71 protein-coding genes, 1 tRNA gene and 1 pseudogene (1 of these 73 cut by a window edge) are annotated in these 53,704 nt (G+C 64.6%); 40 read left to right on the top strand and 33 right to left on the bottom strand.

Going from position 1 to position 53,704, the window contains the following annotated elements; genetic code table 11:
- From ABD256_RS02275 to ABD256_RS02185, 19 genes are all read right to left on the bottom strand, one after another.
- Window positions 1-795 carry the 5' portion of a glycoside hydrolase family 25 protein gene (locus ABD256_RS02275; RefSeq protein WP_344412811.1) on the bottom strand. The gene continues 150 nt to the left of window position 1, outside the view, so 795 of the gene's 945 nt are visible here — the first part of the coding sequence; it begins with the start codon at window positions 793-795; the stop codon falls past the left edge of the window.
- A 22-nt stretch (window positions 796-817) separates the two neighbouring features.
- Window positions 818-1,075, bottom strand: coding sequence for a hypothetical protein (locus tag ABD256_RS02270; RefSeq protein WP_344412809.1), 258 nt, complete (start codon window positions 1,073-1,075; stop codon window positions 818-820).
- A gap of 61 nt (window positions 1,076-1,136) precedes the next feature.
- Complete coding sequence (locus ABD256_RS02265) at window positions 1,137-1,886, bottom strand: hypothetical protein (RefSeq protein ID WP_344412807.1); 750 nt, start codon at window positions 1,884-1,886, stop codon at window positions 1,137-1,139.
- 7 nt (window positions 1,887-1,893) lie between these two features.
- The gene (locus ABD256_RS02260) at window positions 1,894-4,494 is read right to left on the bottom strand and encodes a hypothetical protein (protein ID WP_344412805.1); all 2,601 of its coding nucleotides are present in this window, start codon (window positions 4,492-4,494) and stop codon (window positions 1,894-1,896) included.
- Between the two features lie 4 nt (window positions 4,495-4,498).
- Window positions 4,499-5,416, bottom strand: coding sequence for a hypothetical protein (locus tag ABD256_RS02255; RefSeq protein ID WP_344412803.1), 918 nt, complete (start codon window positions 5,414-5,416; stop codon window positions 4,499-4,501).
- Window positions 5,417-8,479 carry a phage tail protein gene (locus tag ABD256_RS02250; RefSeq protein WP_344412801.1) on the bottom strand — a complete coding sequence of 1,021 codons (3,063 nt, stop codon included), beginning with the start codon at window positions 8,477-8,479 and terminating at the stop codon, window positions 5,417-5,419.
- On the bottom strand, window positions 8,479-8,919 hold the full coding sequence (locus tag ABD256_RS02245) for a hypothetical protein (RefSeq protein WP_344412799.1): 441 nt from the start codon (window positions 8,917-8,919) through the stop codon (window positions 8,479-8,481). The genes ABD256_RS02250 and ABD256_RS02245 overlap by 1 nt, the downstream gene beginning before the upstream one ends.
- Entirely contained in the window at window positions 8,871-9,251 is a 381-nt protein-coding gene (locus ABD256_RS02240; RefSeq protein WP_344412797.1) for a phage tail assembly protein, read from the bottom strand. Before ABD256_RS02240 ends, ABD256_RS02245 begins: the two co-directional genes overlap by 49 nt.
- Before the next feature lie 98 nt (window positions 9,252-9,349).
- A complete protein-coding gene (locus ABD256_RS02235; RefSeq protein WP_344412795.1) occupies window positions 9,350-9,946 on the bottom strand; it encodes a phage tail tube protein in 597 nt (198 codons plus the stop codon).
- Window positions 9,937-10,368, bottom strand: coding sequence for a hypothetical protein (locus ABD256_RS02230; protein WP_344412793.1), 432 nt, complete (start codon window positions 10,366-10,368; stop codon window positions 9,937-9,939). Before ABD256_RS02230 ends, ABD256_RS02235 begins: the two co-directional genes overlap by 10 nt.
- Before the next feature lie 7 nt (window positions 10,369-10,375).
- On the bottom strand, window positions 10,376-10,687 hold the full coding sequence (locus ABD256_RS02225) for a DUF5403 family protein (protein WP_344412791.1): 312 nt from the start codon (window positions 10,685-10,687) through the stop codon (window positions 10,376-10,378).
- Entirely contained in the window at window positions 10,687-11,040 is a 354-nt protein-coding gene (locus ABD256_RS02220; protein ID WP_344412789.1) for a hypothetical protein, read from the bottom strand. Before ABD256_RS02220 ends, ABD256_RS02225 begins: the two co-directional genes overlap by 1 nt.
- On the bottom strand, window positions 11,037-11,438 hold the full coding sequence (locus ABD256_RS02215) for a Gp19/Gp15/Gp42 family protein (RefSeq protein ID WP_344412787.1): 402 nt from the start codon (window positions 11,436-11,438) through the stop codon (window positions 11,037-11,039). The genes ABD256_RS02220 and ABD256_RS02215 overlap by 4 nt, the downstream gene beginning before the upstream one ends.
- Before the next feature lie 8 nt (window positions 11,439-11,446).
- Window positions 11,447-11,617: a DUF7302 family protein gene (locus ABD256_RS02210; protein ID WP_344412785.1), complete on the bottom strand. Its 171-nt coding sequence runs from the start codon at window positions 11,615-11,617 to the stop codon at window positions 11,447-11,449.
- Between the two features lie 6 nt (window positions 11,618-11,623).
- Window positions 11,624-12,682: a phage major capsid family protein gene (locus ABD256_RS02205; protein ID WP_344412783.1), complete on the bottom strand. Its 1,059-nt coding sequence runs from the start codon at window positions 12,680-12,682 to the stop codon at window positions 11,624-11,626.
- Window positions 12,683-12,699: 17 nt separating this feature from the next.
- Window positions 12,700-13,224, bottom strand: a complete 525-nt coding sequence (locus ABD256_RS02200; protein ID WP_344412781.1) for a hypothetical protein — start codon at window positions 13,222-13,224, stop codon at window positions 12,700-12,702.
- Window positions 13,225-13,287: 63 nt separating this feature from the next.
- Window positions 13,288-14,118, bottom strand: a complete 831-nt coding sequence (locus ABD256_RS02195) for a VG15 protein (RefSeq protein WP_344412779.1) — start codon at window positions 14,116-14,118, stop codon at window positions 13,288-13,290.
- Complete coding sequence (locus tag ABD256_RS02190) at window positions 14,115-15,530, bottom strand: phage portal protein (protein WP_344412777.1); 1,416 nt, start codon at window positions 15,528-15,530, stop codon at window positions 14,115-14,117. The genes ABD256_RS02195 and ABD256_RS02190 overlap by 4 nt, the downstream gene beginning before the upstream one ends.
- A complete protein-coding gene (locus ABD256_RS02185) occupies window positions 15,530-17,200 on the bottom strand; it encodes a hypothetical protein (protein ID WP_344412775.1) in 1,671 nt (556 codons plus the stop codon). Before ABD256_RS02185 ends, ABD256_RS02190 begins: the two co-directional genes overlap by 1 nt.
- Window positions 17,201-17,272: 72 nt before the next feature.
- Here ABD256_RS02185 and ABD256_RS02180 point away from each other — a divergent pair, with 72 nt between their 5' ends.
- Window positions 17,273-17,893 carry a hypothetical protein gene (locus ABD256_RS02180; protein ID WP_344412773.1) on the top strand — a complete coding sequence of 207 codons (621 nt, stop codon included), beginning with the start codon at window positions 17,273-17,275 and terminating at the stop codon, window positions 17,891-17,893.
- Between the two features lie 11 nt (window positions 17,894-17,904).
- Here the strand turns inward: ABD256_RS02180 and ABD256_RS02175 are convergent.
- Window positions 17,905-17,979 (bottom strand) — tRNA-Pro (locus ABD256_RS02175).
- Between the two features lie 39 nt (window positions 17,980-18,018).
- Here ABD256_RS02175 and ABD256_RS02170 point away from each other — a divergent pair.
- Window positions 18,019-18,390 (top strand): hypothetical protein, encoded by a 372-nt coding sequence (locus tag ABD256_RS02170; protein ID WP_344412772.1) that lies wholly within the window; start codon window positions 18,019-18,021, stop codon window positions 18,388-18,390.
- A gap of 86 nt (window positions 18,391-18,476) precedes the next feature.
- Here ABD256_RS02170 and ABD256_RS02165 read toward each other — a convergent pair whose 3' ends face one another.
- Window positions 18,477-18,893: a phage terminase small subunit gene (locus ABD256_RS02165; RefSeq protein WP_344412770.1), complete on the bottom strand. Its 417-nt coding sequence runs from the start codon at window positions 18,891-18,893 to the stop codon at window positions 18,477-18,479.
- A gap of 71 nt (window positions 18,894-18,964) precedes the next feature.
- Between ABD256_RS02165 and ABD256_RS02160 the strand changes: the two genes are divergently transcribed.
- Entirely contained in the window at window positions 18,965-19,426 is a 462-nt protein-coding gene (locus tag ABD256_RS02160; RefSeq protein ID WP_344412768.1) for a hypothetical protein, read from the top strand.
- A 272-nt stretch (window positions 19,427-19,698) separates the two neighbouring features.
- Here ABD256_RS02160 and ABD256_RS44330 read toward each other — a convergent pair whose 3' ends face one another.
- Entirely contained in the window at window positions 19,699-19,899 is a 201-nt protein-coding gene (locus ABD256_RS44330; RefSeq protein WP_425546363.1) for an HNH endonuclease signature motif containing protein, read from the bottom strand.
- A 1,154-nt stretch (window positions 19,900-21,053) separates the two neighbouring features.
- Between ABD256_RS44330 and ABD256_RS02155 the strand changes: the two genes are divergently transcribed.
- From ABD256_RS02155 to ABD256_RS01990, 34 genes are all read left to right on the top strand, one after another.
- On the top strand, window positions 21,054-21,812 hold the full coding sequence (locus ABD256_RS02155) for a hypothetical protein (RefSeq protein ID WP_344412766.1): 759 nt from the start codon (window positions 21,054-21,056) through the stop codon (window positions 21,810-21,812).
- Between the two features lie 66 nt (window positions 21,813-21,878).
- Window positions 21,879-22,097: a hypothetical protein gene (locus ABD256_RS02150; RefSeq protein WP_344412764.1), complete on the top strand. Its 219-nt coding sequence runs from the start codon at window positions 21,879-21,881 to the stop codon at window positions 22,095-22,097.
- Between the two features lie 22 nt (window positions 22,098-22,119).
- Entirely contained in the window at window positions 22,120-22,722 is a 603-nt protein-coding gene (locus tag ABD256_RS02145; RefSeq protein ID WP_344412762.1) for an antirestriction protein ArdA, read from the top strand.
- A 312-nt stretch (window positions 22,723-23,034) separates the two neighbouring features.
- Window positions 23,035-23,316, top strand: a complete 282-nt coding sequence (locus ABD256_RS02140) for a hypothetical protein (RefSeq protein WP_344412760.1) — start codon at window positions 23,035-23,037, stop codon at window positions 23,314-23,316.
- Window positions 23,313-23,555 (top strand): hypothetical protein, encoded by a 243-nt coding sequence (locus ABD256_RS02135; RefSeq protein WP_344412758.1) that lies wholly within the window; start codon window positions 23,313-23,315, stop codon window positions 23,553-23,555. Before ABD256_RS02140 ends, ABD256_RS02135 begins: the two co-directional genes overlap by 4 nt.
- Before the next feature lie 875 nt (window positions 23,556-24,430).
- Window positions 24,431-24,925, top strand: coding sequence for a hypothetical protein (locus tag ABD256_RS02130; protein WP_344412756.1), 495 nt, complete (start codon window positions 24,431-24,433; stop codon window positions 24,923-24,925).
- A 91-nt stretch (window positions 24,926-25,016) separates the two neighbouring features.
- Window positions 25,017-25,292 carry a hypothetical protein gene (locus tag ABD256_RS02125; protein WP_344412754.1) on the top strand — a complete coding sequence of 92 codons (276 nt, stop codon included), beginning with the start codon at window positions 25,017-25,019 and terminating at the stop codon, window positions 25,290-25,292.
- A gap of 99 nt (window positions 25,293-25,391) precedes the next feature.
- Window positions 25,392-25,676 (top strand): hypothetical protein, encoded by a 285-nt coding sequence (locus ABD256_RS02120; RefSeq protein WP_344412752.1) that lies wholly within the window; start codon window positions 25,392-25,394, stop codon window positions 25,674-25,676.
- 96 nt (window positions 25,677-25,772) lie between these two features.
- A complete protein-coding gene (locus ABD256_RS02115; RefSeq protein ID WP_344412750.1) occupies window positions 25,773-26,093 on the top strand; it encodes a hypothetical protein in 321 nt (106 codons plus the stop codon).
- A gap of 771 nt (window positions 26,094-26,864) precedes the next feature.
- Window positions 26,865-27,368, top strand: coding sequence for a hypothetical protein (locus ABD256_RS02110; protein ID WP_344412748.1), 504 nt, complete (start codon window positions 26,865-26,867; stop codon window positions 27,366-27,368).
- Window positions 27,369-27,501: 133 nt separating this feature from the next.
- The gene (locus tag ABD256_RS02105) at window positions 27,502-27,798 is read left to right on the top strand and encodes a hypothetical protein (RefSeq protein ID WP_344412746.1); all 297 of its coding nucleotides are present in this window, start codon (window positions 27,502-27,504) and stop codon (window positions 27,796-27,798) included.
- A complete protein-coding gene (locus tag ABD256_RS02100; RefSeq protein ID WP_344413459.1) occupies window positions 27,791-28,603 on the top strand; it encodes a RecB family exonuclease in 813 nt (270 codons plus the stop codon). Before ABD256_RS02105 ends, ABD256_RS02100 begins: the two co-directional genes overlap by 8 nt.
- A gap of 52 nt (window positions 28,604-28,655) precedes the next feature.
- A complete protein-coding gene (locus ABD256_RS02095) occupies window positions 28,656-29,525 on the top strand; it encodes an AAA family ATPase (RefSeq protein ID WP_344412744.1) in 870 nt (289 codons plus the stop codon).
- Between the two features lie 10 nt (window positions 29,526-29,535).
- Window positions 29,536-29,913, top strand: a complete 378-nt coding sequence (locus ABD256_RS02090) for a hypothetical protein (RefSeq protein WP_344412742.1) — start codon at window positions 29,536-29,538, stop codon at window positions 29,911-29,913.
- Entirely contained in the window at window positions 29,910-30,296 is a 387-nt protein-coding gene (locus tag ABD256_RS02085; protein ID WP_344412740.1) for a CHC2 zinc finger domain-containing protein, read from the top strand. Before ABD256_RS02090 ends, ABD256_RS02085 begins: the two co-directional genes overlap by 4 nt.
- Window positions 30,241-30,798, top strand: coding sequence for a toprim domain-containing protein (locus tag ABD256_RS02080; RefSeq protein ID WP_344412738.1), 558 nt, complete (start codon window positions 30,241-30,243; stop codon window positions 30,796-30,798). The genes ABD256_RS02085 and ABD256_RS02080 overlap by 56 nt, the downstream gene beginning before the upstream one ends.
- The gene (locus tag ABD256_RS02075; protein WP_344412736.1) at window positions 30,795-31,097 is read left to right on the top strand and encodes a hypothetical protein; all 303 of its coding nucleotides are present in this window, start codon (window positions 30,795-30,797) and stop codon (window positions 31,095-31,097) included. Before ABD256_RS02080 ends, ABD256_RS02075 begins: the two co-directional genes overlap by 4 nt.
- Complete coding sequence (locus tag ABD256_RS02070) at window positions 31,094-31,861, top strand: metallophosphoesterase (protein ID WP_344412734.1); 768 nt, start codon at window positions 31,094-31,096, stop codon at window positions 31,859-31,861. Before ABD256_RS02075 ends, ABD256_RS02070 begins: the two co-directional genes overlap by 4 nt.
- A 29-nt stretch (window positions 31,862-31,890) precedes the next feature.
- Window positions 31,891-32,478: a hypothetical protein gene (locus ABD256_RS02065; protein WP_344412732.1), complete on the top strand. Its 588-nt coding sequence runs from the start codon at window positions 31,891-31,893 to the stop codon at window positions 32,476-32,478.
- Between the two features lie 109 nt (window positions 32,479-32,587).
- On the top strand, window positions 32,588-33,100 hold the full coding sequence (locus ABD256_RS02060; protein ID WP_344412730.1) for a hypothetical protein: 513 nt from the start codon (window positions 32,588-32,590) through the stop codon (window positions 33,098-33,100).
- Window positions 33,101-33,161: 61 nt separating this feature from the next.
- Window positions 33,162-33,857 (top strand): FAD-dependent thymidylate synthase, encoded by a 696-nt coding sequence (locus ABD256_RS02055; RefSeq protein WP_344412728.1) that lies wholly within the window; start codon window positions 33,162-33,164, stop codon window positions 33,855-33,857.
- Window positions 33,854-34,024 (top strand): hypothetical protein, encoded by a 171-nt coding sequence (locus ABD256_RS02050; RefSeq protein WP_344412726.1) that lies wholly within the window; start codon window positions 33,854-33,856, stop codon window positions 34,022-34,024. Before ABD256_RS02055 ends, ABD256_RS02050 begins: the two co-directional genes overlap by 4 nt.
- Window positions 34,021-34,299: a hypothetical protein gene (locus ABD256_RS02045; protein WP_344412724.1), complete on the top strand. Its 279-nt coding sequence runs from the start codon at window positions 34,021-34,023 to the stop codon at window positions 34,297-34,299. Before ABD256_RS02050 ends, ABD256_RS02045 begins: the two co-directional genes overlap by 4 nt.
- A gap of 70 nt (window positions 34,300-34,369) precedes the next feature.
- Window positions 34,370-36,145 (top strand): DNA polymerase, encoded by a 1,776-nt coding sequence (locus tag ABD256_RS02040; protein ID WP_425546372.1) that lies wholly within the window; start codon window positions 34,370-34,372, stop codon window positions 36,143-36,145.
- A 14-nt stretch (window positions 36,146-36,159) separates the two neighbouring features.
- Window positions 36,160-36,411 (top strand): hypothetical protein, encoded by a 252-nt coding sequence (locus ABD256_RS02035; RefSeq protein WP_344412720.1) that lies wholly within the window; start codon window positions 36,160-36,162, stop codon window positions 36,409-36,411.
- The gene (locus ABD256_RS02030) at window positions 36,408-36,581 is read left to right on the top strand and encodes a hypothetical protein (protein ID WP_344412718.1); all 174 of its coding nucleotides are present in this window, start codon (window positions 36,408-36,410) and stop codon (window positions 36,579-36,581) included. The genes ABD256_RS02035 and ABD256_RS02030 overlap by 4 nt, the downstream gene beginning before the upstream one ends.
- Window positions 36,568-37,161 (top strand): RNA ligase family protein, encoded by a 594-nt coding sequence (locus ABD256_RS02025; protein WP_344412716.1) that lies wholly within the window; start codon window positions 36,568-36,570, stop codon window positions 37,159-37,161. The genes ABD256_RS02030 and ABD256_RS02025 overlap by 14 nt, the downstream gene beginning before the upstream one ends.
- Entirely contained in the window at window positions 37,158-37,433 is a 276-nt protein-coding gene (locus ABD256_RS02020; protein WP_344412714.1) for a hypothetical protein, read from the top strand. The genes ABD256_RS02025 and ABD256_RS02020 overlap by 4 nt, the downstream gene beginning before the upstream one ends.
- Window positions 37,434-37,441: 8 nt before the next feature.
- Window positions 37,442-37,726, top strand: a complete 285-nt coding sequence (locus tag ABD256_RS02015) for a hypothetical protein (RefSeq protein WP_344412712.1) — start codon at window positions 37,442-37,444, stop codon at window positions 37,724-37,726.
- Window positions 37,719-38,042 carry a hypothetical protein gene (locus ABD256_RS02010; RefSeq protein ID WP_344412710.1) on the top strand — a complete coding sequence of 108 codons (324 nt, stop codon included), beginning with the start codon at window positions 37,719-37,721 and terminating at the stop codon, window positions 38,040-38,042. The genes ABD256_RS02015 and ABD256_RS02010 overlap by 8 nt, the downstream gene beginning before the upstream one ends.
- Window positions 38,043-38,118: 76 nt before the next feature.
- Window positions 38,119-39,213, top strand: a complete 1,095-nt coding sequence (locus ABD256_RS02005) for an RNA ligase (RefSeq protein ID WP_344412708.1) — start codon at window positions 38,119-38,121, stop codon at window positions 39,211-39,213.
- Window positions 39,203-40,108 (top strand): phosphatase domain-containing protein, encoded by a 906-nt coding sequence (locus tag ABD256_RS02000; protein ID WP_344412706.1) that lies wholly within the window; start codon window positions 39,203-39,205, stop codon window positions 40,106-40,108. The genes ABD256_RS02005 and ABD256_RS02000 overlap by 11 nt, the downstream gene beginning before the upstream one ends.
- Before the next feature lie 101 nt (window positions 40,109-40,209).
- The gene (locus ABD256_RS01995) at window positions 40,210-40,644 is read left to right on the top strand and encodes a histone-like nucleoid-structuring protein Lsr2 (RefSeq protein WP_344413457.1); all 435 of its coding nucleotides are present in this window, start codon (window positions 40,210-40,212) and stop codon (window positions 40,642-40,644) included.
- Between the two features lie 53 nt (window positions 40,645-40,697).
- A complete protein-coding gene (locus ABD256_RS01990; RefSeq protein WP_344412704.1) occupies window positions 40,698-40,880 on the top strand; it encodes a hypothetical protein in 183 nt (60 codons plus the stop codon).
- 65 nt (window positions 40,881-40,945) lie between these two features.
- On the opposite strand, the gene ABD256_RS01985 is transcribed toward ABD256_RS01990, so the two are convergent.
- From ABD256_RS01985 to ABD256_RS01965, 5 genes are all read right to left on the bottom strand, one after another.
- Window positions 40,946-41,824 carry a phosphotransferase gene (locus ABD256_RS01985; protein ID WP_344413454.1) on the bottom strand — a complete coding sequence of 293 codons (879 nt, stop codon included), beginning with the start codon at window positions 41,822-41,824 and terminating at the stop codon, window positions 40,946-40,948.
- The gene (locus ABD256_RS01980) at window positions 41,824-42,315 is read right to left on the bottom strand and encodes a glycine-rich domain-containing protein (protein ID WP_344412702.1); all 492 of its coding nucleotides are present in this window, start codon (window positions 42,313-42,315) and stop codon (window positions 41,824-41,826) included. The genes ABD256_RS01985 and ABD256_RS01980 overlap by 1 nt, the downstream gene beginning before the upstream one ends.
- 820 nt (window positions 42,316-43,135) lie before the next feature.
- Window positions 43,136-43,480, bottom strand: a complete 345-nt coding sequence (locus tag ABD256_RS01975; protein WP_344412700.1) for a hypothetical protein — start codon at window positions 43,478-43,480, stop codon at window positions 43,136-43,138.
- A 457-nt stretch (window positions 43,481-43,937) separates the two neighbouring features.
- Entirely contained in the window at window positions 43,938-44,417 is a 480-nt protein-coding gene (locus tag ABD256_RS01970; RefSeq protein ID WP_344412698.1) for a hypothetical protein, read from the bottom strand.
- Between the two features lie 50 nt (window positions 44,418-44,467).
- A complete protein-coding gene (locus ABD256_RS01965) occupies window positions 44,468-44,998 on the bottom strand; it encodes a hypothetical protein (protein WP_344412696.1) in 531 nt (176 codons plus the stop codon).
- 269 nt (window positions 44,999-45,267) lie between these two features.
- Between ABD256_RS01965 and ABD256_RS01960 the strand changes: the two genes are divergently transcribed.
- On the top strand, window positions 45,268-46,386 hold the full coding sequence (locus ABD256_RS01960; protein ID WP_344413453.1) for an NsdA family TPR-like regulatory protein: 1,119 nt from the start codon (window positions 45,268-45,270) through the stop codon (window positions 46,384-46,386).
- Window positions 46,387-46,720: 334 nt separating this feature from the next.
- On the opposite strand, the gene ABD256_RS01955 is transcribed toward ABD256_RS01960, so the two are convergent.
- Window positions 46,721-47,002 carry a hypothetical protein gene (locus tag ABD256_RS01955; protein WP_344412694.1) on the bottom strand — a complete coding sequence of 94 codons (282 nt, stop codon included), beginning with the start codon at window positions 47,000-47,002 and terminating at the stop codon, window positions 46,721-46,723.
- 503 nt (window positions 47,003-47,505) lie between these two features.
- On the opposite strand from ABD256_RS01955, the gene ABD256_RS01950 reads away from it, so the two are divergent.
- Complete coding sequence (locus ABD256_RS01950) at window positions 47,506-49,164, top strand: AMP-binding protein (RefSeq protein ID WP_344412692.1); 1,659 nt, start codon at window positions 47,506-47,508, stop codon at window positions 49,162-49,164.
- A gap of 127 nt (window positions 49,165-49,291) precedes the next feature.
- Here ABD256_RS01950 and ABD256_RS01945 read toward each other — a convergent pair whose 3' ends face one another.
- From ABD256_RS01945 to ABD256_RS01930, 4 genes are all read right to left on the bottom strand, one after another.
- Entirely contained in the window at window positions 49,292-49,942 is a 651-nt protein-coding gene (locus tag ABD256_RS01945; RefSeq protein WP_344412690.1) for a LuxR C-terminal-related transcriptional regulator, read from the bottom strand.
- A complete protein-coding gene (locus ABD256_RS01940) occupies window positions 49,930-51,168 on the bottom strand; it encodes a sensor histidine kinase (protein WP_344412688.1) in 1,239 nt (412 codons plus the stop codon). The genes ABD256_RS01945 and ABD256_RS01940 overlap by 13 nt, the downstream gene beginning before the upstream one ends.
- A 90-nt stretch (window positions 51,169-51,258) precedes the next feature.
- Window positions 51,259-52,224, bottom strand: coding sequence for a R2-like ligand-binding oxidase (locus tag ABD256_RS01935; RefSeq protein ID WP_344412686.1), 966 nt, complete (start codon window positions 52,222-52,224; stop codon window positions 51,259-51,261).
- Between the two features lie 33 nt (window positions 52,225-52,257).
- On the bottom strand, window positions 52,258-52,854 hold the full coding sequence (locus tag ABD256_RS01930) for a TetR/AcrR family transcriptional regulator (RefSeq protein WP_344413451.1): 597 nt from the start codon (window positions 52,852-52,854) through the stop codon (window positions 52,258-52,260).
- Window positions 52,855-52,982: 128 nt separating this feature from the next.
- On the opposite strand from ABD256_RS01930, the gene ABD256_RS01925 reads away from it, so the two are divergent.
- Window positions 52,983-53,606 carry an HAD family hydrolase gene (locus ABD256_RS01925; protein ID WP_344412684.1) on the top strand — a complete coding sequence of 208 codons (624 nt, stop codon included), beginning with the start codon at window positions 52,983-52,985 and terminating at the stop codon, window positions 53,604-53,606.
- Here ABD256_RS01925 and ABD256_RS01920 read toward each other — a convergent pair.
- Window positions 53,603-53,704, bottom strand: a pseudogene (locus ABD256_RS01920) (IS481 family transposase); the annotation flags it as partial. The gene ABD256_RS01925 and the pseudogene ABD256_RS01920 overlap by 4 nt on opposite strands.

Genomic DNA, 53,704 nt, shown 5'->3' with positions numbered 1-53,704 from the left:
GGAGGGGATCTCGGCGGACGAGCCAATGTATGACCCGTCCGCCTTCTTGATGAAGACCTCAAATTGGTCTGTGCCGCCCCATCCGCCCGAGATAGCGAGGTAGTACCCCGCTACCTTGTCCCACAGTGCCAATGGTGCGTGATACCGCAGGTTGCCGTTTGGCAGCATGGTTGGCTGGAGCTGAGTCGTCGCCATGTCACTGAAAGCCTTCCTCGGAGCCAGAGAGGCGACTCCGTTATTCAAAGGGATTTGCCCCTGGTTCAGGTCGACGGAACCGGCGATGATCCCGGGGACCTGTCCTCTGTCCGACCACTGCCAAAGGTGGTACGGAACGGTTGGTGCGGCGCCGTAGCGGGCGACCCACACAACGACGTCCGGCACCGCGGCCCGGATGGCGGGAAGGACGCTCGTGAGCATCGAGTTGTTGGCGTATAGGCACGGGCGGAATCCGCGGGCCTTCACGTGGGTCAAGAACCGGGATGCGAAGCTCGCTGCGCTGACACTGGGTATGAAGGGTGCTTCGAGGTCGAGTGCCGGTGCAAGATCTGTGGCGCCGAGAGTGATTGCGCGGGTTATCAGCCGGTTCGCCTGTGATATCGGGTTTCCGGGCTGCGCGTAGTGATAGGCCCCAACTCGTAGGGTGGCGTTCTTCGCTCCCTGTGCGTAGCCGTTGTCGGGCCGGTCTTGTTCACCATCGCTGACTTTGATGTAGACGTATTCGTATCCGGCTGCGCGAACGGCGTGCCAGTTCTTGACTCGTTGGTACTTGGTGTAGACGTCGATGCCTTTCGGCACTATTGATCACTTTCCGGGTGGGTCAGCGGTAGACGAGCTGGGCAATGGTCAGAGCGGCGGAGACGAGCGCTGTGAGGACGGCTGTCCAGAGCGCGCGGCGCGCGGAATCCTTCGCGCGTGTGTCGTTCTCGATACTGTCCAAACGGGATCTGAGATTCGAGATCTCGACGCGCTGCGAGGCCAGGTCTTCGGCGTGGCCGTCCAACTTGCGGTCGATGCCATCGAGCTTGTCGAAGATCATCCGGAGTAGGAATCCGGGCTCGTCGGTCGGGGTGGTCATGTGACGGATTTCCTTCCAGAGCGGGCAGAACGGTCCGACGAGCAACGAGTAGCCAGGACGGTTAGCCGACGCGACGAATGGCAAAGTTCGTGGCTTCGCGAAATCCGGTACCGGTCGGGTTCACGGTGACTGTCCCTGCGGAGTACCAGACGTAGACCGAAACGGTGTCGTTCGCGGTCAGCGTGAGGTTCAGCGTTGAGACAGCGAATGCATAGAAGCCAGACACTGAGATGGGGATGACGTTCAGGCTCCATCGGGGGTCGACTGAACCACCACGTCCGATCCAGGCCCACATCGTGGTATTTGCTGTCGGTGCATTGAAGTGGATGTTCGCCGAGACGTCGTACCGTCCCGCGTTGGTAACGGTAAACGTGTCGAAGTTCGCGTTGGCGGTGACTCCGGTAGCGGTGGTCCTGTTGGTCGGGAAGGGCACTTTCGCGTTCTGTGCCACTGGGACTCCGTCGCTTGTGTTCACCCATCGACCGCCGGAGTACGGGAGAAGCCCGGCTCCTTCCAGGGCCGTGACCCGAGTGTCGAGGGCGGCGTTGCCCGTGTTGCCACTAAGGGCGACGTTCCTGAGGTTCTGGATCTCGGGGTAGATCGCAGCGAGGGAACCACGAGTGCCTTGGTTCGTCTCCAGCGCGGTGAGCCGGGTGTCCTGCGCCGTGTTGGTGGTGCTGGCGGCGTCCGCCGTGGACTTTGCTGCGGTGGTGCGGGTGTTGAGGTCGTTGAGCGCATCGACGTTGTCGTTCCAGATTTTCTCGTCGATCAGGGCGCCGTCGCTCTGCTGCTGGATGGGGTAGCTGACCACGTGGTTCCTAGTTGAGGTAGGTGGTTTGGCCGAGTTCGCTCGCGCCGGGGGCGCCGAGCGCCCACTTCGAGGGGGTGCGGAGTACGCGGACGTCGATCGAGTCGTTGGAGCCGCGTGCCGCGCGGCGGATGCCGACCACCTGGGCGCTGATGGCACCGGTGATGCCGGAGCCGGAGGTCAGGCCGATGACGTCGGTGAGCTGAAGACGCGGGTCGCACGGGAGCGAGAGGTTGGTGATGATCGGTGCGGGCACGGTCGTGTCGTCGAGGAGCTGCGGAGCGACAGCGGCTGCCGTGCCGATGGTCTGGCGCCAGTCGTTCGCGTCCAGGATCAGCGTGAACCGTCCCCGTTCGGCGACCCCGGAGGCATCCTCCACCGAGTACCAGTTCGTTCGCGGGTCGCTGTAGGACGTGGCCCGCACGGTCAGAGTCGGGTTCGGGACGTCGCTGCCGTAGCTGCCGAGCAGGACGTTGGCGCCGACGTAGAGGCCGGCGGTTCGGCTGTCGGAGGTGACGCGCGCCTTGATCCGGACGTTTCGCTGGTCGAGGTCGGGTATGACCCAGGCTTCGAGCTTGACCGGGCTCGCCGCGGTATTGGAGTTCCAATCGCGCAGGTCGGTACTGGGCGTGGGCGCGGCGTTGACGCCGTCGCGCCTGACGTCCTCGGCGAAGACAGCGGTCGTCGTGGAGTGGTCCCGCCGCATCATCTCGTTGAACTCGCGGGTGATTCGCCGCTGAAGTTCGGTCTGGTCGACCGTGCCCGCCTTGATCTCGTTGGGATCGCGTCCGCAGAGGTAGACCATGTCCGTTGCGAACTGGACGGCGTCTTCGATCCGGACGCGGTCGGTGTAATGCCACTGACCGTCATCGGGGACGAGGAACGAGAGCCCGCTGTCCGGGGTCCAGGCGTCGGCGGGTTCCTGGTTGCGGTCGACGTAGGCCAGCTCGATCGCGTTCTTGTACTGGTCCAGCGACGGGTTGACGATCATGTCAAGGAGGTTGGCCACGGTGTAGGACGCCTGCGGGGCAGTGGGCGTACTGGCTCTGAGTTCGGCGTGGGGGCGCCAGATGAGCTGGCCGTACTCGTTGGTGTAGAGCGCGGCGAACTCGGCGGCGGCAACCTTCTGAAGGACCGTCCACACCTTGTCGTGCCAGGTGTCAGGGAGGAAGGACAGCTCGGCGACACAGCCGCGGAAGTCGACGTAGGGCAGCCCGTCCGCCGTCGTGGGCGGGTGTTCCTGGCCAGGCAGATACACGGCGGCGTCAGCTCCGCTGGGAGGACCGGCGTACACCTGGAAGTGCTGCGAGGGATCGAAAACGAACAGGCGGTGCGACGGGAGCCCGTCCGTGCCCGGGTACGCGCCGTAGGTGAAACCCTTCGTGGCCGGGGTTCCGGTCAGCAGCGGCACCAGTGCGCCGTCCACGGTCAGCACGGGCGTGATCGACCTACTGGTGAATCGGACGTTGAGGTCGTAGTAGCGCCAACCCTTGGGCTGGTACTTCCAGGTCCACTTGAAGATCTCACCCGTGGTGGTGATGACGGCGAAGTAGACCTGCCCGTTGCGGCCGACCTGGAAGATCAGGTTCGGGTTGGGGGCGTCGTCGAGGCTGAAGTACTGGAAGTGTCCTTCGAGGTAGGCGAAGTTGCCATTGGCGGGGTCGTCGCCCGGGTGCGGCCTGTTGGTCGCGGCGCCATCGCTTTCGCACCAGGCGTTGAATCCGACGTTGAGCGGCGCGTCGGTGGAGCCGTTGCGCGGTACCCGCGCCATGCGCTTGCCGCTGGTCCAACTGCTCGCGGCGCCTTCGCTGCCGTCCGCCTTGATCGGCTTGAGGACCGGGCCGTACTTGCCGTCTTTCCAGATCCCCTCCGGTTTGGTGGGCAAGACGTGCTGATCAGTCTGGATGAACGAGGCGTGGAACTTCCCGCCGACCGAGGGCAGGAGCGCGCCGTTGCCGCTGATGAACACCGTGGCGTCCGGGCGGGGAAGCGGTCCGATGGGAGTGCCGGCCTGCCGCAGACATTCGGTCACGACCCAGGACGCGTTGATTGGGCGCGCGGCGCCGATCTCCCACTTCTCGGTTCCGCTCTTGTCGATCGCCCAGTGCGGCAGGGTGACGTCGGCGTTGGCCCAGCGGACGATGTCGGAGCACAGCAGCTCAACCGTTTCGTCCTTGCGGTTGAATTGGATATCGCGGACGAGCCCGGTGAACTGGCGGACCTCGACCGGCCCGGCGTCGGTGTAGACGGTTTTCCAGTACCGCACGGCGGTGCCGGTGAGGTCGCGGTTGTAGAACGGCCCGTGTGCGAAGAACGGGGACAGCAGCTCGGAGACGGGCAGCTCTTCGGAGTCGCGGGCGCCTTTGAGGGTCACGCGCAGCTCGGCTGAGGAGTAGCCCTGGATCGTGTTGACACCTTCGGGCAGGTCGGTCACCAGGGCGGGGCGCTCCAGCTCGACCTCGGTGACGAGTGTGCTCAGGTCGGCGAACTCGTGGTCGAAGGTGTTGTTGCGACTCCAGTCGAAGCTGATGCTGTCGCCGATCTCCCGAGCTGATGCGAACAGCGCCTCGACGAGCGCGGCGTTGACCGCGGAGTCGGGGTGGGTGAACACGGGCTTATAGCTCCAAGATGGTCAGGGAGGCGGTCACCAGCGGGAACCGTGGTGAGACCGAGTCGAATTGGGTGATGACGACTTCCGGTGCGCCGTATCCGGCCTGCCAGGGGCTCGGTTCACTGGCCGCTTCGAGCTGGCCGGGGCCGATCTGGACGTCGAGGGCGTTTGCACCGGAGAAGTAGGGCGCGAGCCCGATGACCGAGCCGTCCTCGGGAACGGGGTAGGTCAGGTGGAGTCGTTGCCAGGCGGTGTTGTTAAACGTCAGCGCGGTGCCGAAGCTCCCAGTGAGATCGGGGGCCACGGTGGACAGGCCGAAGGTCGCGGTGCCGGTTCCGGTGGTCTTGAGCCAGAACGACACGGTGATCACCTCGCCGGGCAGGACGGGGTCGACGGTGGATTTCCGCAGGGCGCCGTTGGCGCGGCGCGGCCCGTTCGGGTACAGCACGGCGCCGTCCTTGGACGGGTTCCAGGTCACGCCGCTGTCGGGCCGGTAGGCCACTGAGCGGCCCTCGTCGGCGTAGGTGAAGTCGGGGTGCCCGGGGTTGGGCAGCGGCTTGACCGTGCCTTCGCCCCGGGTGAGCGCCCAGCTTTCGAGTCCGCCGTTCCACAGCGACGTCACGCGCGGGACGGCGACGGAGGGGCGGAAGCGGTTGGTCTTGAGGGGGTCGATGATCCTCAGCGGCGGCATGATCATGCCGGTGAACATCGCTTCGAGTGCGCTGACGTCGTTCTCGTCGAGCCACGCCTGGTCCATCGTCCACGTGCGCCGGAACCCCTGAAGGTCGACGGTGTTGTGCATGTTGACCGAGGTGTTCACCGCGGCCTGCATCTGGATCGAATTCGACAGCCCCGACTCGGGGCAGCCCAGCGGCACCAGCCGGCCGAGCGGCCCGAGCCAGAACACGGGTACGTTCGCCATCTACCTTCCGTTTTCGTTGCGGCTGTTGGCGTTCCGTACGAGACTCGCCAGGCCGAACTTGTCGATCTGGACATTCCAGCCGGACAGTGCGTCGGCGACCTTGTCTCCGATCGAGCCGAAGCCGTCCGCGGAGACCTGGCCACGCCATTGCGCGGAGACGCCGTCGTTGACCAGCGCGGCCATGTCGTCGACCGCCGCGAGCGCGACCGGCTGACTGGAGTTGAGCCCGGCGGCCCAGTCCGCGGCGACGGCCTTGCCGTACTGGCGGGCGTCGCCGTTGATGGAGAAGGCGTCGACCACGCCGGAGGCGAGGGTCTTGGCTGCGTCGGCCGCGACGCGGGCGTTGGCGTCGATGCCGTTGGCCAGGCCGGGCGGAATCCACTTGCCGATGTCGGCGAACACCTTCGACGGCGAGTTGATGCCGAGCATGTCCTTGACCCAGTTGGGAAGCAGCCAGGAGAAGAATTCCTTTACCTTCTGCCACAACCAGTCTGCGGCTCCGGCGATGCCGTTCCACAGGCCGACGAGCAGATCCTTGCCGACGCCCAGCAGCAGGCCGCCGAGATTTCCCAGCGCTCGCAGCAGGTTCATCGGCAAGTCGGTGAACAGCCAGACGATTGCCTTCAGTCCGGCTTCGAGGGCGCCCTTGATCATTTGCCAGACGCCGTCGAGAAGTGTCTGGATTCCCTTCCAGGCTCTATCCCAGTCACCGGTGATGATGCCCATGACGAAGTCGATGATTCCCTTGATCGCTGTCAGGGCGCCTTCGATGATGTCCTTAATGGACGGCCAGATTTCCTTGACCAGATTCCAGAGTGACTGGAAGATCGGCATGAGCGCCTGGCCCACGGCCAGCACGATGTCGGTGATGATCGGCATCAGGTCGGTGAGCGCCTTGACGATATCGAGGAACACCGGAACGCACTGTTTCACCACGTCGACCAGCACGGGGAAGATCGCCTGGGCAAGCTGGATCAGCGGGGGCATCAGCGCGGACAGGATGTCGATGAACACCTGAAGCCCGGCGCTGACCAGTTCCGCGATCGCGGGCAGGATCGGCATGAGCGCTTGGAGGATCTGGGTGAGGAACTGGGCGGCCAGGGTGAGCAGCGGCGAGACTGCGGTGAACGCCTGGAGCAGCGCGGTCCCGACGATCTGGCCCAGTTGGGTCAGGAACGCGATCAGCGGCGGCAGAATCGGTTCGATTGCCTTTAGAGCAAGCAAAACCATTTCGCCGATAATTTTCGCGATGGTGGTCAGGATCGGCATGGCTGCCTGGATCGCGCCGACGAGCAGCGTTCCGACGATGTTGCCGAGGAGCTGGAACGCGGGCGTGAGCGCGGTGAGGACCGGCACCATCGCGTTGAGCGCAGCACCCAGCACGTTCGACAGAAGATTGGAGATCGTGGTCAGGATGGGTGTCATTGCGACGAACGCGTTGGTCAGTGCAGTGATCAAAGTGGACAGTGGTCCACCCATCTGCCCCATCGCCTGAACTCCGGCTTCGAAAAGTCGGGTGAACATGTCGAGCAGTGCCCCGGTGACCTTGCCGAGTGCTTCGAGCGCGGCCGTGAGCTGGCCGGAGTTCTTGAGCCGCTGGACCATCGCGTTGAAGTTCGCGGCAAAGGTGTTGAGTACCCCGGCGAGCACGCCGAAGGACTGGGAGCCGACTTCCCCGAGGGTGAGGAAGGCCCTCATGAAGTTCTCGACCATCGGCTGGAGTGAGGCGAAGAACTTGCCGGTGTTGTCCAGGATGGTGCGGATCTGCTTCATCCCGGACGCCGAGGTGACGACGTTGGTGAATCCGGCGGCGAGCGGGACGAGGCCCTTGGCGACCGAGGTGAGCCCGGCTTCGAGCGTCGGGAACACGGTGGCGAGCCGCTTGAAGATTGGCGTCAGCGCCTTGTCGAAGGTGTCCGACAGCGACGCTTTGAGCTTGTCGACCAGCGGCTTGAGGCCGCTCGCGGCACGCTTGATGCCGTCGAGACCGAGATAGATCGCGGCGAACGCGGCGCCTGCCGCGAGCGCCAGGGACGGGATGCCGGCCAGCAGGGTCGAGACGAGCCCGACCAGGGGCGCGATGATCGAGACGATGGCGCCGACCAGCAGCATCGACGTGGAGATCTTCCCGAAGCCCGAGGCGACGGAGCTGAGGATGTTGGCCGCGCCGGAGAACCCGGACTTGATGGCCGAGCCGATGCCCTTGACCGTGGCGTCGAAGGTCTTGCCGATGCCCTTGCCGAGGCTGCTGACGAAGCTCTTACCCAGGCGGCTGACCCCGCGCACGGCTCCCGCCGCAGCGGTGCCGATACCGCGCAGGGCTCGGCCGACGTCGGAGAGCTTGATCCGGCGAAGCCGGTCGAACGCGTCCGCGGTGCGGGCGCCGAAGACGGCGACCCGCTCCATCGAGCGGTAGAACGCCTCGGCGTAGGTCCGGCCGCTGAACAGCGCGGAGACGAACCCGGTGATGCGGGTCTTCGCCAGTCGGCCGGCGGCTGTTGCCGACAGCGCGAGGTAGCGCGAGACAAGCGCGAGCAGCATCGGGACTTGGCGGATCTCGCTGGCGAGCTTCTTGACCGAGCCCGTGAGCGAGGCCCACGCTTTACGGGCGTTGTCGGTGGTGAGGGTGAACTTGATCATCCAGCCGACCCAGCGCAGGGTCTCGGCCGCAGCGGCGGCGGCTTCCCGGCGAGCCCGGACGATGGCGTTGGCGGTGCGCTCGGCGGACTGCCCGACGCTCCGCAGGGACCGCGCCCAGCCCTCCATCAGCGCGCCGATACCGGCCAGTGGCCGGCGGGCACGGTCCATGCTGGCGGCGACGCGACTGATCGGCCCGGCATCGAGGCTGACCTTCGCTTCGATCTTCTGCCGCTGGAGTGCTTCCTTGAACGCCTTGAAGTGCGCCTCGGCCGCCTTGGTGTCGAGGTCGACCGGTACTTCGATCTCGTGGCCGGACTGCTCCTTGAGATCCTTTTCCAGGTCTTTCGGGAACTTCGACGAGTCGGGCACGACGCGCACGGAGACCCGTGCGACTTCCTTGCCGCCTGGTCCCTTGGCTGCCATCAGGTCCCCTTCTTGGCTCGGCGAGCGCCGAGGAAGGCGGTTGCCAGGGCGCGGAAGCTGTTCTTGCCCCGGGTGCGTTCGGTGTAGCGCTCAGGGCGCTCGACGGGTTCGGGGGCTTGTGGTTTGCGTTTCGAGTTGGCCGAGATGAACGCAAAAGTGTTCTCTCGTACGGAATCGACGAGCTGAGCCATGAGGTAGCGGTCTGGTCCCCAGCCCCGGAACTCGCTTCCGCCGCGCAGAGCCGCGAACGTCGCGGACTCCGGGGGAAGCTGCCGAAGCAGGACCAGGGCTCGGCGCGGCGAGAGCCGCGCGTCAGCGCGAAGGACGTCGGCGACGTCGATGCCGTAGTACTGCTGGAGATCCGCGGTGACTTCCTCGCCGCACCTGTCGATCAGGCGGGCGAGTTCCGCGCTTCCCCCGGCTGGGTCGCCTCCGACCACAGCTCCAGCACCTTCATCGCGACCATCATGTCTCCGTTGAACGCCTCGATGAGCTTGGCGCCCTTGCCGTCCGCGGTGACGGTGGCGAGGACGAAGTTGATGGCGGCGGTGAACTTCTTGACGTCGTCGAGGTCGGCTTCGGTCTCGGTGTCCTCGTCGGCGGCAGCGGCCTCGACGTCCTTCATGGCTTCCATGACGGCGTCGCGGTCGGTCTCGTCGATCCGCAGCAGGTTCCGCAGGACGTAGGTGGCGTCGCCGACCGCGATCTTCAGCGGGGCGAACTCCCGGTCGACGTCTTCACGGAGCTTGTCCAGGGTGTACAGAGTGGACATAAAGGGTGGCGAACCTTTCGAAACTATAAGGGAAAGCGGACCGGGAAGATGAGAGAGGGCGCGGCAGGTCCGCCACGATCACCGCGCCCCCGGATATGTCAGCCGCCTGCGGGCGGGTCTGCCGGGTTGACCCCGGTGTCGAGGCTGATCCAGCGGAACAGCTCGTTCTTCGTGGTGTCCTTGAGGAACGTCGCGCGCAGCGGCAGTTTCGAGAACTCGTCCACGGCCAGCTCGATCGCGTCGGAGCGACGGATGTCGACCTTCGGGGCGTAGAACGCGATCTTCGTCGGGCCGTCCACGATCACGATGAGCAGAGCGCGCCGGGTGGCGGCGCCCGTGCCGGTGACCTTGAACTCGCCCGTGGTCGTCGAGCCGTTGGTCTGCCCGTAGTACAGGCTCAAGCCCTCTTCGTCGAACTGGTGCAGCTTCCACGTCACGTAGTCGACCGCGGCTTCCTTCACCACGGTCTTCAGCGCTTCGGACTGCCACGTTCCCTTGGTCTCGGTATCGCCGCCCTCGTACCCGAACTCCGGCAGGTCATCCCTCGACGTGTGGCCGATGTTGTTCCAGGTGGGGAATCCGGTCGCAGGGTCGAAGGAGTCGACCGCTTGCGGCGTGGGTGGTGTGGTGCCCTCGGGGGCGGTGAAGATGTATCCGGTCGCGGCTGTGAGAACCGCGTTGTCGTTCAGCGCCATTCGGCGTCTTGCTCCCTAGTCTTAGGAGGACGCACGGCGAGCTGGATTAGACACTGAACTCGCCATGAGTCATCGAAGGGAGAATCAAACTGAGTCGGACCCATCGTTTCGAAGTACGAATGGAGATATCCGGCTGGAGTCAGAGTTTGATTCTCAACCATGTCCCAAATGATTTGACGGGCATCAAGAAGCAGGTTCTCGGTTGCCACGAGTCCGCCACGGCTGTAGGCCGTCATTTCGATGACCGGCCTATCGAGCCGCCGGACGTCTCGCGGGAGCCCGCCGAGGCGGCGGACTTCGAGGATCGGGAACGCGCGGTAGTCCACGTCGGGAACCCAGGACACAACCTGAACACCTGGCAGTTTCGCGCGCAGTACCGGAAAGAGCACTTCTTGGACCCGTGGCATCGTGCGGTCGACCACGGAACTCCTATGCGAGGCCAGCGGCCCCGGTGATGATGTACAGGCCGCGGACGAACTCGCCAGAGCGGTTGTGCCGGTGCCCGAACTCGATGCTCATCGCGGCGTCGTCCACAAGGGACACGAAGCTGTCGACGCCCTTGGTTCCCTTGCTGACTTCGATCTCGGCGTGGCCGGTGTCGCGGTGCGCGGCTAGGCGCATCTCGGCGCGGACGCCGATCTTGACTGCCTGCTCCGCGACGGCCGCGCGGACGCCCAGCTCGTGGGCGGCGACTTCGGCGGCGTTGCCGTAGACCCGCACGCCGGTTACTCGTCGAGCCATTACGTCCGCCTGATGGTGTAGTCGAGGTGCCGCGTTCGCGGCGAGCCGTTGAAGATCTGCGCGTCGCCGATGACGGCCCAGTACTGCCCGCGCCAGGAAATCCGCGCTTGGGCGCCGAGCACGTGCGGGAAGGCCCGGGGGAACCGCACTCGGTAGACCGCTTCGGTTTCGAAGCCCTCGTTGTCCTGCTCGCTGCGCCGGGCACTGGTGCCGGACTGCGCTTGGAGCTGGATCATCGCCCGTGCCGGTATCCCGGTGGTCGAGGGGCGGGTGATGGTGTTGCCGTCCGAGTCGGTGGTGACCTCTTCGAGGTAGACCACGACGTCTTCGGTGGCCTTGTCGAGCAGGCTCACGTCCACCACCGCGGTTCGGTCTGGTCGCGCCAGGGGATGTTGACCTTCGGCACGAGCAGGAACACCCCGCGCGTGATGCCGAGCCAGGACCACTCGTCGTCCAGGACGCTCAGGCGCCCGGACGCGACGGCGGTCGATACCTGGTAGCTGTAGTTGCCGTCCGTCTCCTGCACGTATCCGTCTGGGTTGCGGACGACGCGGGCGACCATGTTGGCCTCGATCATGATGACGACGGCCGAATCGATGGTGCCCGCGGCGACGCGTGCGAGGAGATCGGGGATGCGGGTTTTGATCAGCAGTTCGGCGTCACCGAGCAGGGTGGAGACCTGCGTGGCCTCGTCTGGGGAGAGGTCGCGGCCCAGACGCGCGGAGACGTCGCCCACGGTGGCCAGTGCCACGGCCTCTCCTACTCGTCGGGGGTGTCGTCAGGTGCGGGTGCCTGGCGCTGGCGGGGGCGACGGGCCGGGCGCGGGGCGGCCGGAGCCGCCTGCGCCTCGGTGTAGCCCTTGCCCTTGAGCCCTTCGCCCTTCTCGTCGGAGACGAACACGGTCACGCCGTGCGGGGAGATCAGGCGCATGGGCGCTCAGCCGCCCGCCGGAGGTGCGGTCCAGCCGGTCTGGTTGAACCGCACGAAGGCGTCCAACGAGCCGACGACCCACCCGAAGGTGACCTCGATCAGGATGGCGATCTGGTTGGTCTGCCAGAGCGAGATCGTCTCGCCGCCGCTGGTCAGGGTCGCGGTGTCGGACACCTTGACGCGGACCTGGTCGGCGTAGCCGTAGCGGAGCTGGGAGAAGTCACCGCCGAGCAGCCGCATCCCGCTATCGGTCGCGGCGCCGAGGTCCCCGGCGACGGCTCGCCCGTAGTTCACGGGGAAGCCGGCCAGCTCGGTCACACCCGCGCGGAGGTTGACCGCGGCGGGGTCGGCGATGTTGCCGTTGACGTCGCGGACCACGGTCGCCCGGGAGAGCTGGCCTTTGTAGCGGGTGTCGGCGGCCCAGCCGTCGAACTCATTGGCCGAGTTGTCCGCAACCAGGTCGTACCCGGCAAGGACCTGCTCGACCAGCGCCTTGCGCTTACCGCCCGCGGTCTTACCGTCCTCGGGCTCGTCGAGGTAGATCTTGTTGGTCGTGTTGGCCAGGACGTTCGCGGCCTCGATGCCCTGGAGCGGCTGACCGTTGATCGGCTGCTTGCCGTGCAGGACTGCCAGGTCGATGCCTCGCCCGATGGCGAACGCGAGGTCGTTCTGAATCCGCGAGTACAGCCCGCGCGGGTTGCTGCGGGCGAACTCTTCCGAGGTGGTCACGATCGTGGCCAGCTTGATCGGGGAGAACGACCGCGAGCCCCAGCCCAGACCCGAGACCGGCTTCACGCCGCCCTCGCGCTGCTCGTTGCTGGTGCCCGTGCCGACCTGGCCGACCTCGGGGCGCTTCGTGTTGATCGGGATCACGGTCTCGCCGTAGCTGACCGGGATGGCCTCGCCGAGCCGGAGCACGAGCGAGCTTTCCTGCGCCTTCTCGAAGATCGGGCCAACGATCTCCTTCGGCAGCAGATCCGCCGGGACGTGAGCGAGACGCCCCTGGACCTTGCCCGCCGCCTGCTCCTGGGGCGAGGTCGGCTTCAGTTCGTTCAGTGTTGCCATTGTTGGGGAAAGAATCCTTAGCTTGAAAGTTGACTAAGGACGAAAGCCTGAAAAGCGTCGTCGGGGTTTCCGCTGTTCTCAGACGTCATTCCCTGCGCCGGATCAACCGGACGGTCGGGAATGGCGGAAAACGCGGTTCCGAACGTGGCCGCGACGCGCTGGGCGTGGTCCACGATCTGCTCTTCGCTGTCGCCCTTCAGAAGGTCGGCGAACTCTGCGGCGGATTCGCCAGGAATCCCGACCGCGAGCGCTGCCCGGAGCTTGAGGTTGTCCAGGCGCGCGGTGTTCAGGTCGGCGGCGAGCGCCGACTTCTCGTCCGAGAGCGCGGTGACCTGCGCGGAGAACTTATCCGCGGCAGCCGTGTCAGCCGCGGTCGCGGCGTCGCGGGCGCGGACGCGGTACTTGGCCGCGTCGTTGCGGGCGTCGGTCAGCGCGGTGCGAGCCCACTCGGGCAGGTCGTCTTCGGACTGCCGGCCAGCTCCGGCCTCGGGCGCGGTGTTCTCGGTGCCTTCGGTCGTTTCCGGCTGGGTGGTCTCGGACATGCGAATGCCTCCAGGGCATGAAAAGGCGCCCGCCCGGGGCGCCACAGGAATGCGAAAAAGGGGTTATGCGGCCAGATCGAGAGACGGAGAATCGCTCTCGGTGCCGTGATAGAGCGCGCGTCGCAGCGCGTTGAGGGCATCAAGCCCGGAATGGCCTTTGGTGGCGAACTTCCACAGACGCTCCGCGTCGAGGTAGGCGTCTCGCCCAGGCCAGCGTGCCCGGTTGAAGACCGGGACGACCTTGCAATCGCAGTTCGGATGCCAGCGCGTCATCAGCTCGTCGAGAGCTTCTTCGGCGCGCTCCTTCTCGGCTGGTGTCTGTGCGTCGTCTGCTTGACGCCACAGCTCGACCGCCGAGACGGTGTCGGCTTCCAGTCCTGCGGAGTCCGCGGACAGGTAGACCGGTCCACGGGAGATCAGCATGGTGCAGAACGCGCAGGACTCGCGTCCGCCCGCCACGCGAGCCCAGCCCTTGACCTTCGGGTCGGTCTCGACCGCGCGGAGGATCGTCTTGCGGCCCGCGTTCTCGACTTCCTTGGCCGCGACGGAGACCGCGCGGGCCACGTCGGCATCGGTGGCATCCGGGCGCATCAAGGCGGGCTTCGCCACGCCCATCGCGTCCTCGAACCAGTCCGGGCGGTAGCCGGCCAGATCAATCAGGTGCCGCTCGTCGTCGCCGAGCTGGTGGTCACGCTCGCTGTCGTAGAAGTCCCGCGCCAGCTCCGCGGCTTGGCGGCGGGCCTGCTCGACGTGCGGGTACAGCGCGGCCAGCATCCCCACCCACTCGCGCGGGCCAAGCCGCAGCAGCCGGAACGGGGCGATGATCAGCAGCGCGAGCGCGACCAGCGCGGCCGTGATCGCGGCCTGGCGCTCCACGTAGTCCTCGTAGGTCACGCGGCCACCTGCGCCGGAGCGTCCTTCGCCGCCGGATTCGGCGGCGGGGTGGCCGGCGGGCGATGCTGGCCCGGGATCGGGGCACCGACCAGGGCGTTGAGCCGGGCGACGGGTTCGGCGTCGTCCTGCTTGGCCATCTCGGCGCGCTCCTCGGCCGAGTAGCCGAGGTCCATCCGGGCACGTTCCTTCGGGATGATCCCGTTGCCGGAGTTGTAGAGCTTGGACACGGCGTCGGCCTTCGCCGCGAACGTCGGCGTCGAGGGGTCGCGCCAGACGGTTTCGAGCCGGTAGTAGTCGTCGGGGATCTTGCCGTCCATGACCAGCACGGCCAGCCGCATGACCTCTTCCCACGACCCGCCGAACATGCGGGCGCGTCGCTCGGCCTTCTTCACCAGCCGCGCCTCGGCGCTGCGGATGGCCTCGGCCGAAGCCGGGTTGTCCGAGGCGAACGCGAGGTACTGCGGCGGAAGACCGGTGTAGCTCGCGACGTGCTTGGCGATCTGTTCCAGGCCCTCGACGAAGTTGCGGAGATCGGCCGCGGTGAACTGGGTCGCCTTGCCCATCTCGTTCTCGATGGCGATGATCCGCGCGTAGTAGGCGTCCAGGATCTCGCGCTGCGAGCCCGTTCCGGCGATCGATTCGGCATCGGCGCCGAAGATGACCCGCTGCGGCACCGCCATGAGTTCGGCGGCGGACTGCAAGTTCATCATCACCCGCGAGGCCGCGTCGGTCATCGAGCGGATCTCGGGCGTGATCTCCGATCGGCCGTCGCGTTCGGACAGCCGTTCCCGGTTGAGCAGCGGGACGACCAGGACGCGGCCGAGCTTGTGGTTGACCCGGCTCTCGACCGTCCAGCGCGACATCGCGCCGTCCGAGCGGCGAAGCTGGATCGTGTCGTCGGGAAGCAGCAGCGTGGCGTACTCGTCGAGCGACCCGGCAGGCCCCTTGTACCGGCGAAGCGCGCGCTTGACCTTCTGTGTGCGGGGGTCGACCTCGGCGTAGAGGTTCAGCGGCGACTCGACCCGGATCAACGGGTTGTCGGGGTGGTCGTCCTCGCCGGGGGCGGACACGGTGATGTAGGAGCGGCCGTAGATCAGCGCTTCGAGGTGCCCGAGGCTGGATTCCTCGTCGAGCCTGTTGTATTTCCACCAGTCGGTCAGGCGCTCGATCGGGTCGGCCTTGCCCGAGAGCCGGAACGTCTCGACGTCCAGTCGCTCTTCGATCGAGTCCAGGTACATGCGTGGCCAGCCGATCGCGACGTTGAGCTTCCGCATCTCGGGCGGGGTGCCGATGCCGATCGATTCCAGCCGGTACTTCGAGTCGTAGTAGGCGTTCGACCGCTTCAGGCGCGGGATGGCGCCGTTGAGCTTGTTCGTGAGCTGGTCGACGTGCTCTTCGTAGGAAACGGGCATCAGCGCAGTACGACCGCCGTCCGGTTCCGGTTTCGTTTGGACATAAGGAATTCCTGTCGTGCGCCGAACGCCAGGACCGCACAGACTGCCGCGTCGATCTTGCGGTCGGAGTCCTTGCTGGCCTTGCGGATGGCGATCGCGTCGTAGATGGTCGGGTGCCGGTGCGCGTTGAGCACGTGCTGTCGCAGCACCGCGGCCCCGTTGTGCGTCATCTCGCCCTCAAGGACCGCGTCCAGGAACCGCTCGCAATCGAGGGCGAAGGCTTTCTTGTGCCCGCGCATGTCGTAGGCGACCGGGTTACCCGGGGTCGCCTTCACCGCGAGCTTGCGGCCGTAGGTGCGAGACCAGGAATCCACGTACGCCTCGAATTCCTTGACGTCTGCGCGGAAGCCGAGCACCCTGAAGCGGCCGAACGCCCACGCGACGGTGGCGTCCACGTCATCACGCGGCACTTCCTTGCCGGGGTAGCGCTCCGGATTCCACACCTTCAGCGGGAACAGAGCGCCGTCCTCAATGCGGCAGGCAACGAGCGCGGTGTGGTCGCTGCCCTTCGAGCCGTCGAACCCGAGCGTGATCCGGTCGCCCGCTTCCAGCGTGACGTCGGACTGAAGCCGGTCCCACTCGTGCGGGGCGATCCAGGAGTCCTCGGCAGCGTTGACTTGGTTGAGGAACTTCCGCCGCGACTCGCTGACCGGGTTGTTGATGTCCAAAATGGACGCGATGATGACGTCGATGTCGAGCCATTCGGCGTCGCCGCGAGCGACCAAGAGGCCAGCCCGCAGCGCGGCGATACCGGCCGCGTGGCCCTCGGGGTCGTCGTCGGGGTGCGGGATCTCGGAGACAGGCGTGTCGGCCGGCGCCTCCAGCGCGTCGTAGAGCAGGCCCGTGTCGATGGCCTGCCCCGCGCTGACAGCCTGGTTCGCGTCGTACAGCCGTTCGCCGACCGAGTCCTGCCCGGGGATGTGGGCGTTGCAGATCGCGAGGTAGCGGGCTGAGCCGTACGCGGCTTTGGTGACGTTGCCCTCGATGACGTTGAACATCGAGTGGCCGTCGTTGGCTTCGACCCACCACTGAATTTCGTTGAGGACAACGAAAGTTGGGCGTTTGCCCTCCAGGGCGAGCGGGGAGGACGTGACGCCCTCGATCATCCCACCCGCTTTGGTGTAGATGATCGTCTTGTTCAGCTCGACGCCGAACTCCTCACGGAGCTTCTTCGACGCCATAGCCGGGAAAAGTGCGAAAGTGTTTCTCGTCTGATCCTGCGAGACTGCGGCGATCTGCACCCAAGCCGACGCCCGCGGCTTGCCCACGGGGTTACCAGCCGAATCGAAGTGGTCGAACGCGACCGGCCCGCACAGCTCGGCGAGGCTCATCGCGGCGACCAACGGATCTTTTCCGTGGCCCTTCATCCGACGGAACACGCCGGAGCGATACGCGAACCGTCCCCGCTCATCGACGGCGTACCACCAGACCAGGAAGCGGGCCTGCTCCAATGTCGGCAGGAACGCTTCGCCAGCGCGGGGTCCGCCCGCTTGAAGTACGTATTCGGCGAGCCAGTTGATGATGTCCCAGCCGAGGGAGCGTTCTGGCAGCCACCAGCCGCCCTCGCGCTTTCTGCGCCAGGTCGGCCCGATAGTATGGCTCGGCGCAGGCTGCAAATCCTCCTGCACCCAGAACTCCTCACCTTAAATCGAAACTCAGTAGCGTGCGTGGAATTTCGTGAATCAGGTAGCATCTGCAAGATGCAGACGACGCCTTGGTGGTACGCGGTAGTCGCGACGGCGACAGGGGGTTTGCTTACTCTGCTTGCGACCGTATTGACCGCATGGTTGACGAACAAGAACGCGGCAAATAGGCAGATTCGCGAACTAGAGCATCAGCGCGACATGGAGCGGGATAAGCACTTATACGACCGCCGATTAGAGCTTTACGCAGAAGTCATGCCACTAGCCGAAGCGCTCGTTGACGCGATCGAAGAGATGCGCGCCGCATTGGTATTCGGGAAGTTTGCAACGAAGGGAAATCCGAATTATTCCAAGGCCCTCAGTGCGGTAGCCTCATTAAGGAAGCTCTTTCACACGGTCGTCCTGATCAGCACCAATGAGGTAGGAAGTGAAATCTTAGAACTGATGGACGAGGGTGAAAGATCTATCGACGCACTCAAGGAACTTCGAGAAGAAGACCTCGTGGATGAAGACGGCGACCTGAAGGTTGCTGTGCTCCGCTTTGAAGTAGGTCGGCTGATCCGAATCGAAGTCGGCTCTGGCACCCCGGAGGACTACGAGAACGAAGACGAGGACGAGGACGGTGTTGTCGGTACCGAAGACGATCCTCCAGCGACCCAGCCCAGCAAGGCTCCATGAGAGCACAATCGGTCAGGCATCAGGGACTCGAACCCCGGACTTCCCGCTCCCAAAGCGGGCGCTCTGCCAACTGAGCTAGTGCCTGATGAGGTGGAACTGTCGGTGTCGGCCGCTACCCTGCCCGCATGTCGACACCAGACCGGGCCGCGGCCTCCGAGGAGTTGCTGAAGAGGGAGATGGCCGTGCTCACGGCCGAGTTCGCGACCGAACGAGCCTTGGAGAGCCTCCGGCAGGCGGTCAAGGTCGGCCGGACCGCTGAGATCGTCACGTGGGCGAACAACGCGGTCGAGGCCGTCATGGAGGTCGCAGACCTGGTGACCATTCCGGATGAGGGCACCAGCACGTTCGCGACCGTTCGAGACTCGGTGATCAACCGTCTCGACTCAATGACCAGCGCCAATGGCGCCAACGACGCCGAGGGGGTCCTAAGCCGCGGCGAGCTGGTCGCCGACGCCGTGACGAACCTCGCCTCGTTGCTGAAGGAGACCGGCTCGTAGGTGGTGACAGGCCCGCTCAGGGAGCTGCGCGCCGGAGGAACACGCGCTCGACCTGGGCGGACCTGGGTATTGGGTGGATCGGCCGGCTACTGGGCCATCCGTTCGCGGAACAGGGCGGCGACGTCGATGAGCTGGCCCTTCGCCTGTTCCCGCTCGACCTCCAGCCGGACCCGGCGGCGTGCGCCTTCGGAGACCAGCAGGTCGGACAGCGCGCTGTTGACCGCGGTGAGCATCTGGCTCGACGGCTTGCCGGACTTCACCAGGCGGTCGGCGAAGTGCAGCGTGAAGCGGGCGAACTGCCAGTCGCTCGGCTCGTAGAACTGCGCCTGCGCCGAGTTCGTCAGGCTCTCGTAGAAGTCAACGATCATCGGGTGTGGGTCGGGGAAGCCCAGGTCGGGAACCTCGACCGCGCCGGCAGCGGCGATGGTCTCAACGGGCTGCTCGTCCTTGTTACGGCGGACGCGCTGATCAGCGCGCTTCGGTACGGGGCCGCGCGTGCCCATGACAGGCCCCTCTCACGTGGCTGATTGGATATTGTGCGGATGGGTGACTGGCGTGAAATTGGGGAGGAACTGTGGATGCACTGGTCTTGTCGATCGTCATCTACACGTTGGCCGGCACCCTGCTCGCGCTGATTGAAGCGGTAAGGGCATTGGCGAACAACCTGGAGCACCAAGCCCGCAAACGGTCTTGGAGCGAACGGATAGATCCCGCGAAGCAAGTTCTGAAAGAGTGGCTTGACTACGTCGGCCGCGGCGGTGCCGCTGGCTTCGTGGCAAGCAACCTTGTGTGGACCGTTGGCGCGTCGATCGCGTCCTTCGCATCGTGGGGCCAAGTTGTCGGACTTGGCGCCAGCATCGGCACAGCGCTCGGGCAACTCGCTCACATGGTGAAGTTCGTCTGGCAACGAACCGCGAACGCGAGCGCCCCAGGCACGGCCGCCCCACGCCAGGTCCGAGTGCTCTTTGTAGTGATGATGCTGGCTGTGCCGGTGTCATCAGTCCTCGGCGACGTCCTCGGCGACATAGTCCGCTAACAACGATGGTCGAGTCTCATGGTTTAACGGCCTGAAAACCCGTACAGAGCCGGGCAGCCGCATTACGGTCCGATCTGGGAGGCCCCCGAAGGGGTACACCCCCTGGGGGCCAAGCCTAACCCTATTAAGTTCTCGCGTCAGCTTACCAAACCGACAGACTGTCTGTCAATGCAAAAATAGGAATGCGAAACGCGTCTCTAACTGCTGTGCACGTAAGCGCGCTGCTGTATACCCGCGCGTGCCGCGTGCCAGTGCAGCCCTGCACACTGCGCCTACTGCGCGCGTGCGCCCGGGTGTCTACCTGCCGGACGTACACGCAGCGCACGCATACGCGCCAATGCAGAGCGTCCCTCAAAAGCGGACTTCCTAGCGTGGCAATGCGCGCATATCGCGCGCAGATTATCCAGTGAGTGGTTGTCGCCCGGTACCACGTGGTCAACGTCTGTAGCTCGGCCTAAGCAGCCGCTACCCATGAGCTGACATTGGTAGTCGTCTCTTCGGAGAATGGCATTTCTGAGACGCTGCCAGTTCGAAGGAAGGCGACCCTTTCGAGCACTCGAATTCCAAGACAATGAAGCCCCTTATGGGCAACCGCCTTAGCGCGGTTGCCCTAATAGCGCGTTCAGCGCGCCCGAGAACGGCTCTCAATGAGCCGTAGAGCCTCTTTCCGGTACCGACTGAAGTCGGATACCGGGGAAGGAAGGCAGCGCGCCCGAGCGCGCCCTAGGCCGCGTGTGCGCGGCGGCAGCCCTCCCCCCTCTGGTCCCCCCTCCCGGGGTTCCCGCTGGCATAGGTCCAAGGGGTGTCACAACGGCCAGCGCGTGACCAGGCCGCGCCCCGGAGTCCGAGCGCAACCGCTCTACCAGGCAAAACAAACACCAACTGTGACCGCCGACACAGTTGATTGAACTGACAGACCGTCTGCCAGTACGGTTACATATGTCAGGCCAGCCGGGGGACACGGCAGCCGGACAGGAAGGGCGGCAGACCGAAAGGCCAGCCCCCAGGCGCGCGGAACCGGCCCTTCCACTTGGACCTTGATAATCGAATAGGTGTGCAGGCACCTGAACAACAATCACGTGCCCGTAGCAACCGCAGTCAGCGCAATGACCCCGTTTTTCAGGTGAGCGCGTCCATGAATGTGCGAAGACGTTCCGCTAGCCCGGAACCGAGCGGACTGCGAACGCAACGCGGGTGTACCTAGCACAACGTGAATGCTCGGTATCTGAGCACCCCTACGCGGGCGAAAATGTCCGCGTAGGGCTCTGAGGTACCGAACAACTAGGAGAATACATGGAAAAGACAGCGAAGACCCTCGATAGAATCTATAGATACATAACCAAAGCGGCCGACCCCGAAGTTTGGGGAGTTACGAAGTGGGCAAATCTTGCATGGCCCATCGTGGACCTTGCCCATTACGGGGAAATCCTGACCTCGGGGATTACGGAAACCGGATGGTCATCTGTCGAAGATTTGGACAGATACCTTATTGAACACTTCGACGACTACTGCGATTTTGCGTAACAAATACGCGGAGCCTGCCCGATTTGGGGTACGCGGGGGTTCGATTCCCTCGGCAGGCACTTTGTCAGATCCATTCTTGAACTGACAGACGGAAAGGTAAGGCATGACTGCGGGCATCACGCTCACACATGTCTACTCGCCGGACCAGTATTTGCGGGCGGTCAACGCATGGGAACGGCTGGTAGACAACCACCTGACGTCACTAACCGTCGAAGACGGGCGGTGGAGTCGGTACGGCACCGAAGAGATTCCGGTGGACCAGCTCTACGCGCTGATCGTGTCGGACGGGGAAGGTACGAACGACTGGGCGCCGGTAACGCTCACGCTCGCGGAATACTCCGATTACGGAGGGCGCTGCTGTGACGCTGCCAACGTTCGATCACTAGAAGGCACTCCCGGCGTCACGGTTTCCAAGCATGGAATTCACGGGGCTGGGTCTGCCTGGCTCATCCTGGGTGAGCTGCCGGACCTCGAAGACATCGACAACGGAATCGCCATTCTCGAAGCGTTGGCGGACACGTTCGATCGGCTCACTGACTACCCCCTTATCTCCGATGAGGATCACAGTGACTACGTGGTCGAATTGGCGGAAGAGGCATGGGACCAGTGGCTGGGCTCTGACGTGGTGAGCGAGCTTGCCGAACTGGCGGGTTGCGACACCTACGAATTCGACGACTTCGGATACAGCGAAGACGCCATACGTGAAATGTACTACTCGCATGAAGAGCACGAGTGGAACTGTGAAAGCGCTACTTCGGTGGTGAACGCACGCCACGATGACGCGGTTAAATTCATCTTTGAATACATTATTTCCGAATGGTGCAAGCCTTGGATTGACCCCAATCAGCTCACGCTCTGCTGAGTGACCCGATTCGGTGGGGCGCGGCATGTCCGCGCTCACTCCGTGTTTGATCACGAAAGGAAAGCTATGAGTGCATACGATTCCACCGAACTCGGTCTTATCGATCATGTGGTACACCCGCACAGTGGTGACCAAATCGCGTGGTTCGAAACCAATAGTCGCGAAGGCTATTGGGTCATGCGTGCCTATGCGGGCGAGATGACCCCGGATATCGTCGAGTACGACTGTCGCGAAGACGCCGAGAAAGACTTTCGCGAAACCGTCGATTCGTGGCCCGTTTCCTAGTCGTTGTGTTTGCGTGTCAGGCATGGCATTGCGCCTGCCTGGCGCGTTCGGACAACGACTAGCAGAAACGGAAATCATGTCTTCTTATCCATCGATCTATGTCGCGTCGCTTGGCGACTATAACTGTGGTCGTCTACATGGCACGTGGATTGAGCTTGACGTGTACACGCTGACGCTCGACGACGTGATGGAAAAGGTTTCAGCCATGCTGAAGGCTTCGCCGTCCGTTGCCGTTGGCGCTACCGATGTCGCTGAAGAATACGCAGTGCATGACGCTGAAGGCTTCGGGAAGTACGACGTCGGAGAATTCGACAGCATTGAAAGGCTCTATCGGATCGCCGAGCTAATGACAGAGAACGGCGAAGCGTTCTCCGCATGGCTCGCGGAAAAGGGCGACCTCGAAGAGGCTGAAGAGACTTGGGAAGACGCGTACCGCATTACGGTCGACAGTGTCACGTGCTGGGCGTATGAAGACTTCGCCGAGATGCACCCGGAAGCAGCGAAAGCCGCTGACGACCTTCACTATCTCGAATTTGACCCGGACGCATACATCCTGGGTCTTGAGACCGACGGCTACACGTTTCTCGCACTCGCAAACGGAGAGACCGCGATCTTCTGTGAATGATCGGGTCTCAGCCTGCCCACGGTTGGCACGACGCGCGTTCGACTCGCGCGGCAGGCACTCGAAAGACATGAATGAAAGGGACAGTGTGGAAAAATTCAAGAGATTTGGATGCGACGTATGGGAGTGGGGCCACCCCGACACCCGCTGGAAATACCAGGCAATACATCCGTCCAACTCGGGCAGGGTGGCCCTGTGGTGCCTGGCGCCAAGCACGCCTCATTGGCGGCCCGCGTATGAAGAGGCCATCGCTCCCGGGCGCACGGCCGGAGACATCGTGGCGGAACTCCACGAGCGGACCACGGGGGGAAAGCCATGAGGCGAGGAATTGGCGTCCTCCTGGCGGCTCTTTCCATCGCCGTGACGATCGGTGGTGTGGGAGCCCTGAGCCGCTCAGGGCATTGGGAAACCTACTGCTCGCCGGATCTCGCGTCGTGCTGGCAAGAGCTTGACCCGTGGAAGGTGCCGAACGACGCGCCTCAACGTGTTGCGTCCGAGATTCAGGGTGATGACAACGGTGACGGCGTGATCGACGAGGACGAATCCGGCTGGAACTGCCGAACGATGGGAAATCTGATTTGCGGTGACCTGTCGTGACGGAAAGCTTTGATGCCACCGAGGTTCTTGAGGGCGCGCGAGAACTCGCGCTCAGACGTGTCAAAGTCTTCCAAAAGGCGTGCGATCTCGCCGAGTCGGGTGATGTGCACGGCTCTCAAAAGCTCTTCGAGCAAGCGGAAAACATGATTGAAAGCATCGTCGGGAACTACGAGAGCCTTGACGAAGAGTTGAGCAACGGCGGCGACCTTCCAGCTCAATGGGTCGTTTCCCGGATTTAGTTCAGCAGCCTGCCCAGGTGGCGTAGCGCGCGTTCAAGTCGTGCGGCAGGCACTTCGCAACACCTTCGATAGGAGAGCCATGACTTCACTAGAGGCGTACCCGTGTGCCTACTGCGGTTTCTTGACCGCCGTTGTGAAAGCGGCGGCGGGACCGTGGCGCTGGCCGAAACGCGGAGTGGTAGTGAACTGTAAGAAATGCGCCGGATACGTCCGGTGCCCCGAAGGGAACCACGACTGGGATGCAGGCGAAACCGGCAGCTCGAAAGACCGGACGTGCCCCTACCACGACGGGTCCGCATGGGATTTGGACGACCATACGCATCGACCGGACAACGTCCCGGAACCAGGAGACCGCTGTAAGGACTGCGGCGCAGAGATCGTGTGGACGGGGCCGGGGATGCACGACTGGCAGCGAGCTGGATGACTCACGTTCCCGGAGAAAGCTTTGGTCTATCGGCGCGTGACGGTCTCCACGACAGCGGAGCCCGGTTCGAGTCCGGGACGCGCACTCGGAAACAGAGATGAAACCAGAAAGGCATGAGTAGCTGCATGGAAAACTCTGGATATTCGCTGGAGCGCGGCAAAGGCGAGTGGGTTCACGCTTACGTGCTCCTAGATGGAGAGAAGATCGGATGGTACTGGGAAGACAAGCTCTCCAATGGATTCGCGGCGTTTAGATACGACCGGGACAAACCGCTAGCCCGTCCGAAAACCGAACGAACCTGCATCTTGAAGATCACGGGCGGGGAGTGGAGCGGACCGGATCAAAATGTGACCAGAAAGGGATAAGACGTTGCATTTGAGTGCTGGGCAGGCCGGGCCTGTTCGGTGCTTTCCTTCAACGGACAACCTCACACCAGTAGAAAGGATTGAGCATGAAGTTCAAGGTATTCGACAAGTACGGCAAGGAGCTGGAGAAGAACCAGCAGCTCACGGACTTCCGCGGGGACGTGTGGTTCTACGAGTCATGCACCCATCCCCGCAAGGTCAACGTCTATCAGGGCGACCCCAACGGCATCTACCCGGAGAAGTTCTCGGGTGAGTACTACCCCGAGGTCTTCGACCTCCAGATCGTCGAGGACGGCGCCGAGCCCGAGCTGGTAACCGTCGACTGGTTCGAACAGGCCACCACCGACTACCGCCTGAGCCTGCACCCGAGCCTGCTGAAGCAGGCGCTCACCGAGATATTCGAGAACGACGAGCGACTTCAGGGCCAGGTCACCAGCGCGACGGCTGCGGAACTGGTCCAGATCGCCCGGAAGTACGCGCGAGACCTGCTGGACTTTCTCGGCGAGAACCGCGAGCACGCCCTTCGAGCCGGGTTCGAGAGCCACGACAGCGGCATCGATGACATCCGGGCCGGTCTGTAACGCGGAAAGGCTTGGCACGCAACGGTTCCCTTTTCGGGTGTGGGTTCGATTCCCCAGCGTGCGCTCTGTACACGGAAGAAAGGTTTCAGCCATGAAGAAGGACTTCGGAGACATGATCCCGCTCGCGCCGGACTTCGCCGCAGAGCGGTTCACCGAGGTGTTCACGAACGGCCTCCTGGCGCGCCACCTCGGGACCTACTTCACCTGCGCCGAGGTCAACCACATCGCGGACGTACTGCACTCCAACGGGTCGGCGGAGGGTGCCCAGCTCTGGCTCAACGCCCACTTCTGGGAGTGCGACGAAATCTCCGGGCACGACGTCTACTTGGCCAGCGTCTTCGAGCTGCCGGAGAAGAGCGCTGCCTGACCCGAGAGCACCAGCGCGTGACGGTCCCCGCGAGGGCGGAGCCCGGTTCGATTCCGGGACGCGCACGTAAACGCAAGCGAGAGCAGAAAGGACGGTTCGGTGTTCAAAGGCACGCGGACGTCAGCCGTGAAATCGACCCAGAAGACCGCGCTGGCCGCGTTCTTGAAGCTGTTCACCCTCGACTCGGAAGAAGAGTATGTCGAGGTTGGTGAACGCCTCACGTGCGAGGAGGCCGAGGCGCTGGCCGCCCTCTTCGGCGCACACGGGCACCTGACCACGGCCCAGGTCTGGCTCGAAGCACATGAGACCGACTGCATGGGACCCATCGGCAGGCACTTGACCATCTACGACCATACGCAGATCGGGATCTTCCAGGACGTGTAGGGCGCAACAGGAGCGTGTGACGGTCGCCCCAGGGCCTCGGTTCGATTCCGAGACACGCACGCAGCACACAACAACCGGAGAAAGGTTTGAGAAAGTATGAGCTTGCTCAGAATGAATTGGGCTCTGACTGCCGAGATCGAGTACGAGGCTTTCGTTGATACGGAGGTTGCGCGGAAAGCCCTGGCTGATTACCTCGAATGGGAGCCGGAGTCCGCAGCGGAGATGACGGCTGACGAGCTGAGCGAGGTGGCGTTGGCGCACGCGGATGCGCTCGACGTCGTCCTGGCGGATCTTGAAGCCGACGCTCCGGAAGTTGACTTCGGTGTCTTCGAGCGCAGGGTGGTCACCGCACGGCCGGTTCTCCGGCCTGTGCCGAGCGCGGACAAGTCGGTGGCTCAGGGTGAAGCCGTCGCCTAGCTAGCGACAGCCCGTCGCGGAGCCGAGCTGGCGGACTGGGATCGGCCGACGTGCTTCCCAGCCCGCCGGCCGCGGTTCGCCCGTTCGGCGTAAGCACCTGCTTACGCCGAACTACGTCTAGTCCTAAAGTCGACGTGACCAGCAACTTTGTGCTTACTGGAGGGTAGGGTTACGAGTACGTATCGACGCCCATAAAGGCTTGACGTGGGTGAATGATCTTCGGGTTTACTGGCGACCGGGCTTCTGTGCTCGGTCGCGCAGGGCCAGGGGAGGATGCGTCGTGAACTATCCGCGAGTGCGGGCCGACCACTTCGGCACCCGGTACGCCAACGCGAGCGGCCAGGGGCTTTGTGGCATCGGCGAGGGGAAAGGTTTGGTCCGATCATGGACCGCTTCCGTTAGCCTTCACGGCGCGACCGTTCGGATCGAAGCTACCGCGAGCCGGACGCGAAAGGTTTGGTGTCCAGCCGGTCGGCGGTCCGCCATCAAGGCTTGACTCACAGGCTGGATGCCCGCCCGAAAAATTCGGAAGATCCTGTAACGCATCTACGGCTAGAACAGATGTTCGACCTAGAGGCTTGGGCGACCCTGGTCGAGTCCCCTGAGAGTCACCGCCTACACGACTGACGACAACCTGGAGAAGTCATGCCGCCTTGATCCGCCATGAGCCTCGATGGGGTTGGGTGGCACTTGCGACTTCGATCTGCGTGAATCCGTAGTTTGACAGGCAGACAGTCTGCCAGTACAGTCTTCCCCCTGAGGTGGTGAAACATGCCTAGGAAAGCGGCGCACAACTTGACGCCACAACTAATCGACGAGCTACGAATCAAGGGCTTTACGCAGGCGGAAATAGCCGAAATGCACGGCGTGTCCAAAGGGACAGTCACCTACGTAAAGCAGCAGGGAAAGACATTTCATAAAACCCCGAGAGAGGAGGCGCAGGAACACTTCCCGATCAAGAACGTACCGCGCGCCCTTCAGCGCAACACTACCTATCAGCGCGTCACCGACCACATTGAGAATTCCCTGATTGGCGATAAGGGAATGTCGGAGCGTCAAGTCAAGCTCCTCAAGGCTTGGCACAAGAAGCTTCGCGATCTCAAGCTCATCGTGGTCTACGACCCAGAAATTCCACCCAACATCCACGCCAAGTCGGGTGGGTGGAGCTATGAAACACGCGAACAGCGTGACGGTGATCTTATTATTCGGATTAACGACTACGTATCCCTCACCGATAAGGCGCGTGAGCTGCTTCGGATTCCCGGGGAAGACTAGGTATCAACGCCAGGTAAAGGAACTGGCGAGATACCTACGTCCTCGGGGAGGGGACTTTGGGAGAAACGCTGTGGCGGAAAGAAAGGCGCTAGAGGTAGATGACCTCCCGTACATTGGTGCATGGAGCAAACCGATGGACACTGGGGACATCCTCGGCGTGTATCGGAGTGTGGTTGTCCGGGAGGACGGCCCGCTCTTCGTTGAAGTTCGTCGGTTGCTGGCCGCGCGCTGCTCGGTCAAAGGTATCTCTGAATGGCACGACGATGAGGACATGGCGGGAGGCCGCGCGGAGAATGCGACCTACGTCCTGTGGAACGAATGCCCAGGGGCTCGCATCGTGCACGATTGCATGGACGCGTTCGTCCCGCAATGCCGGAGCACGGAACCGACCGACTGTCCGGACAGCGAGCAGGTGAGCGACCCTGCCTAGCCATCGCTCGGTCAGCCAGTACAAGGACTACGTCTCGTGTCCCCAGAAGTACTTCCTGCAAAGGATTGAGCGCGCCTGGGAGCGTCCTGCGGCCTGGCTGCCGCAAGGAACCGCCGTGCATGAAGCCGCGGAGGCATGGGAGCGGTCTGAACGGACGATGACGTTGGAGACGGCGCAGCAGGTCTTCGCCGAGGCATACGCCCGTGAGGTGAACAAGCTCTGCGAGGGCAGCCCGAACTTCCGCGTGTGGTTCCGCTCAGGGCCGTACGACGGAGAACAGGACGTCGAACGACGGTTCCTGCTCGGCCTGGAGCAGATCCGCCGCTACGTCGAGTACTACATGGAGAAGCATCCGGAAGAGGTCATCTGGATCACTCCCGAGGGCACGCTGGCCATCGAGCTGAAGTTCGAGGCCAACTTCGGCGGAGTCGACGTCCGCGGATACATCGACCAGGTCACCACCGTGGCCTCCGATGTCGCCTCGGGACTCTCGCGGATGGACACGGCGCTCACGGTCAGGGACATCAAGTCGGGTAACACTCCCGGCGACGACTTCCAGTTGGCTACCTACGCCCGAGCACTGGAGCAGCAGTACGACGTCGAGATTTCCTTCGGCGACTACTGGATGGGGCGGTCGGGAAAGCCGACGATTCCGTACGCGCTGGACTACTGGACAGCCGAAAGGCTTGGCGACGAGTACGCCCGCGTCGACGAGGGGATCAAGGGCGAGAGCTTTGACCCTATCCCCGAGATGTCGAAGTGTCGTTTTTGCTCAGTGGCCTCTGCCTGCGATTTTGCTGCCTAAATTTGAACAGACAGACAATCTGTCAGTACGGAGGTTGACTCTGCACAGCTTGATGCAATCGAAGCGGGTCCGCGGTTCGGCCGGCGAGCCGCTGCCGGTCGTGTTCGACAGCCTGGCGAGCCGGGGTACTTCGTTCCTGCGCGGCCAGCTCGCGCTCGTGGCGGCGGGACCGGGAACGGGGAAGAGTGCGTTCACGCTGACGCTGGCGCTGAAGGCCCGCGTGCCGTGTCTCTACTTCAGCGCGGACAGCGATGCCTTCGTTCAGCTCACCCGAGCTATCAGCATCCTGACCGGCTGGTCACTGGCGGCTTCGTCGGAGGCTGTGCTGAACGACGACCTGGGGCCGATCACCGAGGCCCTGACCGGCCTGCCGATCCGGTTCAACTACGCGGCGTCCCCGACGCTGCCCGACCTTGAACGGACGATCGAGGCATACGAGGAGGTCTACGGCGACTACCCCGAGCTGATCGTGGTGGACAACGTGACCAACGTCCGGGCGGGCATGTCTGATGACGACGGCGATCCGTTCGCCGGTCTCGAAGGGCTGATGGATTACCTGCACACGATGGCCCGGGAGACCGAAGCGTGTGTAGTCGGGCTTCACCACGTGACCGGTCAGTTCAACGACTCGAACAAGGCCATCCCGCTCAGCGGGGTCAAGGGGCAGATCAGCCGCGTACCCGAGCTGGTGCTGACCCTGCACAAGCGGCCTGGCGATGACTTCGTGCCCGACCTGCTGTGCGTCAGCACGGTGAAGAACCGCGGAGGCCGCAGCGATGCGAGCGGACAGGACTACGCCGAGCTTGAGTTCATCGGCGACCAGATGGCCATCCGCGATCCGAGCGTGAACACCTTCGCCGCGTCGGGCTCCACGCAGCCCTCGGCCGCCGCTCGCGAAGTCGATCTGTTCGCCCCCGCATGAGAGGAGGAGAGTGACCAAACCCCGCAAGCTGGCCGTGCCGAACGGCCGAGCTGTCAAAGCCCGCGGACGCAACTGGGAGAACGCCGTTGTCACGTTCTGCTGCAGCGTGATCGGCTGGCCCCGGGCGAAACGCAACGGCGCGGTGTACGGCGGCCATGATCGTGGCGACATCGGTGAGATACCGATGACGATCCAGTGCAAGGCAGTGGAGAGAGTCCAGATGTGGCCCCACCTCGACGACGCACTGGAACAGGCCGGGCACAACGGAACCGAGGACGAAACAGCCGTGGTCTACAAGCGACACGGCGGCCAGGTCAGTGACGCGGCTTGGGTACTGCCCGGCAGCTTCGCCGCCCGGCTCCTGCGCGCCTACTACGGCACACCATGACCACGGCGCCTGCCATCGCGGCCGTGATCCAGCAGTACTTCCCCGACTGGGAACAGCCGGCCGACCGACACGAGTGGAACAAGTGCCGCTGCCCCTGGCATGGGGACGACCGCGCGTCCGCGAGCGTGAGCTACGAGCACGCCGCCTTCAAGTGCCACGGCTGCGGCGTCAAGGGCGACGTCATCGCACTGATCAAACGAGAGGAGGGCATTGCCTATGGCGAGGCAGTCAGACGCGCGGAAGACATTCTTGGCCGAAGCCACATTCCGGTACCGGGAAAGTCTTCCCGGAAGCGCAGCCGAAGAGTTTTTGGCGACACGCGGTCTGATGGCCCCGAGCATCGCAACGGAAGTCGGCCGCTTCCGCCTTGGCTACGTCGCTGACCCCGTCGTCGGCCACGAGTCCTACCGCGGAATGCTCGCGATTCCGTACCTGCGCTGGGCTCCCGGCGGCAAATGGTCCGTCATCAGCCTCCGGTTCCGATGCATCACCCCGGACTGCAAGCACGAGTACCACGGCAAGTACAACACCCTACCCGGCGACCGGCCGAGGATGTACAACACGATCGCGCTCGCCCAGAACGACGACACGATCGGCATCTGCGAAGGCGAGATCGACGCCATCACCGCAACCGCCTGCGGTATCCCCTCGGTGGGAATCCCCGGCGTTGAAGCCTGGGCCAAGCACTTCCGCGAGCCGTTCCTGGGCTACGAGAAGGTCTTCATCTTTGCCGACAACGACGACAACGGCCAAGGCAAGTCCTTCGCGAAGAAGCTCGCCAGCGACCTGCCGAACGCGCTCGTCGTCCCCGCGATGGAAGGCGAGGACGTGAACTCGATGGTCGTCAAGCACGGCAAGTCCGCACTGACAGAAAGAGTTGCATGACAAGCACTTACGCACTCGACGCCTTCGACGGCGACGACGAGTGCTTCGTACCCGAGCCCGGCATGACCGCCGAAGAACTTGCTCAGTACTCCCGTGAGTTCATCGACCGCTGTGCCTCCCGCGTCATCGGCGTAGGCAAGGAGCAGTACTCCGGTGAGCTTCACCAGAAGTTCGAGGCGCAGTCACTCGAAGACCTCATCGAGTACGCGCTGGAAGAGCTGGAGGACAACGCGAACTACTCGGCGATGATCCACATTAGACTCCGCCGAATCCAGAAGGCACTGAGGAACCATCTGTGACGAAGAAGATCGTTGTCATCAGCGATACCCAGATGCCCTACGAGGACCGGAAAGCTACAAAAGCGGTCCTTCGCTTCATCGCCGAATACCAACCTGACGAAGTGGTCCAGATCGGCGACCTGATGGACTTCCCACAGCCTTCCCGCTGGAGCAAGGGCAGTGCCGCCGAGTACGAGGGATCGGTGTTCGAGGATGCCGCGTATGCGAAGAAGAACTTCCTGACGCCCTTGCGGGAGAGCTACGACGGACCGGTTGGAGTGATCGAGGGCAACCACGACCTTCGACCGCGGACCTACTTGTCCAAGTATGCGCCCGCTTTGGCCGAGAGCGGGGCCTTCAGCATGGAAGCCCTACTGGACTTCGACGGCTTCGGGATCACCAGACTGCCCGACTTCTACGGGTTCGCAGCGAACTGGGTCATGACGCACGGGCACCTGGGCAAGATCTCGCTCAGCCGCATCGCGGGCAACACTGCGCTCGGTGCCGCGAAGAAAATGGGCGTGTCGGTCATCATGGGGCACACGCACCGGCTCGGCATCGGGCACCACTCCACTGGCTACGGCGGCGAGATCAAGAAGACTGTGACCGGAGTCGAGGTCGGCAACCTCATGGACATGCGGCAGGCCAAGTACCTCGAAGGCGGGACAGCCGACTGGCAGCAGGGTTTCGCGATCGCGCATGTCGACGGCCAGCACGTCCGGACGGAGATCATTCCCATTCAGGCCCGGAAATTCAGCGTCGAGGGCGCCGTCTTCTCGGTCTGATTTTGAACTGACAGACGAAGTGGAGAGCAGTGACAGAACGAGGCGCGGCGCTGCTCGCGCTCATGCCGATCGTCCAGAAGGCCGCTCGCATTACCGCTCTGGAGTGGCCCAACGTCATCGACGCGGAGGACGCCGAGCAAGAGATAGTCCTCTCGCTGCTGGCTGACAGCTACGCCACGACGGTCGCCGAGCTGGACGATGCGGCCCGGCTCCGGGTCCTGGTCAAGATCGGTGGCCACGTCGCCGCCCGCTATCGAGGCGACTACGAGACCTTCAGCGGGAATGTCCTCTACTCGACGAAGGAAGTCCGTCGGCTGCTCGACGGCGGTGCGCTGAACGAGCGCGGTAGCAAGTTCGACGCCGGACGAGCGGACGTGGTCGCCGCCTTCGTCAGCTTGCCGGCCGACTACCAGAACGCGCTCCGCAAGCGGTACGTCGTCCGCGGTGGGCAGACCGAAGCTCGGGCGCGCAAACAACTCCAGCGTGCGGTCGACGCACTGACCGAGCTGATGAACCGAGCGGTCCGCAGGACCACGCGCGAGCACGACGACGGTCCCGGGTCCCGCACGGCCATCTCCAACGAGGAAGCGCGGCGCCTGTCGCGTCAGCACTCGTAGGAGGTGAAAGCCATGTACGACAACGACTACGAGCCGGACTTTGACGACTACGAGTACCAGCAGCGAATCCACGAGAACGCGGCCTCGCCGCGCTGAGCCAGGAGAACTCATGACCTTCGATCCTTTCGCCGACGCGCCCGCGGACTCGGCTCCGGCCGACGAAGCGCAGACCACCACCACAAGTCCTTGGGAGGACAACCAGGTGCCCAGCACCCCGCCCGCCACTGACCAATCCGGCGCCAACCGTGTCCGCATCACCCTCAAGGGCGGCACGGACTACGACTCGCCGTGGGTGACCATCGACGGCGTCAACGTCCCGGACGCGCTCAACCAGATCACCGGAGCCAACGCCGAACCGCTGAAGGATCTGCTCGACCAGGCGGCCAAGGTCGGTAGCTACTTCTCCAGCAAGTCCACCGGCGCTGCCGTGAGTAGCGGCCAGAGCGCGCAGCGGGGCAAGCCCGCCGCAGCCATCGAAGCCCCGAACGGCGAGGAACGCTTCTGCAAGCACGGCCAGATGGTGTGGAAGTCCGGCACCTCGGCCAAGGGCAACGCCTACAAGGGCTTCTTCTGCTCCGCGACCAGCCGCAACGAACAGTGCAAGCCGGAGTTCGTCAAGTAACTCAATTCTTGAACTGACAGACAGACGGGTCGGTACGCGGCCCGTTCCCGAAGGAGAGATCGTGCAGGTTGCCCCTATCGCGTCCACCCGCGTCAGTCATCTCGAACTGCTGCTCACCCCCTACCGCGCCCACGCTGGAGCGGGCGTGACCGACGCCGACGAGCTGACCGAGCTGGCCGGCCGAACCCGGGACCAGTCCTGGGATCGGCCGGACGCCGAAACTAACGAGGACTACCTGACTCAGGCGCTCGACGAGCGCGGCCTGGCACTGTTCGAGCACGCCAGCGTCACCTTCTATATCGAGGACGTCACGCTCGCGCTGGTCGCGGTACTCGCCCAGGTCCCGGGCATCGCCGTCACCGCGGTCTCGCATCCCACAGCGGACCTGTCCCGGCTGCGGCCGATCGTGCCCGCGCTGATCGACGAGCTTGAGGGGATCGACTGGCCGACTGCGGACGCCATCATTGCCGAGCATCACTTCTACTCGATGGAGTCCTACGAGCGCCTGGAGAAGATCTTCGTCGAGCAGGGCTTCCCGCCGGAGCACGCCCGGGAGGTCGCCCGCGCGGTTCTGCCGACGTGCATCGACTCGCCCGCCCTGGTGACGGGCAGCCTCCGCGCCTGGCGGGTGGTCGTCACCGACCTCGGGCAGCCGACCGCCGGTCTGGAGGAGCAGGAGTTCGCCAGTCTCGTCCTCGGCGCGCTGCGCGACGTCGCCCCACACGGTGTCCGTGACCTCGACGAGGGGCTGGCATGAACAGCATCGACGTGTACTTCGCCAACGGAACCACCTTGACCTTCGGCCACGTAGAGCGCTACCAGGTCGACGACGGCGTGTTGTACGTCTACCGCGAGGACGACCAGTTGACCGTCATCAACCTTCGGCACGTGCTCTACCTCGACGCGGAACGGACTTACCTGTGACAGCAACCCTCTCGCCCGGAACCATCGAACTTCTGGGCAACATCCAGGCCGACCTCAACAGCTTGCGTGAACGCTGCGCCGAACTCGTGAGAGAGAATGCCCGCCTGCGGGATACGAGCAATAACGGCAAAAAGCTCGCTCCCGCCGACGTTAGCCGGATGCGAACGCTTCGCGCCGAAGGCTGGAAACAGTCCACATTGGCCGATGCCTTCGACGTCAATCCCGCGACTGTCAGCCGCATCGTGAGGGGCCTCTACCACCAGGCCGCGAATTGACCATCACTTTTCTTGAACTGACAGACAGAGGAGGGCAGTGAAGGAATACCGCCAGCCCATCGCGGGCGACGTGGCGGTGATCCGGGTGGCCGAGCGCGAGGACGAGCTGGAGGGATTCCGCGATTTCGTACGGCGGAACCTCCGCTGCCTCGCCGTGGACTCCGAGACGACGGGCCTGAAGATGTACGCCCCGGGCTTCCAGCTCCGGCTCGTGCAGTTCGGCACCCCGCGCGAGGCGTGGGTGATCCCCGTCGAACACGGCGGCCAGTTCGCCGAAGACGTCCGCCGAGCACTCCGCGGAGTGCAGCGGATGATCTTCCACAACGGCGGCTTCGATCTTCAGGTCTTCGACAAGCACCTGGGCGTCCGCATGGAGGACATGTGGCCGCGGGTGCTTGACACCCGCATCCTGGCTCACCTGGTCGACCCGCGCGCCCGCGAGAAGGGCGGCGTCGGACTCAGCCTCGAAGAGCTGACCGGCCACTACATCGACCGCGAGATCGCCGAGTCCGTCAAGGGACTCATGGCGAAACTCGCCAAAGAACACAAGACGACCAAGGACCGGATCTGGTCGCGCATCGACCTGGAACACCCCGAATACAACCGGTACGCCGGGATGGACACCGTGCTTGCCGCACGGCTCGCCCAGATCCTTCTACCCCGGGTTCCCGACAGCGCACGAGATCTCATCCCGTACGAGCACGAAGTTGCCGAAATCTGTTCGTACTACGAGAGAACCGGCTTCCTACTCGACACCGACTACACGCTGACGCTGTCGGCTCGGCTCTCGGGCGAGGAGATGGCCTACACCGAGATCGCCGCCCGGTTCGGCTGTGAGAACGTCAACTCCACGGACCAGGTCGCCGACGTGCTGGAGTCCCGGGGAGTCCGCATCACCGGTCGTACGCCCAGCGGCAAACGCAAGGTCGACAAGACGTTGCTGGACAAGCTCGTCGGCAACGGGGACGAGTTCGCGAAAGCCGTGAAGGAGGCCAAGAAAGCGCGGAAGTGGAGAACCACGTGGGTCGACACTTTCTTGTCCAGTATGGACAGTGAGAGTCGCTGTCACGCCAACATCAACCCGCTTCAGGCTCGTTCCGGACGGATGAGTATCACGGGGATTCCGGCTCAGACGTTACCCTCGGGCGACTTCATGATCCGGCGCTGTTTCGTCGCTGACGCCGGGCACCTGATCTCCTCGGTGGACTACCAGGCACAGGAACTTCGTGTGCTGGCAGCGATTTCCGGTGACCCGACGATGATCCAGGCGTTCGCGGACGGGGCCGACCTGCACCTGATGACCGCGCAGGCCGCGTTCGGCGCGCACATCACCAAGGACGACCCCGAGCGCAAGTACGCGAAGACGGTGAACTTCGGCCGAGTATACGGCGGCGGTGCCCGGACGGTGGCGGAGCAGACAGGCTTGGACATGGCGACCGCCAAGCGGGTGGTCGAGGCGTTCGACCGCCGATACCCGGGCGTGTCCCGGCTCTCGGATCGGCTCGCCGCCCAGGCACGCCGCCAGGGCTACATCACCACCCCAGTCGGCCGGCGCCTGCCGGTCGACGAGTCCCGCGCCTACTCGGCGCTGAACTACATGATCCAGAGCAGCAGCCGCGACGTTACCTGCCGCGGAATCATCCGCCTGCACAAGGCGGGCTTCACCCCGTACATGCGCCTTCCCATCCATGACGAAGTGGTCGCGTCCCTGCCCGAGCGGAGCGCCCGATGGGGCGCGGGCGAGATCGCCCGGCATATGGCCGAGGACATGGGACCGGTCTGGATCGGCACCGATCCCGAAGTCGGGTTGCGGAGCTGGGGATCGCTGTACGGAGCCGACTACTAGGGAGCGATACGAAGTTGAAGCAGGCATTCCTTTTTGGACAGACCGCTGGCGTCTCCACGATCCTTCTCCGGCCGAAGGTCGAAGCCTGGTGTGAACGCCACGAGATCGAACTGGCGTTCAAGAACGTCGATGCCCGCACCCGCGCCGAGTACGGCCTGACGATCGTTCCGACACTGCGTTACTTCGACCACGCGCGGCCCGAGCCGCGGATCGAGGTCGCAGGCGAACGCGGGATCACCCGGTTCCTGCGGGAGTTCCAGCCGTGATGCACCTGGCCGTCGCCGGGCTGGTGTACGTCGTCGCGGTCCCCGTGGCCGCGGCGACCGGCGCTGTTCGAGGCGCTTTCCGCGACGCGCACAGCACGTTCAAGCAGATCCGACACGACTTCCGCCTTGCCGACGAGCGGGCGAAAAGGAGCACGCGTGACCCTCGCTGACTTCGAGTTCCGGGCCTGGCCCAAGACCCCGAGACTGTTCCGCACTGTCGTCATCACCGAGAAGATCGACGGCACCAATGCCTGCATCTACGTCAACCCTGACCGCAGCGCGGTCGGCGCGCAGTCCCGCAACCGCACGCTCACCGCCGACGACGACAACTACGGCTTCGCCGCGTGGGTGACCGAGAACGCGGACGCGCTGGCGGACACGCTCGGACCGGGCTACCACTACGGCGAATGGTGGGGCTCCGGGATTCAGCGCGGCTACGGCCTGGTTGGCGGCGAGCGGCGTTTCAGCCTGTTCAACACCGGCCGCTGGACTGATGGCTACGGCGCTCCGCTCGACGAGCTGGCCCAGGTTGATGGTCTCGACGTCGTCCCCGTGCTCGCACACCGCACCTTCGACGAGCACACACTTCGCGAAGTCATCGACGACCTGAAGGAGAACGGCTCCTACGCCGAACCGGAGTGGATGGCGCCCGAGGGCATCGTGGTCTTCCACACCGCATCGCGGCAGGTCTACAAGGTGCTGATCGACTCCGACGAGGTCAGCAAGACCGAGCTGGCGGTGGTCGCGTGAAGCTCGCCAAGCCGCTCGCCGGCCTCGCCCTGGCTGCCGTCGCCGTACTGACTCTCTCCGCGTGCGAGGGCAAGTACGCCGAGCCTTGGAACGACGCCCCGCGCTCGCCGAACACCAACGAGGCGCCTGCCGACATCGTCACTTTCCCGGACGGTTTCTCCAACGCAGCAACGAAATGCGACCACGGAAACCGCGTCTACGTGATCTACCACTTCGACAGCCCCTACGGCTCCCTGGCCGTCGTCCCGTCCGACAAGACCTGCACGAGGTGACCCACTCCATGACCCAGTACCTCAAGACCATCACCCTGACCGCCAAGACTGAGTCCGCGGTTCCGCCGATCATGGACATCGAGCGGGAGTACGACCGGCCGTTCGACCTGTTCCCGCGCGAGCGCGCCCGGATCACCGGAATCGACCTGGATCACTGGACGCTCACGCTCCGCCAGGATTACGCCGACGACTTCAAGAAGGTCGCCTCGGTTGTGGGCAAGGACAACGCCCAGGCCGTCCTCGACGCGCTCAAGCGCGCGGTCCCCGAGGACTGGGAGACCGCCGTTGACTGACCACTTCCCGGATCTGCTCAGCGTTCCCGTCTACGTCGGTGACTTCGTCGCTTACGGAACCCGCTCCGGCAACGTCGGCGCCACGATCGTCGCCCGCGTCGAGAAGATCGAGTGGCAGACGATCGAGCGTTACGACTACACCACCCGCACGCGACTGCGTATCCGGGTTCCCCGCGTCGGCGTCCGCCCGTTCGCCGGAACTCGATACAGCGGGCCGACCGGCACCCGGATCTCCTACCCCACGGTCGACAACATGATCCGGATCGAGCCGCCCACGCGGTATCTCGCGGACCACCCGCTTCCCGCCCTCCCGTAACCCCCTCACAGCACGACCGAGCGGCCTGTCACACGGCAGGCCGCTCAGTCGCGCGCCCTTGTCCCGGAGGACCCGCTTGCACCTGTACGACCTGATCCCCGAGAACGAGCTGAACGAGGCGCTGTACAACGGCCTGGTCCGCGCCCAGCACCACCCGACCGAGCCGTACCGGATCTACAACTACACCGACAAAGCCCAGATCCATCACGTCTGGAACCGAGCCACCCGCGCTTGCCGCGGCCTCATCGTCGACACCCGTACCCACGAGATCGTGGCCCGCCCGTTCCCGAAGTTCTTCAACCACGGCGAAGAGAAGAACCCCCGCTGGCGCTCCGACGAGACGGTCCTGGTGACCGACAAGATGGACGGTTCGCTGGGCATCCTCTACCCGCTGACCGCAGGCGGGTACGCCATCGCCACCCGTGGTTCGTTCACCAGTGAGCAGGCGCTTCACGCCACCGAGGTGTGGAACGAGTGCTACGCCGAGCGCTACGAGCCGATGCCCGGCAAGACTGTGCTGTTCGAGATCATCTACCCGGAGAACCGCATCGTCGTCGACTACGGCAACCAGGACGATCTCGTGGTGCTCGGCATGGTCGACATCGAGACCGGTCTGAGTTTCGGCCCCGGCGCTGCCTACTGGCCAGGCTCGGAAGCCGCCGTGTTCCGCTACTTCACCCTCCGGGACGCGCTTGCCGCACCACCGCGGCCCGGTGCCGAAGGGCTCGTCGTGCACTTCCTCGACTCCGACGAGCGGGTCAAGATCAAGCAGGCCGACTACGTCCGGCTGCACAAGATCGTGACCGGCCTGAACGAGCGCGTGATCTGGGACTACCTCGGCACCCACGACGAGACGGACGAGCTATTCGCCGGCCTGCCCGACGAGTACTTCGACTGGGTCACCAGCGTGATCGAGCGTCTGACCCTCGACGCGGGCGCGATGGTGTGCGTGGTGCTCGACCGCTGGGACGAGCTGGCCCGCGCCGGGCTCGTGCTCGGTCCGCGGAAGGACTTCGCCCTGGCTATCGAGCGGGACGCTCCCTGGCTGCGCTGGTGCCTGTTCGCCCTGCTCGACGGCCGCGACTACAGCCAGATCATCTGGAAGCAGCTCCGGCCCGACACCGAGCACCGACCCGCCCGTCCCCGGACGGAGGCCGCCCGTGCCTGGTGAGCTGATAGTGCTCCGCGGACTGCCCGGCTCGGGCAAGACCAGCCTCGCCTTGATGGAACAGACCCTCAGCGGCGGTGTCCTCGCTGGCCGGGATCACCTCCGGCGGCTGCTTTTCGGGGCCGAGGGTGGGCAGCTCGGCCGCGCCGAGGAGAACCGGGTCACCGAGCTACAGGCGTACCTCATCCGGCAGGGTCTTCGCGCGGGCGACCGCGTTCTGGTCGACGACATGAACCTTCGCCCGCGCTACGTCCGCAGGCTCGTCGACCTCGCCCTGGCCGAAGGCGCCAAATGGCGGGTCATCGATCTCACCGACGAGCCGCTGGAGATCTGCATCCAGCGCGACCACGACCGCGAACGCACGGTCGGGGCCGAGCGCATCCGCGACCTGTACGCCCGGTTCATCAGGGGTGGGACGTACCCGCTGCCCCTGCCGGCCACCGAGGTGGCCGAGGCGCCAGACCGGTACGAACCATCGCCTGACCTGCCTAAGGCCGTCCTGGTCGACATCGACGGCACAATCGCGCTGATGGGCGACCGCTCGCCATTCGACATGGCTCGCGTCGGTGAGGACGCTCCCAATCGTCCCGTCATCGAGATCGTCTGGAGCCTGTACCAGCAGGGCTACGCTGTGGTTTTCGTCTCCGGCCGTTCCGAAGACGCCCGCGCCGAGACCGAACGGTGGCTTCAGCGGCACGTCGGACTACCGGGCTACCGGCTCTTCATGCGATCGGTCGGCGACGGCCGTCGCGACTCCATCGTGAAGCGAGAGCTGTTCGACCGGCACATCCGCGAACGCTTCAACGTCCTTGCCGTGCTTGACGACCGCAACCAGGTCGTCGCCATGTGGCGCGAACTCGGTCTCGTCTGTCTCCAGGTAGCGGAAGGAGCATTCTGATGGCGGAACGTAATCAGTTGCGTACGTCGAACAAGCGTGTGATAGAACCGAATACGCAGGGCGGACCAGGGGGAACGCCGACATCACGTGGAGGAAAGTTCGTGGCTCAGAAAGTGCTCGTGTCGATGGTGGACGACCTCGATGGCGGCGAGGCAACCCAGACCGTCGAGTTCGCCCTTGACGGCGTGGAATACCAGATCGACCTGTCGGACGAGAACGCGAACGACCTGCGCGACGGGCTGTACCGATACCTGGAGAACGCTCGCCGCGTCGGCGGACGCAAGCGCACGGCCAGTGCCGGGACTCGTGCGGAGACTGGCGAATCACTCGCCGAGAAGCGTGCGCGGAACCAGGAAATCCGGGACTGGGCGCGGAACAACGGCTTCCCGGACCTCGCGGACCGGGGACGTGTTCCGACCGAGGTGATCGACGCGTTCGAGAAGCGCGACGAAGTACAGCCGAAGAAGCAGGCCGTCAAGAAGACCGTCGCAGCGGCGAAGAAGACGCGGGCTCCGCGCAAGACCGCTGGGAAGTAACGCCTTCCGGGCGCGGAACGATGGGAATGCGTACATGCCTTGAAGGGAGTCGCATGACCGCCGTTCCGCCCCCGCCTGGACGCGCTATCACCCGCGAGCGGAAGAAGACCTCGCACGGGCTTCACCTGTTCCTCACCATCATCACCGCGGGCATGTGGGGGCTGTTCGTCTGGTTCCCGCTGACGATGTGGCACAAGATCGGCCCCAAGCGGAAGATCGTCACCGAATACAAGTAGCGCAATCGAAATAGCCCCCTCTTCCGGCCAGATGGCCAGGAGAGGGGGCTTTTCGTGTTTCAGGACTAAAGAGATAACCGGTATTTCAGGTACTTCTCAGCGGCGAGACGCAGCCGAGTCGCCCCGGGGAAGGGCGAGGTGGCTGCGCGGTAGCCCCAGAGGCCGGCCACATAGCAGGCGAACGCCGTTACGGCTTCCTCCGATCGCGACGACCACGAGGGGACTGTGACAGCCCACTCCTCGGCTTCACGCGGCGCGTGACCAGCCGCGACGAGCCGTATGACGAGGAACGCGGTGTCGACCCAGGCCGCACCCGTGGCTGGGCGTCCCCAGTCGATCACGCGGACCGAGCCGCCGTCGTCGATCATGAACTGGTGTTCGTGCAGATCCGTGTGAATCAAGGCGTCGCCCTTGACCATCTCCGGAACACGCCGACACTGCTCGGTCAGCTCGTCGAGATCCCAGTCAAACTGCTCGTCGCTGGCCTCGGTAGCTAGCTTCGTCCACCAGTCGGCCGAGGTCCACCGCTCGCTCAACGGTTTCGCCGGGCCACCGCCCGGCAGTTCACTGATTCTCGCCGCGGTCGCCGCGATGATCGCGAGGTCGTCCGAGCCCGGCGCGAAGTCCGCCGCTCTTCCGTTGACGTACTCGAACCCGACAAGGAACCAAAGCTCATCGGCCTCGATGTCCTCGCTGAACCGAGTGGCTGGCGCGAGACCAGGGGCCAACGTGCCTGCTTCGGATTCGTTCCGAAGCCAGCGCATCCGTGGGCTTTTTCCCCTAACGCCCTTCAGGAAGAGGTCGCCGTCGTCGCCACGGAGAACGAGGGCGACGTTGCAGTTCTGCCCCTGCTCGACTTCCCGAACTACGGTTGCTTCGCCGACATGGTGACGTACCGCGGTCGTCACGCTGCTGGGCAGATCGTCCCAGCGATATCGCTCCATCACGCGGGGACCGTATCAGTGCGAACCGGGTGGTGGTGGCATCCCGTGTCACCGCTGGAGTGAGTACATCCGTTCGTGCACTGGTTGCAGTCGGCGGACGCCTTCCACAGCGGAAGGTCGACACGATATCCGGCAGTTCGCAGAGCCCTCGTTGTCGCGCTCATCGAGTCGACGGGCGTGCGAGTGACCGGAATGACTCCGGTGTCTGTCGGTTCATGGTGGATGAATTGTCCCGCGATGCGCTCGCAGAAGGCAGCGTATTCGCGCGTGTAAAGAATAAAGGTATGCCAGCCGATGTCGACTGCCTCACTCGGCGCCAACGGCTCCGCCGATTGCGCGCAGACCGCCAGGAAGGCCAGGGCTTGGTCCATGATCCTCGCGGCGAATCCGCGCGGCATGTGGTGCTCTTTGGCGATCCGGCTTGCCAGTCGATCGAATAGTTCCACGGAGACCAATTCCTGGCCAACGCGTTCTTTGAGTGCAATGGTCATAGTTCCTCCTTTTTCTGGTTGCCGTGTGCGGCAACCGCTTCATGTAACCGCGCGGGGATGTCGCACGGAACCCTGGTCACCCAGATGCCTCACTGGTGGTAGCGTCGCGACGAAGTCATTGGACGCTAAGTCTTTTGATCTTGGAAATCAGGAGCCTCGCCTCAGCTCTAGCGGGCAATAAGCTAACCATCAAGTCGTATAACGACGCCTCAAGCCAGCCTTGTTCGAGACCTAACGCGAACAATGTAGAGCATATCCCAGCCTCCATATCGCAGTCTGTGCAGTAACCCTCGTCGCACAGTCGACGCCCAAGGAGTACATATTTGTCGACTTCTCCTTTTTTTCTCGAACTGTGCTGAAGTGTCGTTTTGTACCAGAACGAAGAGATTAGCTGGCCGCGACTGTGAGAAACCAATCCCGAAGCGGTCATGAAATCCGCAAGTTCGCCTACTGGCCGCAGGCTTCCGCCGTCTGCCGCCTCCGCGATCTTCCGTATCAGTTCTACGCCAAGCTGTCCGGCAGCCCTATCGTTAGTCATTGTTTTCCGCAATCAGTAAAAAGCATTCCGGCTATGAACAGTGCCCCCGATAGGCCATATCCCGAAGCGACCCAGGGTGCAGGGGAACGACGTCTAACCGTCGCGTAAGCCCCGCCTAGCATCATGAGAACGCAACCCGAAGCGATTGAGACTGCACTCAAGGCGTGGGGCGCCTGACTTCGACAACGAAAGCTAAGCAGCGCCGGAATGGCAACCAGATATCCGGAGGCCAGTATGGCGATATTAGTCACGATAACGCCAGCGATGTGTTCGCGACTAGTTTTACGAGACATCGACCATGCGCCCCTTCGTTGTTAGAAACAGATAGCGAACCCGAACCCGAGGGTCGCCGGAACGTTGATCAGGCCACCGTTGCTCTGCGATAAATCTCTCGGCCAGAAGTTGAGTAACCGTCTCGTACAGAAGCGTCATCTGCATGTCGGCACGACTCTGCAACTGGTCAAATGTCAAACGGTCGCAGCCCGTGAATCCGCGGACGACCTGACGCTTCCGACCACGCAGGCGAACGTTGCGCCACATAATCGTCTGAACGTCGAGCCGAGTCGGGGCAAGGCCCGTGACCACTGTGCAGAAGTTGAGTATCAGATCGCGGTAGTCCTCATCCAAGGTATTCACTCGTTGCCGCCTCCCTCATCTGGAGGCAGAGCGACTGGCTCCGGCCAGCTCTCGGGCACCCTGCATAAGGGGTCGGGGGTCAACCAGGCCGTAGGGTTTTCCGGTGAGTCCCAGGCTGGAGCGTGCCGGATCGCGCGAATGACCGACACCGGTTTTCCGTGCCGCTGCCACGACACGATGGTGGGCTTGAACAAGTCGCCTGCTACACCAGAGAACAGCGGGACCCGAAACGCCGATCCATCCTTGGCATGGCGGACTACCACGACGTCGGCGAAATCGTCCCCCCGCTTCGTGGCGCCCAAGCCACTGGCGTTGTCACGAGTGCCGAAGTAGTACATAGTCCATCCTTCTGCGCGAAGGCGGGCGATTTGCTTGCCGAGCTTGTCCATAGGCGTGCTTGCATCGATCTGTAGGAGCGGTTGATGGAACACGACGGAGGCGCCTGTCGTTAGGCGCGGGGGGCTTCGCCCTTGCGGACGCCCCCGCCGTGAACTTCGGGCCGCTTCTCCGCGGCTGGTCGAATGACCCTTGAGCCGCTGTTCCACCACTCCGGCGGGACACGAAGGTTTTCTGGCGCAACCATCCGAAGATCCGGAGCCCCAGGGGCGCCCGGCTCGGGCAGCGTCATCAGATGTTCAATCGGCTCCTGCAAACCGCCGACGAAGAACCACGACACGAACTCCGGGACGAGTGGCCCAGCATCCTCTTCTACCACGACGGCCCGCCAGGCAATCGCCCTCGGCTCTTCGTCGAGAATCACCACGTCGGCTTCACGGTCCCAGTACCGCACGTAGGCAAGTCCGCGCAACTCATCCTCATTGCCGAACTGCCATTGCTCCCATTCTGGTCCCGACAACGGCTTGAGTGCGTCGGCAAGCTCGATCGACTTGCCATCTGATTGGTATTCGAGACCGTCCTGATCTGACATTTTTGATTCCTTAGTCCATGAAAACAAGCTTGATGTCCAAATGCCCAGAGTCAGACCGCCGAGCCCGAGGAGGATCGCGCCATCGTTGTGCACGGCGCCTCCGGTCTCTCAATCAGGGAATGCGGTTGGAGGGGGATTCGTCCGGAGAAGGCTCCCTCTTCAGGGGAATCGCCCTGCTCTTGCGGCGGCTCTTCCCGCATGAGCAGTTCGGCCAAGGTGAACGGACGGAGCGTGTCCTCGAATTGGGCGGGGATCTCGACACTGTCCCCGCCAGCCATCAGGAAAGCCGGTTCGACAGGTGCCCGGCGAACCGGCGGTGGTGAGGGCTCAGGTGCCGCCTCGGTCGCAGGCTCGTCGTGGATGGGTTCGGAGATCGGAGGGAGAATGTCCGTACGCTCCAGCGATTCCGGCCGAGGCACCTTCGAGACTTTGCTCTTGGCGACCGTCTTCGCGAGCGCCTTCACCGACGTCTCGGGACAGTAGTTGGTGTGCTTGCCTCTGGTGCTGCGGCCCGCGTAGGCCAAGTACAGCTTGTACAAGGCCATCGCTCCGGCGAGGAAGAACAACGGACCCGCGACCATCCAGGCGCCAACCACCCTATCCACGGAGAGTCGCCCCCTGTGCATCGAACGCAGTGCCGAGCAAGTTGGCCATCTCGCGTGCGACCATTTCGCCGCGTAGCTGGACGTTCGTACTCATCGCCGTCACCCCTAGTCGTCGGGGCCGTACCGGAGGGAACTCGGCGGTTCGGGTTAACGAGCACCACCCGGAACAACCCACTCAGGTAGCCTGGTGGCTACGTGGCGTCATCGGAATGGATTTGCTGTCTACAAGCGTCTACAAGGGGGTGATGCGCGTGAGCGACCTGGGTGAGTGCCTACGGCAAGCGCGAGAAGAGGCCGGTGTAAGCCTGGCTGGGCTGGCGCGCAAGACGCATTGGAGCAAGGCGTTGCTCGGTCATCTGGAGACCGGCGCGCGGGACGCGAAGCGGGAGCACGTCGTTGCTTACTCCCGTGCCTTGTGCATTCCCGTTGATTCCCTGTACGGACCGCGGCTGGACCCCCTCCGAGTGGCGCACGAGTGGTTGCTGTCCGATACGCCGGCCGAGACGCACCAGGCCCACGGCCGACGTATCGGCGAGAGCTTGGTATCGGATGTCGAGCAACGCGTGGTCGACCTTCGACTGCTTGATGACACAGTTGGGGGCGGCGACCTCGCGCCCGTGGTCTACCGCGAACTCGCGGACCTGCGCGACCTCGTCAAGGAGGCGAGCTATTCGGAGAAGGTGGGCAAACGCCTCCTTGTCGCTGTTGGTGAGCTTTCCCAGCTCGTCGGCTGGGTTGCGAGTGATGCTGGGGATCACTCGGGAGCGCAGCGGGCGTACCTCGAAGGCGTGTCAGCCGCGGTCAAGGCGGGCAACTCAGCTTTGGCCGGCCAGCTCTTGTCCTCTCTCTCGTACCAAATGGCCAACGTCGGAGATCCATCGGACGCACTCCTGCTGGCGCGGACCGCCGTATCTGGCGCGAAGAACGTGACTCCGGTGGCCAGGGCGCTCTTGCTGGAACGTGTGTGCTGGGCGGCGGCGCGTGCCCGAGATTCGGACCTAACGCGCAGAACTCTCGATCTCGTGGACGACGCGTTCGAGGCGCGTTCCGAGGGTGTCGGAGAGCCGGAATGGGTGTACTGGATGAACCGGGACGAGATCGACGTCATGGCCGGCCGATGCTGGATCGAGCTTGGCCAACCGAGCAAAGCCGCGCCGCTCCTGCGGCACGCGATCGACGGCTACGACACCGACCACGCCCGAGAAGTCGCGCTCTACCAGACCTGGCTCGCCGAGAGCTACGCGCGTACTGGTGAGATCGACGAAGCGCGAAACATCATCACCGCGGCGCGCGGAAACGCTGAGGGTGTCAACTCAGCGAGGTTGGATCGGCGCGTCGAGGAGATTGAACAACTAGTTGTCTGACCCAAACACCGGACTCAGCGGCTTCCAAGCCAGGGCATCCTCCCGCTGAGCCTGGAATGGAGTTCCGCAGCCACGTCCCGTCGTCGCTGGAGTAACAAGTCCCGCTCACCGTCGTATTCGAAGCTGTCGACGGCTGCTTCGAGCGTCGCGAGCGCTGCCGCGTACGCGCTTGCACGATCCTCGTGATCCAACGTGCCCCCATCTTCCCCGGATATCTGCTTCTCGTGGTGATCGTTCGTCGCGTTACCCGACTTGATCGTTTCGAGATCATGCGTGGCACGCTCAACACGGCGCAGCCCGAGTGAGCTGAGCTGAATCTTGGGTCGGCAGCTTGCTACGGCTCAGGTTCGGCAGTTTCCTTCGTCGCTGTGGTTTTCGCACCGTCCGTCGGCGGTTCGAGTGGCGGAGGCGACGGTGACTTCAAGTCGTCGCCCGGCCCGGACTCCACGTGGTAGAACGGCAGTTTGATCTTGAACGGTGCGCCTTTGCCGTTATTTAGCTGCTGACGTTGGGTCAGCCAGCCCGCGGCGAAGATCAAGAACAGTACGCCCAGCACGACGAGAAGCGCTTTGGCGGAAAGCCCCAATAGGCTCACCAAGTAACCCTCGAACGGCACAACCCGGCCCTCACCTGCCAGCGAGTCCCAGGGCATCCCCACCAGCCGGTTAGGGTTGGTGTGCGGTACTGCTGTGCCAACCGGAGTTGGCGGGCGCTGCCTGGACGTCCCGGCCCCGGGTGACCCGCTCTTCTTCAGTGTGCGGCTACAGGTCAGGCGAGACGTCCATGTGCCCTACCACGACCTACCCGATAGGTAGTGGCAAGGCGCATTTTCATCAAACCTGCTAGACCGGGCAGGCAACCGGCAGCACTTGTCAAGGTCGCTCACGAAGACGCGGTGGAGCGTTGTCTTTCATTGCTGTTGGGCCAACACGATACGGCAGGCTGGCGGGCTGGATCCGAGCGGGGTGCGCTCCTGGGAGGCGAGATCGGCCGCGTGAGTCGAACGGTGGCTTATCGGTTCAGCGTTGGGACAGTTTCCAGTGGCGGCTCGGTTGAGCTGGCTGGTCAGTACTGCGGTTCTTAGACTGTGGCCAGTCACCGCAGACTCCAGGAGGCACCATGCCGGACGCGCACACCCTGCCCAGTTATGCCTCTGGAACCTCCGACGTCCCGCTCCTTGGTGACACCATCGGCGGCAACTTCGACCGCACGGTCCACGCTTTCGGCGAGCGTGACGCGCTGGTCGACCGCGCCTCGGGGCGACGGTGGACTTACGCCGAGATGGCGGAAGACGTCAACGCGCTGGCACTGGGCCTGCTGGATCTGGGCATCGACAAGGGGGACCGGGTCGGCATCTGGGCTCCGAATCTCCCGGAGTGGACACTCACCCAGTACGCGACGGCGAAGATCGGCGCGATCCTGGTCAACATCAACCCGGCGTACCGGTCGCACGAGCTGGAGTTCGTGCTGAACCAGGCTGGGGTCAAGCTGTTGGTTGCTGCGGATCGGTTCAAGACGTCCGACTACGCGGCGATGATCGAGGAGGTTCGCCCGAAGTGCTCCGCGATGGGACACGTTGTCTTGATCGGCGACGACAGGTGGTCTCGGTTGTTGGAAGCCGGCCGAGCCGCTGACTCGTCCTTGCTCGCAGCGAAGCAGGCGGCACTGTCTCCTGACGACCCAATCAACATCCAGTACACCTCGGGCACCACGGGCTTCCCCAAGGGCGCCACGCTGAGCCACCACAACATCCTGAACAACGGCTTCTTCGTCGGTGAGTTGATCAACTATAGTGACGCAGATCGCGTTTGCCTGAGTGTTCCCTTCTACCACTGCTTCGGCATGGTGATGGGAAACCTGGCGTGCACGAGCCACGGCAGCTGCATGGTGATCCCGGCGCAGTCCTTCGAGCCGAAGGCGACACTGGACGCGGTGCAGGCGGAGCGGTGCACGTCGCTGTACGGGGTGCCGACGATGTTCATCGCGGAACTGGCCGAACCGGGCTTCGCGTCCTACGACCTGGCCACGCTGCGGACCGGGATCATGGCGGGGTCGCCGTGCCCGGTCGAGGTGATGAAGCAGGTCATCGAGCGGATGGGCATGGCGGAGGTGTCGATCTGCTACGGCATGACCGAGACCTCGCCGGTGTCGACGCAGACCCGTGCCGACGATTCGGTGGAGCGCCGCGTGTCGACGGTCGGCAGGGTCGGGCCGCACCTCGAGGTCAAGGTCGTCGATCCGGAGACCGGGCTGACCGTGCCGCGCGGCGAGCCGGGTGAGCTGTGCACGCGCGGGTATTCGGTGATGCTCGGGTACTGGGAGCAGGACGACAAGACCGCCGAGGCGATCGACAAGGCGCGCTGGATGCACACCGGTGACCTCGCGATCATGGACGGCGACGGCTACGTCACCATCACCGGCCGGATCAAGGACATGGTGATCCGCGGCGGGGAAAACCTGTACCCGCGCGAGATCGAGGAATTCCTCTACACGCACCCGGACATCCTGGACGCGCAGGTGATCGGCGTGCCGGACGCGCGCTACGGGGAAGAGCTGATGGCGTGGGTGCGGATGCGGGAGGGCGCGGAACCGCTCACGGCCGAGGCGCTGCGCGAGTTCTGCACCGGCAAGCTGGCGCACCACAAGATCCCGCGGTACGTGCACGTCGTGGACGAGTTCCCGATGACGGTCACCGGCAAGGTGCGCAAGATCGAGATGCGGGAGAAGGCAGTGGAACTGCTCGGCTTGCAGGCCCTGCTGAAGGCCGATCACGCGTAGCGCGCTCAAGACCTCCCGGAAAGCCTTGACAAGCCCCGAATCACACGAACTCCACCGTTCGTTCGCCCCGGGGGTCCCCCGATTTCAACGCTACCGCGCGGCACCGACAGTTCCGGGTGCGCGGGAATCAGGCCCGGTGGCGGTTCAGGTAGGCGAGCACCGCGAGCACCCGCCGGTGCCCGCTTTCCCGTGACGGCAGGTCCAGTTTGGTGAAGATGTTGCCGATGTGCTTCTGCACCGAGGATTCGGTGATGAACAGGCGTTCGCAGATCGCCGCGTTGTCCTGCCCCTGCGCCATCAGGTCCAGCACCTCGCGCTCGCGGCGGCTCAGCGAGTCGACCGGGTCGTTCGCCCGCCTGGTGAGCAGCTGCGCGACCACCTCGGGGTCCATCACGGTGCCGCCGTTCGCGACCCGCGTGAGCGCTTCGACGAAGTCGGTGACCTGGCCGACGCGGTCCTTCAGGAGGTACCCGACGGCACCGGCGCCGTCGGCGATCAGCTCGCTCGCGTAGGTCGTTTCGACGTACTGGGAGAGCACCAGCACCGGCAGCGCGGGAACCTTCCGGCGCGCTTCGATGGCGGCTTTGATGCCTTCGTCGCGGAAGGCGGGCGGCATCCGGACGTCCACGATGGTGATGTCCGGCCGGTGTTCGACGGCGGCGGCGACGAACGCGTCGCCGTCGGCGACGGTCGCGACGACCTCGTGCCCCGCCCTGTTCAGCAGCAGCGTGAGCCCTTCGGCGAGCAGCACGCTGTCCTCCGCGATCACGGCGCGCACGGCAGCTCCACGATGACCACGGTCGGCCCGCCTTCCCTGCTCTGCACCGAAACACTCCCGTCGAGCGCGGCGATCCGGCGGCGCATGCCGCTGATCCCGGTGCCCTTCCCCTCGTCGACCCCGCCGTTGCCGTTGTCGCTCACCTCGACCCGGAGCCGGTCGCCGACCCGGCGGACGTCGACCACCGCGAACGTCGCGCCGCTGTGCTTCGCGATGTTGGTCAGCGCCTCCGACACCACGAAGTACGCGGCGGCCTCGATGGCGGCGTGCAGCGGTCCGGGGTCTTCGAGATCGGCCTGCGCCGGCACCGTCGAATCGGCGACGAGTGAGCGTAGCGCGCCCACGAGCCCGCGGTCGGTCAGGATCGGCGGGTACATCGTCCTGACGATGGTGCGCAGCTCGCCCATCGCGGCCTCGGTGCCGGTGCGCGCCTCCTGCAGCAGCGTCGCCGCGGTTTCGGGTTCGTCCTTCATCGCCTGCTCGGCGATCCCGAGCCGCAGCGCGATCGACACCAGCTTCGCCTGCGTGCCGTCGTGCAGGTCGCGCTCGATCCGCCGCAGCTCGGCCCCGTGCGCGTCGACCGCGCCCGCGCGGGTCTCGGTCAGCACCTCGACGCGTTCGGTCAGCTGCTCGGTACCTGAGCTGTCCAGCACGAACCGCGTCAGCTGGGCCCAGCCCCTCGCGATCGGGGGCACCGCGTAGACCAGCGCCGGCACGCTGAGCACGAGCACCGGGATCCCGCTGCCGATGGCGGAGGCCAAGCTGTCGATGCGGACGTCCGGGATGAGCATGCTGTCCCCGTCGGCCGGGATCCACCAGAACGCCATCACATACACCGCGACGACGGGCATCGCGGCCAGCACCAGCACGGCGAGCCCGAGCGGCAGCCCGAGTGCGACCTGGAGCACCACCCACAGCAGGTCGCGGTAGGTCGTCGGGTCGCCGATGAACTGGCGCAGCCAGGTGAGCGGGCCGCCGGTGAACCCGCGCAGCCGCGACGGGATCGGCTCCCCGATGATCGTGCCTGCCCAGCGGCGGTGTAGATCGGTCCACAGCCGGACGCCGAACAGTGCGACCGGGATCAGCACCAGGCCGAGCCCGAACAGCGCCATCGACATCCCGGCGAGCATCAGCGCGAACGGGATGAGCATCGCCACCAGCGCCGCCGGGAAGAGCGCGAGCAGGTACGGCAGCGTCCGTACGAGAGTGACCACCCTGCCGATCATCGAGATCCCCTTCCCGTTCCGATCCCACCATCGGACCAGAACGGGTGCCGCCCGCGCAGTAGAGCAGGCTGCACCTTCGGGTGCGGGGAATCAGCCGCGGCCGCCCGCGGCCTCCATCGCCTTGGCGTCCTCTTCGCCGAAGGTCTCCTCCAGCTGTTCCGCGGTGTAGTCGAGGTCGATCCGCTCGACGGCGGTGCCCCGCGCGGACTCGATCGCGCCGAGCCTGCGCTGCGCGCGGTCACCGGCGTACTGGATGAACTCGCCCGGTTCGATCCCGAACGGCAGCTCGTCGAACTGGTCGTTGACCCAGCTGATCATGTTCAGCGCGTGCGGCAGCAGCTCGCCCATGCGCTCCTGCACCACGTCCCACATCGCGTCGTCGGCCGCGACGTGGCGGCGGCAGGTGAAGGTGCCCCACGCCATGTGCCTTCGCTCGTCGTCGCCGATCCGCCGCACCAGCTCCTGCATCCCGGGCAGGATGCCCCGCGTGACGCAGATCTTCTGCCACGCGTAATAGCCCGTCAGCGCAAGGCTTCCTTCGATCACGTGGTTGTAGGTGACGCTCGCGCGCACCTGGTTGCGCGGGCTCGGGTCGCTTTCCAGCACGCGCAGCGATTCCGGCAGCTCCTCGTAGAAGAGCTTGCGGTAGTGCGGGTTTTCCGCGACGTAGGGGTGCAGGTCCCCGGTCAGCCCGACGGCGTCCATCCAGCGCCGGAACACCTCGGTGTGCTTGGCCTCCTCGAAGCAGAACTGCGTCAGGTACATCTCGTCGCCGAAGCGGCCGGTCGCCGCCATCGCCTTCATGAACGGCTGGATGTCCTCGGTGACCGCCTCCTCGCCCGCGATGAACTGCGCGCACAGGTAGGTCGCGGAGCGGCGCTGCTCGTCGGTGAGCTCGCGCCAGTCCGCGCCGTCGGCGGAGAAGTCGATGCCGGCCGGGTTCCAGAACTTGGCGTTCCCCTTGACGAACAGGCGGAGCGGGAACGAGTCCCAGTTCAGCCCTCCCGCGCGGAGCGAGCTGAACCCGGTGCGGGCGGGGGCGATGGTGTCGGTCATTTCGGGAGCCTCTCTGTCGACCTGGCGGCGCTGTCAGGTCAGGGACGAACCGGAAAAGTGCTCGAGCGCGGGCAGGACGGTGGCGCACACCGAATCGGCGGCTTCGGCGGGTTCGTGGGTCGGCAGCACCAGGTGGCTCAGCGCGAGCCGGACGATCGTCTCGGCGAGCAGCGCGGCGTGCGCGGGACGGAGGGCGGGCAGCCGTTCGCGCAGGTGCGTCGCGCACACCTCGGTGGAGGCGTCGAGGATCGGCTTGCCCCGCGAGGTCAGCAGCGGCAGGAGGTCCTCCGCCGTGCCGGTGCCGAGTGCCGCGGCGACCAGCGGGTTCTCCCTGGCGTTCGCGACGGTGTAGGCGATCGTCGCGTGGATGCCGGTGCGGACGTCGCCCGCCGCCGCGAACCGTTCGTGGATGCCGTCGAGGAAGCCCGCATTGATCCGCAGCGCGACCGCCCGCACCAGCGCGGCCTTGCTGCCGAACTCGTTGTAGACGGTCTGCCTGCTGACCCCGGCGAGCGCGGCGACGTCGGCCATGCGCAGGCCCGCGTAGCCGTTCGCGGGGAGCAGGCCAGCCGCCGCGTCGAGCAGGCCTTCCCGCAGCGAAACCTTCGTCCTGGCGGCGAAGCGAGTGATCTCGGACACGTCTTCAGCTTGACATGGCTGACTTCGGTGTCAAGACCCTTGACTCAAAGTGACAGTCTGTACAGTCCCGGGATGCGAGCGGGCCCGGAACTGTCGGGGCGCCCGGTTACCGTGGGGGCGTGGGCATCACCGTGGGCTTCGACCTGGACATGACGCTGATCGATCCGCGGCCGGGCATGGTCGCGGCGATGAACGCGCTCGCCGAGGAGTCCGGGCTCGCGCTCGACGGCGAGCACTTCGCGGCCAACCTCGGCCCGCCGCTCGACGCGGTGCTGCGCGGTTTCGAGGCGCCGGAGGAGCGGATCCCCGGACTCGTCGCGCGGTTCCGCGCGCTCTACCCGGGAATCGTGGTGCCCAGCACGGTCGCGCTGCCCGGCGCCGCGGCCGCGCTCGACGCGGTCCGTGCCGCGGGGGGCAGCACGATCGTGGTTACCGGCAAGTACGCGCCGAACGCGGCGCTGCACCTCGAGGCGCTCGGGTTCGAGGTCGACACGCTGGTGGGTGAACTGTGGTCGACCGAGAAGGCGGCGGCCCTGATCGAGCACGGCGCCTCGGTCTACGTCGGCGACCATCTGGGTGATGTTCGCGGCGCGCTGGCCGCGGACGCGGTGCCCGTCGGCGTCACCACCGGGCCGTGCGAGCGCGCGGAGCTGGTCGAAGCGGGCGCCCGCGTGGTGTTTGGGTCGCTGGAGGAGTTCCCCGGCTGGTTCGCGGAGCACTTCCATCCGGCGCCCGCGGGCTAGCTGTATTGCCCTGTGAGGTTGGGGACGCGGCTGGCGGGTGGTTTGCCGGTGAGTGCGGTGTGGCCGCGGTGGTGATTGTAGGTGTGTAGCCAGTCCGG

The sequence above is a fragment of the Amycolatopsis minnesotensis genome, from assembly GCF_039529815.1.
In the GTDB taxonomy this organism is placed as follows: domain Bacteria; phylum Actinomycetota; class Actinomycetes; order Mycobacteriales; family Pseudonocardiaceae; genus Amycolatopsis; species Amycolatopsis minnesotensis.
Note: the sequence above shows the minus strand (reverse complement) of the source record. Positions and strands in the feature narration are given on the sequence as shown.

What these genes read in the sequence shown, in the direction of transcription:
- ABD256_RS02170 (WP_344412772.1), top strand. Translation starts at nt 18,019, where the DNA reads ATGTCGACACCAGACCGGGCCGCGGCCTCCGAGGAGTTGCTGAAGAGG.
- ABD256_RS01940 (WP_344412688.1), bottom strand. Translation starts at nt 51,168, where the DNA reads ATGATCGGCAGGGTGGTCACTCTCGTACGGACGCTGCCGTACCTGCTC.
- ABD256_RS02125 (WP_344412754.1), top strand. Translation starts at nt 25,017, where the DNA reads ATGAAGAAGGACTTCGGAGACATGATCCCGCTCGCGCCGGACTTCGCC.
- ABD256_RS02190 (WP_344412777.1), bottom strand. Translation starts at nt 15,530, where the DNA reads ATGCCCGTTTCCTACGAAGAGCACGTCGACCAGCTCACGAACAAGCTC.
- ABD256_RS02140 (WP_344412760.1), top strand. Translation starts at nt 23,035, where the DNA reads ATGAGGCGAGGAATTGGCGTCCTCCTGGCGGCTCTTTCCATCGCCGTG.
- ABD256_RS02210 (WP_344412785.1), bottom strand. Translation starts at nt 11,617, where the DNA reads ATGCGCCTGATCTCCCCGCACGGCGTGACCGTGTTCGTCTCCGACGAG.
- ABD256_RS02130 (WP_344412756.1), top strand. Translation starts at nt 24,431, where the DNA reads ATGAAGTTCAAGGTATTCGACAAGTACGGCAAGGAGCTGGAGAAGAAC.
- ABD256_RS02060 (WP_344412730.1), top strand. Translation starts at nt 32,588, where the DNA reads ATGACCTTCGATCCTTTCGCCGACGCGCCCGCGGACTCGGCTCCGGCC.
- ABD256_RS01970 (WP_344412698.1), bottom strand. Translation starts at nt 44,417, where the DNA reads ATGTCAGATCAGGACGGTCTCGAATACCAATCAGATGGCAAGTCGATC.
- ABD256_RS02235 (WP_344412795.1), bottom strand. Translation starts at nt 9,946, where the DNA reads ATGGCGCTGAACGACAACGCGGTTCTCACAGCCGCGACCGGATACATC.
- ABD256_RS02115 (WP_344412750.1), top strand. Translation starts at nt 25,773, where the DNA reads ATGAGCTTGCTCAGAATGAATTGGGCTCTGACTGCCGAGATCGAGTAC.
- ABD256_RS02270 (WP_344412809.1), bottom strand. Translation starts at nt 1,075, where the DNA reads ATGACCACCCCGACCGACGAGCCCGGATTCCTACTCCGGATGATCTTC.
- ABD256_RS01980 (WP_344412702.1), bottom strand. Translation starts at nt 42,315, where the DNA reads ATGACCATTGCACTCAAAGAACGCGTTGGCCAGGAATTGGTCTCCGTG.
- ABD256_RS01935 (WP_344412686.1), bottom strand. Translation starts at nt 52,224, where the DNA reads ATGACCGACACCATCGCCCCCGCCCGCACCGGGTTCAGCTCGCTCCGC.
- ABD256_RS02075 (WP_344412736.1), top strand. Translation starts at nt 30,795, where the DNA reads ATGACAAGCACTTACGCACTCGACGCCTTCGACGGCGACGACGAGTGC.
- ABD256_RS02145 (WP_344412762.1), top strand. Translation starts at nt 22,120, where the DNA reads ATGGCATTGCGCCTGCCTGGCGCGTTCGGACAACGACTAGCAGAAACG.
- ABD256_RS02080 (WP_344412738.1), top strand. Translation starts at nt 30,241, where the DNA reads ATGGCCCCGAGCATCGCAACGGAAGTCGGCCGCTTCCGCCTTGGCTAC.
- ABD256_RS02105 (WP_344412746.1), top strand. Translation starts at nt 27,502, where the DNA reads ATGGACACTGGGGACATCCTCGGCGTGTATCGGAGTGTGGTTGTCCGG.
- ABD256_RS01960 (WP_344413453.1), top strand. Translation starts at nt 45,268, where the DNA reads ATGCGCGTGAGCGACCTGGGTGAGTGCCTACGGCAAGCGCGAGAAGAG.
- ABD256_RS02165 (WP_344412770.1), bottom strand. Translation starts at nt 18,893, where the DNA reads ATGGGCACGCGCGGCCCCGTACCGAAGCGCGCTGATCAGCGCGTCCGC.
- ABD256_RS44330 (WP_425546363.1), bottom strand. Translation starts at nt 19,899, where the DNA reads ATGGGTAGCGGCTGCTTAGGCCGAGCTACAGACGTTGACCACGTGGTA.
- ABD256_RS02085 (WP_344412740.1), top strand. Translation starts at nt 29,910, where the DNA reads ATGACCACGGCGCCTGCCATCGCGGCCGTGATCCAGCAGTACTTCCCC.
- ABD256_RS02015 (WP_344412712.1), top strand. Translation starts at nt 37,442, where the DNA reads ATGACCCAGTACCTCAAGACCATCACCCTGACCGCCAAGACTGAGTCC.
- ABD256_RS02180 (WP_344412773.1), top strand. Translation starts at nt 17,273, where the DNA reads ATGCAGACGACGCCTTGGTGGTACGCGGTAGTCGCGACGGCGACAGGG.
- ABD256_RS02205 (WP_344412783.1), bottom strand. Translation starts at nt 12,682, where the DNA reads ATGGCAACACTGAACGAACTGAAGCCGACCTCGCCCCAGGAGCAGGCG.
- ABD256_RS02200 (WP_344412781.1), bottom strand. Translation starts at nt 13,224, where the DNA reads ATGTCCGAGACCACCCAGCCGGAAACGACCGAAGGCACCGAGAACACC.
- ABD256_RS01985 (WP_344413454.1), bottom strand. Translation starts at nt 41,824, where the DNA reads ATGGAGCGATATCGCTGGGACGATCTGCCCAGCAGCGTGACGACCGCG.
- ABD256_RS02110 (WP_344412748.1), top strand. Translation starts at nt 26,865, where the DNA reads ATGCCTAGGAAAGCGGCGCACAACTTGACGCCACAACTAATCGACGAG.
- ABD256_RS02155 (WP_344412766.1), top strand. Translation starts at nt 21,054, where the DNA reads ATGACTGCGGGCATCACGCTCACACATGTCTACTCGCCGGACCAGTAT.
- ABD256_RS02255 (WP_344412803.1), bottom strand. Translation starts at nt 5,416, where the DNA reads ATGGCGAACGTACCCGTGTTCTGGCTCGGGCCGCTCGGCCGGCTGGTG.
- ABD256_RS02150 (WP_344412764.1), top strand. Translation starts at nt 21,879, where the DNA reads ATGAGTGCATACGATTCCACCGAACTCGGTCTTATCGATCATGTGGTA.
- ABD256_RS02240 (WP_344412797.1), bottom strand. Translation starts at nt 9,251, where the DNA reads ATGTCCACTCTGTACACCCTGGACAAGCTCCGTGAAGACGTCGACCGG.
- ABD256_RS02250 (WP_344412801.1), bottom strand. Translation starts at nt 8,479, where the DNA reads ATGGCAGCCAAGGGACCAGGCGGCAAGGAAGTCGCACGGGTCTCCGTG.
- ABD256_RS02050 (WP_344412726.1), top strand. Translation starts at nt 33,854, where the DNA reads ATGAACAGCATCGACGTGTACTTCGCCAACGGAACCACCTTGACCTTC.
- ABD256_RS01990 (WP_344412704.1), top strand. Translation starts at nt 40,698, where the DNA reads ATGACCGCCGTTCCGCCCCCGCCTGGACGCGCTATCACCCGCGAGCGG.
- ABD256_RS01950 (WP_344412692.1), top strand. Translation starts at nt 47,506, where the DNA reads ATGCCGGACGCGCACACCCTGCCCAGTTATGCCTCTGGAACCTCCGAC.
- ABD256_RS02095 (WP_344412744.1), top strand. Translation starts at nt 28,656, where the DNA reads ATGCAATCGAAGCGGGTCCGCGGTTCGGCCGGCGAGCCGCTGCCGGTC.
- ABD256_RS02225 (WP_344412791.1), bottom strand. Translation starts at nt 10,687, where the DNA reads ATGGCTCGACGAGTAACCGGCGTGCGGGTCTACGGCAACGCCGCCGAA.
- ABD256_RS01965 (WP_344412696.1), bottom strand. Translation starts at nt 44,998, where the DNA reads ATGGTCGCGGGTCCGTTGTTCTTCCTCGCCGGAGCGATGGCCTTGTAC.